This window comes from Streptosporangium sp. NPDC002544 (assembly GCF_040295965.1).
Classification (GTDB): Bacteria; Actinomycetota; Actinomycetes; order Streptosporangiales; family Streptosporangiaceae; genus Streptosporangium.
In genome coordinates this window covers 173,015-230,109 of record NZ_JBEOWJ010000012.1, presented here as the reverse complement: position 1 = coordinate 230,109, position 57,095 = coordinate 173,015, and the positions used below count along the sequence as shown (strand labels likewise).

The 57,095-nt window shown below is 70.1% G+C and carries 52 protein-coding genes (1 of these 52 cut by a window edge); 24 read left to right on the top strand and 28 right to left on the bottom strand.

The features are described 5' to 3' along the window. Positions 1-23 precede the first annotated feature (23 nt). The 4 genes from ABT061_RS20710 to ABT061_RS20695 all read left to right on the top strand — a co-directional run bounded on the left by ABT061_RS20710 (position 24) and on the right by ABT061_RS20695 (position 5,552). Positions 24-2,279 carry a ribonucleoside-diphosphate reductase subunit alpha gene (locus ABT061_RS20710; RefSeq protein ID WP_350920001.1) on the top strand — a complete coding sequence of 752 codons (2,256 nt, stop codon included), beginning with the start codon at positions 24-26 and terminating at the stop codon, positions 2,277-2,279. Positions 2,280-2,345: 66 nt separating this feature from the next. Next, positions 2,346-3,341, top strand: a complete 996-nt coding sequence (locus ABT061_RS20705; protein WP_350919998.1) for a ribonucleotide-diphosphate reductase subunit beta — start codon at positions 2,346-2,348, stop codon at positions 3,339-3,341. Positions 3,342-3,416: 75 nt separating this feature from the next. Then, entirely contained in the window at positions 3,417-4,496 is a 1,080-nt protein-coding gene (locus ABT061_RS20700; protein WP_350919995.1) for a mechanosensitive ion channel family protein, read from the top strand. Between the two features lie 255 nt (positions 4,497-4,751). Beyond that, entirely contained in the window at positions 4,752-5,552 is an 801-nt protein-coding gene (locus ABT061_RS20695) for an enoyl-CoA hydratase/isomerase family protein (protein ID WP_350919992.1), read from the top strand. Here the strand turns inward: ABT061_RS20695 and ABT061_RS20690 are convergent. The 9 genes from ABT061_RS20690 to glgC form a co-directional block, all read right to left on the bottom strand. After that, positions 5,531-5,902, bottom strand: a complete 372-nt coding sequence (locus ABT061_RS20690) for a VOC family protein (protein ID WP_350919989.1) — start codon at positions 5,900-5,902, stop codon at positions 5,531-5,533. The two genes, ABT061_RS20695 and ABT061_RS20690, sit on opposite strands and share 22 nt — an antisense overlap. 209 nt (positions 5,903-6,111) lie before the next feature. Further along, the gene (locus tag ABT061_RS20685; RefSeq protein ID WP_350919986.1) at positions 6,112-6,834 is read right to left on the bottom strand and encodes a TetR/AcrR family transcriptional regulator; all 723 of its coding nucleotides are present in this window, start codon (positions 6,832-6,834) and stop codon (positions 6,112-6,114) included. Positions 6,835-6,946: 112 nt separating this feature from the next. After that, positions 6,947-8,818 (bottom strand): ABC transporter ATP-binding protein, encoded by a 1,872-nt coding sequence (locus ABT061_RS20680; RefSeq protein ID WP_350919983.1) that lies wholly within the window; start codon positions 8,816-8,818, stop codon positions 6,947-6,949. Next, positions 8,815-9,330, bottom strand: coding sequence for a hypothetical protein (locus ABT061_RS20675; RefSeq protein ID WP_350919980.1), 516 nt, complete (start codon positions 9,328-9,330; stop codon positions 8,815-8,817). The genes ABT061_RS20680 and ABT061_RS20675 overlap by 4 nt, the downstream gene beginning before the upstream one ends. Before the next feature lie 37 nt (positions 9,331-9,367). Beyond that, complete coding sequence (locus tag ABT061_RS20670) at positions 9,368-9,898, bottom strand: MauE/DoxX family redox-associated membrane protein (RefSeq protein ID WP_350919977.1); 531 nt, start codon at positions 9,896-9,898, stop codon at positions 9,368-9,370. 115 nt (positions 9,899-10,013) lie between these two features. After that, positions 10,014-10,202 carry a hypothetical protein gene (locus ABT061_RS20665; protein WP_350919974.1) on the bottom strand — a complete coding sequence of 63 codons (189 nt, stop codon included), beginning with the start codon at positions 10,200-10,202 and terminating at the stop codon, positions 10,014-10,016. 78 nt (positions 10,203-10,280) lie between these two features. After that, positions 10,281-13,199 (bottom strand): AfsR/SARP family transcriptional regulator, encoded by a 2,919-nt coding sequence (locus ABT061_RS20660; RefSeq protein WP_350919971.1) that lies wholly within the window; start codon positions 13,197-13,199, stop codon positions 10,281-10,283. A 50-nt stretch (positions 13,200-13,249) separates the two neighbouring features. Continuing rightward, positions 13,250-13,714: a signal peptidase I gene (gene lepB / locus ABT061_RS20655; protein WP_350919968.1), complete on the bottom strand. Its 465-nt coding sequence runs from the start codon at positions 13,712-13,714 to the stop codon at positions 13,250-13,252. A gap of 232 nt (positions 13,715-13,946) precedes the next feature. After that, the gene (gene glgC / locus ABT061_RS20650; RefSeq protein ID WP_350919965.1) at positions 13,947-15,173 is read right to left on the bottom strand and encodes a glucose-1-phosphate adenylyltransferase; all 1,227 of its coding nucleotides are present in this window, start codon (positions 15,171-15,173) and stop codon (positions 13,947-13,949) included. A gap of 49 nt (positions 15,174-15,222) precedes the next feature. On the opposite strand from glgC, the gene glgA reads away from it, so the two are divergent. Then, a complete protein-coding gene (gene glgA, locus ABT061_RS20645) occupies positions 15,223-16,422 on the top strand; it encodes a glycogen synthase (protein ID WP_350919962.1) in 1,200 nt (399 codons plus the stop codon). An 8-nt stretch (positions 16,423-16,430) separates the two neighbouring features. Here the strand turns inward: glgA and ABT061_RS20640 are convergent, their stop codons facing one another. Beyond that, a complete protein-coding gene (locus ABT061_RS20640; protein ID WP_350919960.1) occupies positions 16,431-16,796 on the bottom strand; it encodes a PH domain-containing protein in 366 nt (121 codons plus the stop codon). Positions 16,797-16,892: 96 nt separating this feature from the next. On the opposite strand from ABT061_RS20640, the gene pgeF reads away from it, so the two are divergent. Then, a complete protein-coding gene (gene pgeF, locus ABT061_RS20635; protein WP_350920069.1) occupies positions 16,893-17,579 on the top strand; it encodes a peptidoglycan editing factor PgeF in 687 nt (228 codons plus the stop codon). 89 nt (positions 17,580-17,668) lie between these two features. Here pgeF and ABT061_RS20630 read toward each other — a convergent pair whose 3' ends face one another. The 3 genes from ABT061_RS20630 to ABT061_RS20620 form a co-directional block, all read right to left on the bottom strand. After that, the gene (locus ABT061_RS20630) at positions 17,669-18,076 is read right to left on the bottom strand and encodes a nitroreductase family deazaflavin-dependent oxidoreductase (RefSeq protein WP_350919957.1); all 408 of its coding nucleotides are present in this window, start codon (positions 18,074-18,076) and stop codon (positions 17,669-17,671) included. A gap of 67 nt (positions 18,077-18,143) precedes the next feature. Next, entirely contained in the window at positions 18,144-18,971 is an 828-nt protein-coding gene (locus ABT061_RS20625; protein WP_350919954.1) for a sirohydrochlorin chelatase, read from the bottom strand. Between the two features lie 135 nt (positions 18,972-19,106). Continuing rightward, on the bottom strand, positions 19,107-19,664 hold the full coding sequence (locus tag ABT061_RS20620; protein WP_350919951.1) for a GNAT family N-acetyltransferase: 558 nt from the start codon (positions 19,662-19,664) through the stop codon (positions 19,107-19,109). A gap of 260 nt (positions 19,665-19,924) precedes the next feature. Between ABT061_RS20620 and ABT061_RS20615 the strand changes: the two genes are divergently transcribed. After that, complete coding sequence (locus ABT061_RS20615; RefSeq protein ID WP_350919948.1) at positions 19,925-21,037, top strand: alpha/beta hydrolase; 1,113 nt, start codon at positions 19,925-19,927, stop codon at positions 21,035-21,037. A gap of 14 nt (positions 21,038-21,051) precedes the next feature. Here the strand turns inward: ABT061_RS20615 and ABT061_RS20610 are convergent, their stop codons facing one another. Continuing rightward, positions 21,052-21,477, bottom strand: a complete 426-nt coding sequence (locus ABT061_RS20610; RefSeq protein ID WP_211263939.1) for an Lrp/AsnC family transcriptional regulator — start codon at positions 21,475-21,477, stop codon at positions 21,052-21,054. Positions 21,478-21,626: 149 nt separating this feature from the next. On the opposite strand from ABT061_RS20610, the gene ABT061_RS20605 reads away from it, so the two are divergent. Continuing rightward, the gene (locus tag ABT061_RS20605; RefSeq protein ID WP_350919945.1) at positions 21,627-22,481 is read left to right on the top strand and encodes a tryptophan 2,3-dioxygenase; all 855 of its coding nucleotides are present in this window, start codon (positions 21,627-21,629) and stop codon (positions 22,479-22,481) included. A 131-nt stretch (positions 22,482-22,612) separates the two neighbouring features. Here the strand turns inward: ABT061_RS20605 and ABT061_RS20600 are convergent, their stop codons facing one another. The 6 genes from ABT061_RS20600 to ABT061_RS20575 all read right to left on the bottom strand — a co-directional run bounded on the left by ABT061_RS20600 (position 22,613) and on the right by ABT061_RS20575 (position 31,187). Next, positions 22,613-24,055: an FG-GAP-like repeat-containing protein gene (locus ABT061_RS20600; protein WP_350919942.1), complete on the bottom strand. Its 1,443-nt coding sequence runs from the start codon at positions 24,053-24,055 to the stop codon at positions 22,613-22,615. Positions 24,056-24,299: 244 nt separating this feature from the next. After that, a complete protein-coding gene (locus tag ABT061_RS20595; protein ID WP_350919939.1) occupies positions 24,300-25,109 on the bottom strand; it encodes an Fpg/Nei family DNA glycosylase in 810 nt (269 codons plus the stop codon). 33 nt (positions 25,110-25,142) lie between these two features. Beyond that, positions 25,143-25,544, bottom strand: a complete 402-nt coding sequence (locus ABT061_RS20590; protein WP_350919936.1) for a ribosomal maturation YjgA family protein — start codon at positions 25,542-25,544, stop codon at positions 25,143-25,145. A gap of 61 nt (positions 25,545-25,605) precedes the next feature. Continuing rightward, positions 25,606-25,920, bottom strand: a complete 315-nt coding sequence (locus ABT061_RS20585) for an L-rhamnose mutarotase (protein WP_350919933.1) — start codon at positions 25,918-25,920, stop codon at positions 25,606-25,608. A gap of 54 nt (positions 25,921-25,974) precedes the next feature. Continuing rightward, positions 25,975-27,267 (bottom strand): M1 family metallopeptidase, encoded by a 1,293-nt coding sequence (locus ABT061_RS20580; RefSeq protein ID WP_350919930.1) that lies wholly within the window; start codon positions 27,265-27,267, stop codon positions 25,975-25,977. Between the two features lie 32 nt (positions 27,268-27,299). Further along, positions 27,300-31,187: a Pls/PosA family non-ribosomal peptide synthetase gene (locus ABT061_RS20575; protein WP_350919927.1), complete on the bottom strand. Its 3,888-nt coding sequence runs from the start codon at positions 31,185-31,187 to the stop codon at positions 27,300-27,302. A gap of 343 nt (positions 31,188-31,530) precedes the next feature. Between ABT061_RS20575 and ABT061_RS20570 the strand changes: the two genes are divergently transcribed. Then, the gene (locus ABT061_RS20570) at positions 31,531-32,046 is read left to right on the top strand and encodes a methyltransferase family protein (RefSeq protein ID WP_350919924.1); all 516 of its coding nucleotides are present in this window, start codon (positions 31,531-31,533) and stop codon (positions 32,044-32,046) included. Between the two features lie 30 nt (positions 32,047-32,076). Here ABT061_RS20570 and ABT061_RS20565 read toward each other — a convergent pair whose 3' ends face one another. Then, positions 32,077-33,063, bottom strand: a complete 987-nt coding sequence (locus ABT061_RS20565) for a LuxR C-terminal-related transcriptional regulator (protein WP_350919923.1) — start codon at positions 33,061-33,063, stop codon at positions 32,077-32,079. Between the two features lie 256 nt (positions 33,064-33,319). Between ABT061_RS20565 and ABT061_RS20560 the strand changes: the two genes are divergently transcribed. From ABT061_RS20560 to ABT061_RS20500, 13 genes are all read left to right on the top strand, one after another. Continuing rightward, entirely contained in the window at positions 33,320-33,688 is a 369-nt protein-coding gene (locus ABT061_RS20560; protein WP_350919920.1) for a hypothetical protein, read from the top strand. Between the two features lie 151 nt (positions 33,689-33,839). Continuing rightward, positions 33,840-34,001 (top strand): hypothetical protein, encoded by a 162-nt coding sequence (locus ABT061_RS20555; RefSeq protein ID WP_350919918.1) that lies wholly within the window; start codon positions 33,840-33,842, stop codon positions 33,999-34,001. A 66-nt stretch (positions 34,002-34,067) separates the two neighbouring features. Continuing rightward, on the top strand, positions 34,068-35,366 hold the full coding sequence (locus ABT061_RS20550; RefSeq protein ID WP_350919915.1) for a SidA/IucD/PvdA family monooxygenase: 1,299 nt from the start codon (positions 34,068-34,070) through the stop codon (positions 35,364-35,366). A gap of 40 nt (positions 35,367-35,406) precedes the next feature. Next, positions 35,407-35,772 (top strand): cupin domain-containing protein, encoded by a 366-nt coding sequence (locus ABT061_RS20545; RefSeq protein WP_350919912.1) that lies wholly within the window; start codon positions 35,407-35,409, stop codon positions 35,770-35,772. Beyond that, a complete protein-coding gene (locus tag ABT061_RS20540; protein WP_350919909.1) occupies positions 35,769-37,304 on the top strand; it encodes a class I tRNA ligase family protein in 1,536 nt (511 codons plus the stop codon). The genes ABT061_RS20545 and ABT061_RS20540 overlap by 4 nt, the downstream gene beginning before the upstream one ends. Continuing rightward, the gene (locus ABT061_RS20535; RefSeq protein WP_350919906.1) at positions 37,301-38,560 is read left to right on the top strand and encodes an ATP-grasp domain-containing protein; all 1,260 of its coding nucleotides are present in this window, start codon (positions 37,301-37,303) and stop codon (positions 38,558-38,560) included. The genes ABT061_RS20540 and ABT061_RS20535 overlap by 4 nt, the downstream gene beginning before the upstream one ends. Beyond that, a complete protein-coding gene (gene ddaH, locus ABT061_RS20530; protein WP_350919903.1) occupies positions 38,557-39,405 on the top strand; it encodes a dimethylargininase in 849 nt (282 codons plus the stop codon). The genes ABT061_RS20535 and ddaH overlap by 4 nt, the downstream gene beginning before the upstream one ends. Beyond that, positions 39,402-39,779: an avidin-fold protein gene (locus tag ABT061_RS20525; protein ID WP_350919901.1), complete on the top strand. Its 378-nt coding sequence runs from the start codon at positions 39,402-39,404 to the stop codon at positions 39,777-39,779. Before ddaH ends, ABT061_RS20525 begins: the two co-directional genes overlap by 4 nt. Beyond that, positions 39,776-41,581: an ABC transporter substrate-binding protein gene (locus ABT061_RS20520; RefSeq protein ID WP_350919898.1), complete on the top strand. Its 1,806-nt coding sequence runs from the start codon at positions 39,776-39,778 to the stop codon at positions 41,579-41,581. Before ABT061_RS20525 ends, ABT061_RS20520 begins: the two co-directional genes overlap by 4 nt. Before the next feature lie 4 nt (positions 41,582-41,585). Next, positions 41,586-42,935, top strand: a complete 1,350-nt coding sequence (locus ABT061_RS20515; RefSeq protein ID WP_350919895.1) for a cation:proton antiporter — start codon at positions 41,586-41,588, stop codon at positions 42,933-42,935. 1 nt (position 42,936) lies between these two features. After that, entirely contained in the window at positions 42,937-44,175 is a 1,239-nt protein-coding gene (locus ABT061_RS20510) for an ATP-grasp domain-containing protein (RefSeq protein ID WP_350919892.1), read from the top strand. Continuing rightward, the gene (locus ABT061_RS20505; RefSeq protein ID WP_350919889.1) at positions 44,172-45,476 is read left to right on the top strand and encodes an MFS transporter; all 1,305 of its coding nucleotides are present in this window, start codon (positions 44,172-44,174) and stop codon (positions 45,474-45,476) included. The genes ABT061_RS20510 and ABT061_RS20505 overlap by 4 nt, the downstream gene beginning before the upstream one ends. Before the next feature lie 13 nt (positions 45,477-45,489). Then, positions 45,490-46,536, top strand: a complete 1,047-nt coding sequence (locus ABT061_RS20500) for an FAD-dependent oxidoreductase (RefSeq protein WP_350919886.1) — start codon at positions 45,490-45,492, stop codon at positions 46,534-46,536. A 52-nt stretch (positions 46,537-46,588) separates the two neighbouring features. Here the strand turns inward: ABT061_RS20500 and ABT061_RS20495 are convergent, their stop codons facing one another. The 3 genes from ABT061_RS20495 to ABT061_RS20485 are packed head-to-tail and all read right to left on the bottom strand — an operon-like array spanning position 46,589 to position 48,512. Then, positions 46,589-47,296, bottom strand: coding sequence for a hypothetical protein (locus tag ABT061_RS20495; RefSeq protein ID WP_350919883.1), 708 nt, complete (start codon positions 47,294-47,296; stop codon positions 46,589-46,591). A 2-nt stretch (positions 47,297-47,298) separates the two neighbouring features. After that, the gene (locus ABT061_RS20490) at positions 47,299-48,132 is read right to left on the bottom strand and encodes an AfsR/SARP family transcriptional regulator (RefSeq protein ID WP_350919880.1); all 834 of its coding nucleotides are present in this window, start codon (positions 48,130-48,132) and stop codon (positions 47,299-47,301) included. A 41-nt stretch (positions 48,133-48,173) separates the two neighbouring features. Further along, the gene (locus ABT061_RS20485; RefSeq protein WP_326641313.1) at positions 48,174-48,512 is read right to left on the bottom strand and encodes a hydroxyisourate hydrolase; all 339 of its coding nucleotides are present in this window, start codon (positions 48,510-48,512) and stop codon (positions 48,174-48,176) included. A 254-nt stretch (positions 48,513-48,766) separates the two neighbouring features. Here ABT061_RS20485 and ABT061_RS20480 point away from each other — a divergent pair, with 254 nt between their 5' ends. Together ABT061_RS20480 and ABT061_RS20475 are read left to right on the top strand one after the other, a co-directional pair. Continuing rightward, complete coding sequence (locus ABT061_RS20480; protein WP_350919877.1) at positions 48,767-48,919, top strand: hypothetical protein; 153 nt, start codon at positions 48,767-48,769, stop codon at positions 48,917-48,919. A 358-nt stretch (positions 48,920-49,277) separates the two neighbouring features. Beyond that, positions 49,278-52,367, top strand: a complete 3,090-nt coding sequence (locus ABT061_RS20475) for an AfsR/SARP family transcriptional regulator (protein WP_350919874.1) — start codon at positions 49,278-49,280, stop codon at positions 52,365-52,367. Positions 52,368-52,626: 259 nt separating this feature from the next. Here the strand turns inward: ABT061_RS20475 and ABT061_RS20470 are convergent, their stop codons facing one another. From ABT061_RS20470 to ABT061_RS20455, 4 genes are all read right to left on the bottom strand, one after another. After that, entirely contained in the window at positions 52,627-54,267 is a 1,641-nt protein-coding gene (locus ABT061_RS20470; protein ID WP_350919871.1) for a DUF885 domain-containing protein, read from the bottom strand. 261 nt (positions 54,268-54,528) lie between these two features. Then, positions 54,529-54,999: an ISAs1 family transposase gene (locus tag ABT061_RS20465; RefSeq protein WP_502991460.1), complete on the bottom strand. Its 471-nt coding sequence runs from the start codon at positions 54,997-54,999 to the stop codon at positions 54,529-54,531. 135 nt (positions 55,000-55,134) lie between these two features. Beyond that, entirely contained in the window at positions 55,135-56,907 is a 1,773-nt protein-coding gene (locus ABT061_RS20460) for a reverse transcriptase domain-containing protein (RefSeq protein WP_350919868.1), read from the bottom strand. 168 nt (positions 56,908-57,075) lie between these two features. After that, positions 57,076-57,095: the 3' end of a transposase family protein gene (locus ABT061_RS20455; RefSeq protein ID WP_350919865.1), read on the bottom strand. It continues 1,240 nt past the right edge of the window; 20 of the gene's 1,260 nt are visible here — the last part of the coding sequence; its start codon lies beyond the right edge, outside the window; it ends in the stop codon at positions 57,076-57,078.

Sequence of the window (57,095 nt, the reverse complement as noted above, 5' to 3'; positions counted from 1 at the left end):
TCAGAGCGAGCGAGGAACACCACGTGACACAGGCCTTGGCAGAGACCGCAGCAGGGATCGCGGCGGGAACCGTGGCGGAGAACGCCGGGAACGCGCCGGTCGATCGCAGGCTGGCCATCGACGAGGCGGCGGCCCGGGTGATCACCGACCCCGAGAACTCCAGGGTCGCCGCCGCGCTGCTGGCCGAGCTGATCGCCGACGAGGCCGCCGAGCACGGCGTCCGCGACTTCTCCGAGTCGGTCGCCGCGACGCACGAGGCGGGGCTGATCGCCGACGGGCTCGCGGAGTTCGTGGCCGCCCACGCCGGGGTCCTGGACGCGCTCATCGAGCCGGACGCCGACGCCAGATTCGAGTACTTCGGGCTGCGTACCGTCTACGACCGCTACCTGCTGCGTCACCCGCGCACCCGCAAGGTGCTGGAGCGCCCGCAGCACTTCTTCCTCCGGGTGGCCTGCGGCCTGTCCGAGACCGTCGAGGAGGCCGCCGAGTTGTACGCGCTCATGGCCACCCTGTCCTACCTGCCCAGTTCGCCCACGCTGTTCAACTCCGGCTCGCGCAGGCCCCAGCTCTCCTCGTGCTTCCTGCTCGACTCGCCCCGCGACGAGCTGGAGGCCATCTACGAGCGCTACGGGCAGGTCGCGCGGCTGTCGAAGTACGCCGGGGGCATCGGGATCGCCTGGAGCCGGATCCGCTCGCGGGGCTCGCTGATCCGCGGTACCAACGGCCATTCCAACGGCATCGTGCCCTGGCTGCGCACCCTGGACGCAAGCGTCGCCGCGGTCAACCAGGGCGGCCGCCGCAAGGGCGCGGCCTGCGTCTACCTGGAGCCCTGGCACGCCGACATCGAGGAGTTCCTCGAACTGCGCGACAACACCGGCGAGGAGGCCCGCCGCACGCACAACCTGAACCTGGCCAACTGGATCCCCGACGAGTTCATGCGCCGGGTCGAGGCCGACGGCGTGTGGTCACTGTTCGACCCCAAGGAGGTCCCGCACCTCACCGACCTGTACGGCGCCGCGTTCGACGACGCCTACCGGGCCGCCGAGGCCGAGGGCCGGTTCACCGCGCAGCTCCCCGCCCGCACCCTGTACGGCCGGATGATGCGTACGCTCGCCCAGACCGGCAACGGCTGGATGACCTTCAAGGACGCGGCCAACCGGACCTCCAACCAGACGGCCAGGCCGGAAAACGTCATCCATCTGTCGAACCTCTGCACCGAGATCCTCGAGGTCACCAGCGACGCCGAGACCGCGGTCTGCAACCTCGGCTCGATCAACCTGGCCGCCCACCTGTCCGGGGACTCCGGAGAGGGCATCGACTGGGCGCGGCTGCGCGCGACGGTCCGCACCGCCGTGCGGTTCCTCGACCGCACCATCGACCTGGGCTTCTACCCGACCCCCGAGGCCCGGGCCGCCAACCAGAGGTGGCGCCCGATCGGGCTCGGCGTGATGGGCCTGGCCGACGTGCTGTTCACGCTGCGGCTGCCGTTCGACTCGCCGCGGGCGCTGGAGCTGTCCACCCGGATCTCCGAGGAGATCGCGCTGGCCGCCTACCGGACCTCCTCGGATCTGGCCGTGGAGCGGGGCCGCCACCCCTCGTACCGGGAGACCAGGGCCGCCGCCGGGGTGCTCCACCCCGACCACTACGGGGCCGCGACGTCGGCCGCGTGGACGGAGCTCAGGGAGCGGATCGCCGGAACGGGGCTGCGTAACTCGCTGATGATCGCGATCGCGCCCACGGCCACGATCGCCTCCATCGCCGGTTGCTACGAGTGCATCGAGCCGCAGGTCTCCAACATCTTCAAGCGCGAGACCCTCTCGGGTGAGTTCCTCCAGGTCAACCGCTATCTCGTCGCCGACCTGCGGGCCCGGGGGCTGTGGACCTCGCGGATCCGTGACGCGATCAAGCGCGCCGACGGCTCCGTTCAGGACATTCCCGAGATCCCCGCCGACCTGAAGCTGCTCTACCGGACCGCCTGGGAGCTGCCGCAGAAGGCGCTGATCGACCTGGCCGCCGCACGCACCCCGTACATCGACCAGTCGCAGTCGCTGAACCTGTTCATGGCCACGCCGACCATCGGCAAGCTCTCCTCGATGTACGCCTACGCCTGGAAGTCGGGCCTGAAGACCACCTACTACCTGCGCTCGCGCCCGGCCACCCGGATCGCGCAGGCCACCGTGGCGGCACCGGTGGCCGGGGAGGTCCCCGTCCCCGTCCTCGACCCCCAGGCCGTCGCCTGCTCCCTGGAGAACCCCGAGTACTGCGACGCCTGCCAGTAGGCCTGCCGGCGGCCCGTCCCGAGGGCACCCCGTCACCCCTCAGCCACTCCGAAAGGCATTTTCCCGATGTTGCTCGACCCCGGCATGGATCTCACCCTGCGGCCGATGCGCTACCCCGAGTTCTACGAGCGCTACCGGGCCGCGATCCGCAACACCTGGACCGTCGAGGAGGTGGATCTCGCCTCCGACCTGGCGGACCTGGCGAGGATGACGCCCGAGGAGCGTCACCTGATCAACCGCCTCGTGGCGTTCTTCGCCACCGGCGACTCGATCGTGGCCAACAACCTCGTCCTCAACCTCTACCAGCACCTCAACGCCCCCGAGGCGCGTCTCTATCTCAGCAGGCAGCTGTTCGAGGAGGCGGTGCACGTCCAGTTCTACCTGACCCTGCTGGACACCTACCTGCCCGACCCCGACGAGCGGGTCAAGGCGTTCGCCGCGGTCGAGCACATCCCCTCGATCCGCGACAAGGCGGAGTTCTGCTTCCGATGGATCGACTCGCTCGGCGGGTTGACCCGGCTGGAGACCAGGGAGGACCGGCGGGCGTTCCTGCTCAACCTGATCTGCTTCGCGGCGTGCATCGAGGGCCTGTTCTTCTACGGGGCCTTCGCCTACGTCTACTGGTTCCGCGCCAGAGGGCTGCTCGGCGGCCTGGCCACCGGGACGAACTGGGTCTTCCGTGATGAGTCCATGCACATGGAGTTCGCCTTCGGCGTCGTGGAGACCGTGCGGGCCGAGGAGCCCGGCCTGTTCGACGACAAGCTCACCGAGCAGGTCACCCGGATGATCGAGGAGGCGGTGGCGGCCGAACTGGCCTTCGCGGCCGACCTGTGCGGCGACGGTCTGCCGGGAATGGGGGTGGAGCAGATGCGGCGCTACCTTGAGTACGTGGCCGACCAGCGGCTGGTCAGGCTCCAGATGCCCGTCCGGTACGGCACGGCCAACCCGTTCGCGTTCATGGAGTTGCAGGACGTGCAGGAGCTGGCCAACTTCTTCGAGCGGCGGGTTTCGGCCTACCAGATAGCCGTCGAGGGGAATGTCGCTTTCGACGAGTCCTTCTGATTGGCTGATGGTCCGGGGAAGAGCGCGGCGAAGGGGCAGTCGTCAGTGTCCAGCTGGATCATCATGATCATTTCCATGGCCGCCGCAGTCGTGGCGGTGGAGGTGGTGCGCAGGGTGCTGCGCTCACGGCTGATCGGTGAGAAGTGGGCGCTCGCCGGTCCGGTCGTGAGCCGCTGCACCTGGCCGGGGTTCGCCATGGCCGCCGTGGCGACCGCCTACACCGCCTACGAGCCCGGTATGGCGGAGGGCTCGGTCAGCCAGGTGATCGACCGCGGCCTCAGCGTGGCGATGATCGGGTGCGCTACCTGGCTGGTCATCCAGGCCGCCTACGCCGTCACCGACGTGGTCCTGGACCGCCTGGTCACGGTCCAGGGCGAGGGCAACCGCAGGGCACGCCGCATCCGTACCCAGATCACCCTGGTCCGCAGGGTCGCCTCGGCGGTGATCATCGTGGTGGCGCTGGGCGCGATGCTCTTCACCTTCCCCCAGGTGCGGGCGCTCGGCGCCGGTCTGCTGGCCTCGGCCGGGATCGCCGGCGTCGTCGTCGGCATCGCCGCCCAGTCGACACTGGGCAACCTGCTCGCCGGCCTTCAGCTGGCCTTCAGCGACGCGCTCCGCCTGGACGACGTCGTCGTGGTGAAGGGCGAGTGGGGCCGCATCGAGGAGCTCAGCCTGACCTACGTGGTGCTGCGGCTGTGGGACGAGCGCCGGCTGGTCCTGCCCGTCTCCTACTTCACGACCAACCCGTTCGAGAACTGGACCCGGCACAGCAGCAGGGTGATCGGCCACGTGTTCATCCGGGTCGACTGGTCGGTGCCGGTCGAGGAACTGCGCACCGAGCTCTACCACGCCCTGCGCGTGCACCCGCTCTGGGACCAGAAGGACTGGACCCTCCAGGTCACCGACACCCTTCCCAACGGGCTGCTGGAGTTGCGCGCCCTGATGAGCGCCGCCGACTCCGCCAGTGCCTGGGACCTCAAGTGCGACATCCGCGAGCACCTGGTGGCCTTCGTCCGCGAGAAGTATCCCCAGGCTCTGCCTCGTTTCCGGGTCGAGAATCCGCCCATGGCCGCCCCCCTTCCCGGGACACTCACCGGCCTGACGGCGCCGGCACGTTCCGGCGATGAGGATGGCGATCGGCCGGCTCCGTCCTGAGGCGGCCGGTTTGCTGGGCCGGCCGTGTCGGGAGTGCGGTCCGGAGGCGTCCCGCGATGTCCGGTGGGCAGAGTCCTCCGGATGTCTCGGATACCGAGGTCGCGGCGGCACCCGTCGCGGCCATCGCGGCCGTTCGGGCGCGGTGCCGCACAGGAGTGCTCACTGCGAGGGGCAAATGATGCCGAACATGTGGTTTCTCATGCTTTGGGGTGGTCTGACGACAAGATCATGAAGCGTACCGGGAGAATCTATCCCGTGCAGATCTCCGAAGGCTTTGAACTGTCCGTTGACCAGCATGTCGCCACGTTGAGGATCAACCGCCCAGAGAAGCGCAACGCGCTGAGCGCGGCCATGTGGCGGGCCCTGCCCGCGCTGCTCGCGCCGCTGGCGGACGATCCGGCCGTGCGGGTGCTGGTGCTCACCGGGGCGGCGGGTACCTTCTGCTCCGGGGCCGACATCTCGGAGATCGCCGAACTCGCCGGCAACGGCGACGAGAGCGGCGATGACACGGGGGCGACAGTCGCCGCGGAGCGGGCGCTGGCGGAGTTCCCCAAACCGGTGATCGCGATGATCGAGGGCTTCTGCGTGGGCGGCGGCTGCCAGCTCGCCCTCGCCTGTGACCTGCGCCTGGCCGCCGAGGGAGCCCGTTTCGGCATCACCCCCGCCAAGCTCGGCATCGTCTACCCGCCAAGCTCCACCCGCCGCCTCACCGCCGCCGTCGGCCCGTCCACCGCCAAGTTCCTGCTCTTCTCCGCGGAGCTCATCGGTGCCGACCGCGCCCTGCGCACCGGCCTGGTGGACGAGGTCCTGCCGGCAGCGGAGCTGTCCGAGCGCGTGTACGGCCTCGCCCGCACCCTGGTCGGCCGCTCCCAGCTGACGGTGGCCGCCGCGAAGGAGATCGTGGACGGCCGCGCCGACGAGGCGCGCTTCCTGCTGTGGCAGAAGGAGGCGCGTGAGGAGGTCACCGAGGGCGTCGCGGCCTTCCTCGAACGTCGTCCGCCCCGCTTCACCTGGACCGGCCCGGGGCGTGGCGGTCAGTCGGACATGACCTCGTAGAGGTTGCCCGTCTCGTCCGCGAAGAACAGGCCGCGCGGGCGGAGTGGATGGTCGATCCGCCCGTTGTCGTGGTGGGCGGGGTGGTTGCCGTACGGCACGCCCCGGTCCTTGAGCCGGGCGAGGATCCCGTCGAAGGTGGCCGGGTCGACGTCGAAGGCCAGGTGGTGCCCTTCGGGGTCTTCCACGGTCATGAAGTCGAGGGTGAGGGACCCGTTCACCCGGACCGGGGCGAAGTGACCGTGTGCCCCGGCGGGCGGCAGGCACTCCAGGTTCATGATGCCCGCGAAGAAGTCGGCCGCCTCCTGCCTGTCGAGCGCGGGCACGATGGTGTGGTTCAACGTGATCGTCATTGCGGGGCCTTTCTGTGGGGTCTTCGGAGATCGTCCGAGGACGGGGCAGACGGGTGCGGTCAGGTGAGATCGGGGTGAGCAGGGGGGCCGCCGGGCACCCGGTAGGCCGCGACGCCCTCCTTCGGCCGTGACGCTCCGAAGCGGCGGCCCCGGGGGTCGGCCGGGCGGATGAGGCCGAGCGGGACCGGGCCGGCCCACGGCGAGTCGGCTCAGGTCAGGGCGCCGTGGACGAACACGTCGACGAGGTCGGCACTCAGCTCGGGGGCGCCCTCCGGCTGGCGGGCGCTGGAGAACACCATGGCGAGGAAGAGCGCGGCCAGGCGTTCCGGGGGCAGCCGGAGGGAGTCGCGCTCGGGCTCGAACAACTCGGCCAGCGCCGTGCGGGTCTCCCTGAACGAGGACTCCTGGTCAAGCCGGGCCGCATCCTCGCGCTCCGGTGACGGATCTCCCTCCCCTCGGCTCGGGGCGGGCGTTCCGGCCTCCCGCTTCGGCGGAGAGGGCGCGCCCGCAGGGGCCCGGGGCGCCGCCTCGGGGCCTCGAGAGGGAAGCCGCACACCGGGGCGGTCGCGAGGGCGGCGCCCTGAGGCGTGCAGGGCGGCGATGACGGTGCCGATCCGGGCCATGTGCGCCCGCATCGCGTCGGCGGCCTCGACGAGACGCCCGGCCAGCGGTTGGTCGAGCGGGATCGCGGCGAGCTGTTCCAGCACGTGGTCCGGGCGGAGCGCCTCGGCCATGCAGGCGTCGAGCAACTCGTCCTTGTCGGTGAACGCCCGGAAGATCGTGGCCTCGCCGATTCCGGCGGCCCTGGCGATCTGGGCGGTGGTCACCGCGGCGCCGTACTCGGCGACCAGGGGGAGGGCGACGGCCACGATCATCTGGCGGCGCCGCTCCGGGTTCATTCCCGGCGCGCGCCGCCGGGCGGCGGTTTCCATGCGCCTAGTATGCGGAGTGAGTACTCACTCCGTCAATGGCTCCTGACCCGGCGGCGATGGTCGGAACGCCCATGCGGGTGATCTGCTTGGCGAGCCATTCGGGGGCGCCCGGTCACTGCACGCCGGCATCCTCGCGATAGCCCCTGGCCTGCACCTCGAACAGCTGGGAGTATCCTCCGCCCGCGGCCATGAGGTCGTCGTGCGTTCCCCGCTCGACGATCCGGCCGTCGCCGAGTACGACGATCAGGTCCGCGTCGCGGACAGAACCGAGCCGGTGCGACACGAGCAGGCTGGTGCGCCCCATGCGATGCTCGCGCAGCCGCCGGTGCATCTCGTACTCGGCCTGCGCGTCCAGACCCGAGCTGGGTTCGTCGAGGATGAGCAGGTCGCGCCGCTCGCGCACCATCGTGCGGGCCAGGGCCAGACGTTGCCACTGGCCTCCGGAGAGCAGCACCCCGGTCTGCGTGTCCTCCTCCTCGTCCCCGAAGAAAATCCGGCTCAGCAGCGTGTCGTAGCCTCGGGGCAGCGCCTCGACGATGTCGTGGACGTCCGCCATCTCGGCGGCGGCCTGGATCCTGGCGCGGTTGGACAGAGCCTCGATCTCCCCCACCCCGATGTTCTCCGCCGCGGTCAGGTCGTAGCTCATGTAGTCCTGGAAGAGCACGCCCATCCTGGCGCGCAGTTCGGCAGGTGGTACGGCGCGCAGGTCCACGCCGTCCCAGAGGATCGATCCCCGGGACGGATCGTAGAACCGGCACAACAGCTTGATCAAAGTGCTCTTGCCGGCCCCGTTGAGCCCCACCAGCGCGACCGACGTGCCGTGCGGGATCGTCAGGTCGACTCCCCTCAGCACCCATGGGTGGCTCTCGTCGTATCGGAACCACACATCGCGCAGCTCGATGCCCCGCCGCAGCGCGGGCAGCGTGGCGGCCGACCCCTCCGTGGAGCGACGCGGCGGCGGCAGGTCGTCGGGCAGCGATGTCACCTGCTCGTGATAACCGAACAGGGACAGCGCCTGACGGGCGTTGGCCACGTTCTCCACCACCGAGATCAGTGCACCCTGCGTTCCGGCCACGGAGGCGGCGAACGCGGTCACGTCGCCGAGGCTCAACCGGCCGTCCACCGCCGCGTACACCGCCCAGATCAACCCCGCGCCGCTGACCGCGGCGGAGAGCGTCGCGAGCAGCGACTGGGTGAGCGCCTCCCGCCGGTCCAGCCGCCGCTCACCGGCCTGGACGGTGGCCAGCTCTCCGAACATCCGATCCTTGAGGAAGCCGCCCAGCCCGAAGAGCCGGACCTCTTTCGCGGCCTGCACGTCGGTGATCATGGAGGAGTAGAAGAGCTGCCGCCGGATCGACGTGGACTGCCCGGCGATCATCATCATCCGCCGCTTCTCCAGCGACATCCGGGCGACCAGGGCGGGAATCGCCGCCAGCGCCACCAGTCCCGCCATGAGCGGGCTCAGCACGGCCAGGGCGGCCAAGAGACTGACCAGCGTGATGGCATTGCGCCCGATGTCGAACAGACCCGAGGTGATGGGCGCCAACGTGCTTCCCGAAGCCTGGGTGGCCAGGCGCAGCCCGTCCAGAAACGCCGGATTCTCGAACCTCGACAGGCCCTGGAATCCGTTTACCGCCGTGTACAGGCGGTCCTGCATCAGGCGATCCAGCCTGCGCTCCGACTCGGCCCGCAGGTACATGATGAGCTGCGGCAGCACACCGGAGACCAGCCCGATGGCGGTGAGGCCGCTGACCGGCAGCAGTACGTGGTCGGGGCGACCGGTCGCCAGCTCGTCGATGAGAAGCTTCGTCATCCACACGGTCCCCACGGGCAGCAGGCCGCCGACGACGGTGACCGCCAACTGGGACGCCGCCAGACCGGGTCCGGCCCGCCAGCACAGTGACGTCACCGTGCCGACAGCTCGCAGCAGCCGCCGCAGCCGGCCCTCACCTGGCTTCGCGTCGGAGGCCAGGGATGCCGTCATTTCGCCGACGCCATCTCGGCGAGGGTCGTGAGTTCCGTCTGCGCCGCCACGATCGTGCCGTCCGGGCCGACGCGCAAGAACGTCGGGAAGGCTTCGACGCCGACCGCCTTCACCAGGCTGTCGGCGCGTTCGGCCGTGATGACGCTCGACACGTCGGCAACCATCTGGACAAGGTCGTCGGCCCTCGGACCGGCACCGGAGATGACCGCCATGGCAGCCTGGGCGCGGGCCGTGACGGCGAACTGTGGCGCGTGCTCGTGGCACGCGTCGCAGTTGACGTCGAAGAACGCCACGAGTCGCGGCCGGTCGACACCGTCGGTGTCGGTGTCGGTCCAGGGCAGGGTGCGTCCGACCAGGACTCCCGGGTCGTAAGGAGCGAACCGCGTCCCTCCGGCGAGGCGCGCCAGCTCGGCGGTGTGCTCGCGAAGGCGGCGCAGCACCGCGAAGGTGAGCAGCAGGTCGAAGACGCAGAGCACGCCGACCAGCACGACGGCGGCGATCAGGAAAGTCATCGGACAACCTCACTTAGGGACGTCAGGCGCAGGCACATCAGTGCGGCGAGCCGGAAGTGGTGAACAGGCCCATCAGGTCGTCGAGGCGCACCACGATCAGGACGCCCACGGCGGCGGCGGCCAGCGCGAGTGCGACACCGGCCGGGTGCGCCGCGGGCCCGGTGCCGCCGACGGCGGCACCGGCCGCCAGTCCGACGCAGCCGATCGCCGTCAGAACGAGATTGCGCACCACGTGTGTCCGGCCCAGCGGGGTGACGGAGGCGCCGAAGCACCGGCACGGCGTGTGCCGCCCCCGTCGCAGGGCGACCGAGATACCGACGGTCAGGACGATGAGCAACGCCGTCGCCGCCGCGAAGCCCAAAAGCCGGGTGTACGGCAGCACGAGTGCGAAGATCACCACGGCCTCCGCCCCCAGCAGGGCGTACGCCGCCGCCACGGACCTCGCGCGCGGGAACATCCCGAGGGCCACGATCGAGGCCACGTACTCGTCGAGCGCCGCCCGCCCGCGCACCTTGCCCGCCAGCGCGATCACGAAGACGCCGGCCAGCAACGCCTGGCATGCGATCATCAGATAGAGCATCTTCACCGTCTCACGAGTCGTACTGTCCGGCGTGTTTCGCGGATCCCCGTGTGGTGAGGATCCGCGAAACACGCTCGGAGTCCGGACTACAAGTTTGACTCGGTCAGCACTTTCCGTGCTTCTCGCAGCCCTGCACGCAGCCGGTCGTACCGCCGACGACGTAGCAGAGCTTGGCGTATCTGGTCGTCCCGTAGCAGTAGCAGGTCTGCCAGAAGGAGGCGTCAGCCTTCGCGGTCGCCTTCGGCACCAGCTTCCCGAGGAGGTGGTCGCCGAGCTTTCCCAGAACGTTCATGTGGATTCAGTCCTTCATCGAGCGATGTGGGCAGCCGAAACGCTATTTTGGGGACGTACAGCCGCCGATACAGCCGAGCTATAACCGGGCGGTGAGCAGCATCTCCAGCACCGGATCGCGCCGCATCCCGGGCATCGCGAAGAGGACCTCGGCCCTGCGGGCGTCCTCCGCTGCCGCATGCGAGTCGCCCAGCGCGGCACGCGCCCTGGCGAACTGGCGAGTGGCGGCGGCCTGGCCGTAGGTGTCACCGACCTGAGCGGTCAGCTCCAGCGTCTGGGCCAGGTCGGCCACGGCCGCGGCGGGATCACCGTGCCGTAGCCAGATCTCGGACCTGCTGAGCAGCACTTCCCACTCGTCCTCCCGGTTACCGGTCTCCCGGCAGCGGCTCAGCGCGTCCTCGAACGTGGCCAGTGCCTCGCCGCGACGATCGAGCAGGCAGTAGGCGCGGCCGAGCGCGGCCAGGGTGATGCTCTCCCCGTACAGGTCACGGTCCGCTCTCCGGACGGACAGGCACCGTTCGAAGCAATCGGCTGCCTCTGTCGAACGGCCGAGCTGGAGCAGGACTTCGCCCAGGTTGTGCCTGACCATGCCGGCCCGGTTCGACCCATGTGCCTCGATCAGCCGCAGCCCCGCGGTGATGTGGTCGAGGGCGTCATCGAGATCACCGGTGCGCATGCTCAGCCAGCCGAGGTTGTGCAGCGCCAGCCCTTCGGCCTCCTGGTCGCCCAGGTCGCGCCGGAGTTCGAGGGCGCGGTGCAGGCAGTCGCGAGCGGCGTCGATCCGGCCGGTGCGCCATTCCACCACCCCCAGCGTCGTCAGTGTGAACGCCTCGCCGGTCGTGTCACCATGCCGCCGCGCCACCTCGATGGCGAGCCGGGCCATGGTCTCAAGCTCCCGCCAGTGACCGCACTTCGTCGCCCGAGCTCTGACCAGCGGCATCAGATCGGTGACGAAGCGAGCGACTTCGGGCTCCCCGGTCGTCGCCTGGGTGACGGCCGCGACCAGGCACGGCACCTCGGTTTCGAACCACTGCACCGCCTCCGCAGGGCTCCGGAAGGCCACGCCGGTGTCCCGTCCGTCCGGCGGGCCCGCTTTTGGCCGCAGGTGCGGTTCCACCAGGTCGCTCACCTGCCGGCACAGATCGAGGTACCAGTCCAGTGCGCGCCGGACGGCCCGTACCCGATCAGTCGGCAGATCCTCGGCCACGGCCAGCTCGGCGGCGAACAGCCTGAGGAGGTCGTGCATGCGAAATCGCCCGTCGCCGACCGGCTCCAGCAGGCGAACCTCCGTCAGCTCGTCGAGCGCCGCCTCGGCCACCTTCAGCTCGACGTCGAGCAGCGCGGCGGCGAGCTCAAGGCTGACCTCCGGCACATCGAGCACTCCGAACAGCCGGAAGGCGCGCGCCGCCGCGCTCACGCCGCTCCTCAACGCTTCGTAGCTGATCTCAAAGCAGGATCGGATGGCCAGGTCAGCGGCCTGCAACTCGTCCAGGCGACGCTGCCGGTTCCGCAGCCGCTCGCCGAACCGCTCAAGCGACCAATCGGGGCGGGCGGCCAGACGGGCGCCGGCGATGCGCAACGCGAGTGGGTGATAGCCGCACCGGCGGGTGATGCCGGCCGCAGCCTCGGCCTCGGCGGTCACTCGCGACTGACCCGCCAGCTGCGCGAGCATCCGCACCGAGTCCGCCTCGTCGAGCACCTCGACGGCGACCTGCACGGCCTCCATGGTGGTCAGCGCCGCCCGGCTGGTGACCAGCGCCGCGCAGCCGCCGCCCGCTGGCACCAACGGCGCGACCTGGGCGGCGTCGACGGCGTTGTCAAGAACGATCAGGACTCGCCGGTCGGCCAGCAGAGACTGGTAATGGGTGGCCGCTTCCGCCGGCGCCGCGGGGATGTCGCCGTGCGGCACTCCCAGGGCCCGTAGGAAACGGCCGAGCACCTCGGCGGGCTGCAATGGCGGCAGGCCTGGACTCGATCCCTGCAGGTCGACGTAGAGCTGGCCGTCGGCGTAGCGGTCGGCCATGGCGTACGCCGCCCGCAGCGCCAGCGTCGACTTGCCGACTCCGCCGGGGCCGTGCAGCGTCAGGACCGGCGGTGCGGTACCCGCCTCCGGGTGGCCGCGCAGCACGGTGAGCATCCGGGCGAGTTCGGCCGACCGGCCGACGAACATCGTCGGCTCCCGCGGCAGCTGACGTGGCCGGGGGCGCCCGTCCGCGACCGTCGGAGGTCTGGCAGGGTTCCCGCCGGTCGGTGGCCTGCTCGGCGACATCAGATCCGGGTCCCTGCGCAGGACCGCCTGGTGTAGCCGGCGCAGGTCCGGTCCGGGATCGAGCCCGAGTTCCTCGGCCAGGGTCCGGCGAGCCATCCCGAACACGTCCAGCGCGCCGACCACGTCGCCGCACCGGTACAACGCCACCATCAGCTGGCTGTACAGCCGCTCCCGCAGCGGATGTCGCCTGATCAGCTCGCGCAGCCGCCTGACCACTGTCGCGTGCCCGCCCAGCATGAGCTGGATCTCCGTGTGCTCCTCCACCGCGCTCAGATACTGGTCGCTGAGGCGGGCGACCACCTCCCGCATGCTCGGCCCCAGCGGCACGTCCTCGGCCGCCGTCCCTCGCCACAGTGCGAGGGCTCGGGCGTACGCGTCCTGCGCGGTGCCGAGGTCCCGGCGGGTCAGCGCCTGGCGACCGTGCGCGGACAGCGCCTCGAACTGGGAGAGATCGAACTCGGTCGGCTCGACCCGCAGCAGGTAGCCGGCCTCCGTGGTGACCAGCTGCTCGTCGGCCGGATCATCGGCGGGGGTCACCAGCCTGCGCAACTGCATGAGGTAGGTGCGCAGGTTCGCCACCGCCGAGTGGGGTGGTCGTTCGTCCCACACCTCCGCCACCAGTGAACGGACCGGGACGACGTGCCCGGCATGTGCGAGCAGCATGGCGAGGACGGTGCGTTGTTTCGGTGCCGCGATCTGTACGGGTGAACCGTCGACCTCGATTCGCATCGGCCCAAGGAGTCGAAACCTCAAGGTCATTCCTTCCTTGCCGGCGTCGGCTACAGGGCCGGTCCCCCCAACCGGCGCAGCGCGACACCGAGCACCTGGTCCGCGGGAAAGAACCCACGTTGCCGGGAGTCGACACTGCCCGCCGGGTTGTCACCGAGGACCACCATCGCCCCGGAAGGCACCTGAGCCACGCCGGCATTGGCCGCGATCCCCGCCGGCACCGGATCACCGGGCAACGCGGTGACCCGTTTGATGTTCCAGCGTCGGCCGTCCGGACCGGACGGCCCGGGCATGTATCGACCGGAAGGATCCAGCGGAGGCTCAAGCACGACGACATCGCCCCGGCCCACCTGATCGAGCCGTCGCCGCCGCACCAGGACGCGGTCGCCGTCGGTCAGCGTCGGCGTCATGCTCGTTCCGTCAACGGTGATCACCACATAGCTTCGGCGGGCCCAGAAAACACCTGCGGCCAGGAGGAGAACACCGAAGAGCAGCACACCGATGATCAACGTCACCGTACCTTTCCGCTGCCGGCCCGAGGAAGGGCCGATCCATTCCGGGGAAACGATCTCCGTTGCGGTGGGACTTGTCAACCTGCGGCTCCGGCGCGGTCCAGGTGTGCTGAGGCCGCCAGCGGTCGGCGACGGCTTGTGGCGCTCCCGGATCCGGGTCAGGGCCGAGGTCGTGGATGGTGGGGATCGCGTCCTGGCCCGACCGTCGACGTCGTCCGAACCGGGCGGGGCCGGGTCAGCGTTCGACGATCTCGTTCTTGCCGATGACGACGACGCCGCCCCTGGTCACCGCGAACCGGCTGCGGTCGTACTCGAGATCGAAGCCGATCCTGGCGCCGTCCGGGATGATCACGTTCTTGTCGATGATGGCCTTGCGGATGATGGCGCCCCGGCCCACCTTCACGTTGCCCATCAGGACCGAGTCCTCGACCTGGGAGTGGGAGTGCAGCACCACGCCGGGGGAGAGGATCGAGCGCTCCGCCAGCCCACCGGAGACGATCACGCCCGAGGAGACCAGGGAGTCGATCGCCCGGCCCACCCGGTCGCCGTCGTTGTGCACGAACTTGGCCGGGGGAAGCGGATCGTGACCGGTGTAGATGGGCCAGTGGTTGTTGTAGAGGTTGAAGACCGGATGCGCGGAGATGAGGTCCATGTGGGCCTCGTAGTAGGCGTCGAGCGTTCCGACGTCCCTCCAGTAGCCCCGGTCGCGCTCGGTGGAGCCGGGCACGATGTTGTCGGCGAAGTCGTAGACCTCCGCGCTGCCCGACTTCACCATCATCGGGATGATGTTGCCGCCCAGGTCGTGCTTGCTCGTCGGGTCGAGCGCGTCCTCCCTGAGTGCGTCGATCATCGCCTGGGTCTTGAAGACGTAGTTGCCCATCGACGCGTAGACCTGGTCGGGAGCGTCCGGCAGGCCCACCGCGTCCTTCGGCTTCTCGCGGAACGCGACGATCCGCCGCCCCGCCGGGTCCGCCTCGATGACCCCGAACTGGTCGGCCAGGGAGAGCGGCTGCCGGATCGCGGCCACGGTCACGTCGGCCCCGGTCTCGATGTGCTGCTCCACCATCTGCCGCGGGTCCATACGGTAGATGTGGTCGGCGCCGAACACGATGACGTGGTCCGGCATCTCGTCGTAGATCAGGTTCAGGTTCTGGAACAGCGCGTCGGCGGAGCCGGAGAACCAGTGTGGCCCGAGACGCTGCTGGGCGGGGACCGGGGTGACGTAGTTGCCGAGCATCGCCGACAGGCGCCAGGTTCGGGAGATATGCCGGTCGAGACTGTGGTTCTTGTACTGCGTCAGCACGACGATCTGAAGGTAGTGACCGTTGGCCAGGTTGGACAGTACGAAGTCGACGAGCCTGTATATCCCCCCGAAAGGCACCGCGGGCTTCGCTCGATCAGCTGTCAGAGGCATGAGCCTCTTACCTTCTCCGCCGGCGAGCACGATCGCGAGGACTCTCATGTGTGGACCTTAACCTGATGAACAGGGATGAAAACACTAGGCTAATCGTATGCGAGTGGATCTACTGACCCGTGAATATCCCCCCGACGTGTACGGAGGTGCGGGAGTCCACGTTGAGTACCTCGCCCGGGAGCTGCGCAGGCTTGCCGACACCCGGGTCCGTTGCTTCGGAGCGTCACGGCAGGAGGAGGGCGTCGCGGCCTACCGGGTGCCCGGCGGCCTGGAGGCGGCCAACGCCGCGCTCCAGGTGCTCGGTGTCGACCTGGAGATGGCCGCCGGATGCGAGGGCGCGGACCTGGTCCACAGCCACACCTGGTACGCCAACTTCGCCGGCCACGTGGCCAAGATGCTGTACGGAACGCCCCACGTGGTGACCACGCACAGCCTGGAGCCGCTGCGGCCGTGGAAGGCCGAGCAACTGGGCGGTGGTTACACGCTGTCGTCGTGGGCCGAACGCGGCGCGCTGGCAGGCGCCGACGCGATCATCGCGGTCTCGGAGGGGATGCGCCGCGACGTGCTGGCGAGTTACCCCGAGATCCCGCCGGAGAGGGTCACGGTGATCCACAACGGGATCGACACCGGGGAGTACGCCCCCGACCGCGGCACCGACGCCCTGGTCCGGCACGGCATCGACCCGAGCCGGCCGTACGTCGTCTTCGTCGGGCGCATCACCCGGCAGAAGGGCCTCGTCCACCTGCTCCACGCGGCCCGTGACTTCAACCCCGACGCTCAGCTGGTGCTGTGCGCGGGCGCGCCCGACACCCCGGAGATCGCCGCCGAGGTGACCGAACTGGTGCGCGGGCTCGATCGTGAGGGCGTCGTCTGGATCTCGGAGATGCTGCCCCGCCCCGAGGTGATCCAGATTCTCACCCACGCGACGGTGTTCGTCTGCCCCTCGGTCTACGAGCCGATGGGCATCGTCAACCTGGAGGCCATGGCCTGCGAGACCGCGGTCGTGGCCACCGCCACCGGTGGCATCCCCGAGGTGGTGGCCGACGGCTCCACCGGCCTGCTGGTCCCGATCGACCAGGCGGCCGACGGCACCCCGCACGATCCCGGCGTCTTCGCCGCCGACCTCGCCGAGCGGGTCAACCGGCTGCTGGCCGACCCGGCCCTCGCGGCCCGGATGGGCGAGGCCGGGCGCCTCCGCGCGGTGGAGCACTTCTCCTGGGAGCGCATCGCCGAGCGGACCATGGAGCTCTACCGGCGGGTCGCGGACGGCCGGACGACGGCTTCCGCCGGGAGGTGAGGGATTCCTCAGGCGGCGATGAAGTGCAGAATCACGTTGTGCACGTGGTGCGCCTTGTTGTCGCCCCGGAACTCCACCTCGTAGGTGTGGGTGCCCACGTGGATGGCGATGGCACCGGAGGAGAAGAAGGAGCCGGCGAGCGACTTGTTGCTCACCACGCTCACCGCTGAGACCCTGGAGTAGGGAATGCTGGTGATGGCGATCCTCTTGCCGACGAACGACTTGTCCTGCACGATCACACGCTTGTCGGTGAGCCCCAGGAAGCCGGTGCCCGTGCCGATGGCGTCGTAGACCGCGATGATCTGCTCGCCGGGCATGAGACCGCTCGCGATCTGCTGGTACTGCTCCTTGCGGTCGTACACAACCTCCGCCATGACGCTCGCAATCTCTCGGGGGATCTGTGTTCCTGTGAAACGAACGTCCGGGGAACGAGGTTCCTGGGCGAGTAAGGTCGGGCCGTGAACTTTCAGATGAGGATCACCGATCGTCATGGTGGCGTCAGCGCCGAGCCGTACAGCAGCCGCAACCTCGGAGGGCTGTGCGGTGACGAACCGGGCGCGGTCGCGGCGAACAGGGCCAGGACGGCCGCCGAGTTCGGCCTGGAACGGGTCGTGTTCATGCGGCAGGTTCACAGCGCCGACGTCCGTTACGTCAGCGAGCCGTTCGGTGACGATCCGCCGCCGCTGGACGGGATCTGCACCGACGTGCCGGGTCTCGGCCTGGCCGCGCTCTGCGCCGACTGCGCGCCCGTCCTGCTGGCCGAGCCACGGGCGGGCCTGGTAGGGGCCGCGCACTCAGGAAGGGTCGGCACCGTGTCCGGCGTGGTCACGGCCCTGGTCGAGGAGATGGCCAAGCGCGGTGCGGACCCGGCGAGGATGACCGCCCTGATCGGCCCGATGGCCTGCGGTACCTGCTACGAGGTTCCGGCCGAGCTGCGCGAGGAGGTCGCGGTGCACCTCCCCGAGGCGTGGTCGATCACCTCCAGGGACACCCCGGCACTGGACCTGCGGGCCGCGATCACCTCGCAGCTCGGCAGGGCGGGTGTCGGAGAGATCATCCACGACACCCGCTGCACCATCGAGACCGCCGACCTGTTCTCGCACCGCAGGGAGGGCACGACCGGCAGGTTCGCGGGTTACGTCTGGCTGGAGCCCTGACCCGGTTCTCACCCCGGTCCCAGCTCACAGGGCGATGCGCGCCGGCGCGACCGAACGTGCTGGAACCCGGCCGGTCGCCGTAACGCCGGTCATGCGGTGACGCGTTCCAGCACGACCACCGGAATCTCCCGGCCGGTCTTCGTCTGGTACTCGTCGTAGGCGGGCCAGGCCGCCGTCATGATCTGCCAGAGTTCGGGTTTCTCCTCCGGGGTGGCGGTGCGCGCCCTGGCCGTGAAGCGGTCGCCCAGTACCTGGACCCCGACCTCGGGGTCGGCCTGGAGATTGAGGTACCACAGCGGAGGGTTGTCGGCGCCGCCCTTGGAGGCCACCACGAGGAAGTCGTCGCCGTGGCGCTGGTAGATGAGCGGCGTGTCGTGCCGTTCGCCGCTCCTGCGACCGGTGGTGGTGAGGATCAGGGTGGTGGTGCCCTGCCACTCGTGTCCTTCTGCACCATCGGTCGCCTGGTACCGCGCAACATGTTCTTTTCCGTACAGCATGATCTGTCCCCTCTGACAACTTACGCAGGTCATTACCCGTCAGAGGGGATCCGTCACCTCGGGTCGCTCAGTCCGCCGACAGGATGCTTCCGTAGGCGCGGGCGGCCAGATCCGCGATCAGGTCGTGGGAGCCGAGGAGGTCGGCGCACTCGGCCCCGATCTCCTCGGCCGCCGCGCTCGCGAGCCCCGGGGCCGCCTCGGGACCCAGGACGCACGGGGACAGGGCGATCCGCTGGGCGCCGATGCCGCGGAGCCGCCCGGCGGCGTCGGCTACGGCGGGTGCGCTGTCCAGCGAGGCGACCAGGACGGGCAGCGTCAGCCGAGAGGCCAGCAGCACGGCCGTCGGCTGTGCCTCCGCCGCCGCGTTCTCTCCGCCGACGGTGGCGAGGATGACCGCGTCGACCGGGGTGTCGACCGGATTGGAGACGTTGAGCAGCCGCATCCGGTCGGCCCGGGCCAGGCTCTTCTCCGACAGCCGGATGTGCAGTGCCTCGGCGAGCAGCGGATGCGGCCCCAGCGGGTCGGTGACCGTCACCGGCACGCCGCTGGCCGCGACAGCCATGGAGATCAGCCGGTCCGCGACCGGGTGCGGGCCGGTCAGCAGCGGTACCACGATGGCGGCCGTGGCGTCCTCGGGCCGTTCCCTGGCAGCTGACTCCAGTTCGGAGGTCAGCTCCTTGGCGTCCTCGCCGAGCCCGGCCAGTCTGACCTGGATCTGCGGGTTGTCCACCCGGATGAGGGCCGCGAGCTCCGCGGCGGTGCCGGAGGCGTCGCCGAGCGTGGCCAGCACCAGTGCCGGCGCCTCGGGCGGGAGCTGGGAAGGCACGGGCCTGCGGTGCCTGCCGGAGGGCCGTACCGGGCGCCCTCGTACGGGGAGGATGGGACTCTCACTCACATGCGCGGACTCTAGGGCCATTTGACTCTTCCCGTGACCGGAAACGGCGGCATTTCCGTCACAACATTATGAAAGGTGGGGTGCGCGGGATCATCGGTGTCTCCCTTCGGTGCGCGGCCGGAGGATCCTCCGAGGTCAGACATCACGGTGACCTTCCCATTCGTCCTCCAGGGCCGAGTGCACGATGGAGTCGCGCCAGGCTCCGCGGGCCCGGACGTGGTGCCTGATCCGGCCCTCCTCGACCATTCCGGCGACCAGCATCGCCAGCTGGGCGGCGGTGTTGGCCGGGGAGCGGGCACCCCAGATGCGGTGCAGGCGCAGATCGCGGAAGCCGAACGCGAGGATCAGCCGGATCAGGTCGGTGCCGATGCCCCGGCCCCAGTGGTCGGGGCGGAGCCCGAGGCCGATCTCCGCGCTGTGCGGGTGGTCGGCCTCGATGTGCAGCCTGGCGACGCCGAAGGCCTCGCAGCCGTCGAGGTCGGTCACCGCCAGTACGTAGAGACGCCGGGGCTCGGTCTCCGAGGACTTCATCGCCTCGATGATCGACTCTTCGACCTCCTCGCGGGTGCGGGGGTCGAACGGCAGGTGCTCGGTGGCAGTGGGGTCGCCGTATACCGCGTGCAGGGCGTCCACGTCCGCGATGGTGACTTCCCTTAACCGGAGTCTCTTGCCCGAGATCTCAACGTGGCGCATGCGCAGACGCTAACCTCTCGGGAGTTCCAGGACTAGAGATCATTCCAATAAGCGGACATACCATCATTTAATGATCTTATATGCACCGCTTTGCGCCTGCCCAGGCCCAGGACGCCATGTGACTCCGGCGTCGGCCTGCGCCGCCTTCGCCCCGGCCTCGGCGGCCCCCGCGGAGCTCTGCCTGGGCGACGCCGAGGAACTGCTGATACGGGTGTATATCCGCAGACCGTAATCACGGAGTAATGCGGCAGAATAGGCGGATGATTCCTTCGAATCTGCATGTGCTCGTGGTCGCCGGCCCCGGCCTGGTCGCGGACCTCCGCCTGCTCACCGAGGTGGCCGACCGTGAGTTCGCGGCCCTCGGGGTCGGCGGGACGGTGTCGATGACCTCCGACCTGCCGGGCTTCCGGGCGGCGCTGGAGTCTCCCGGCGCCCTGGTCGTCATGCCGGGTCCGGACCCGGAGGCCCGCGGCCTGTTCGCCGAGTATCCCGAGGCGGTCTGGCTCGACCTGACGAAGTCCGAGGCCCCGCTCCCCGGGGCGGCGGACGGCGCGTCGGGCACCCACCTGCACGGGCGGGGGATCTGGGGGCTGACCTGGGCGATCAGGCACGCCGTACACCGGCTGCGCCGACCGGCGCACCGGGTCGCCTACGGTGACCACCCCGACCAGTGGGTGGAGATACGGCCGCCGTACGGGACCCCGGGGCAGGCGCCCTCGCCCGAGGCCGACGGACAGACACCCGTCGCGGTGCTGCTGCACGGCGGTTTCTGGCGCTCGATCTGGGGTGCGGACCTGATGGACGCGCTCGCCATCGACCTCGCCGAGCGCGGGTTCGCCGCCTGGAATCTCGAATACCGCCGCCCCGACCTGCACGGCTGGGACGCGACCACCGCGGACGTCGCCCGGGGCATCGCTCTGGCGGCACAGGGCGCCCGCGGCCCGCTCGTGGTGATCGGCCACTCCGCGGGCGGGCAGCTCGCCCTCCGCGCCGCCGCCGACGACCATCGGATCACCCTGGCGGTCTCTCTGGCGGGGGTGCTCGACCTGGCCGAGGGGGACCGCAGGCACATGAGTTCCGGCGCGGTCGCCGCGGCGCTCGGCGGATCCGCCGCCGAGGTGCCCGAGACCTACCTGCGGTCGGGGCCGCTGGAGCGGCTCCCGCTGGGAGTGCCCCAGCTCATCGTGCAGGGGGGTGGGGACGACCTGGACCTGGTCGACTTCAGCCGTCGCTACGCGCGAGCCGCTCAGGAGTCAGACGATCAGGTGATATATCTCGAAATGTCGGGTGATCATTTCGACGTCATCGACCCCGCGTCGCCGATCTGGCGGGCCACCGCCGGGGCGATCGCCGAGCACGGCAAGGTCACCTGACGCGGCGGTGGGTCTCAGCCGGACGACAGGGGGCGCCAGGGGACGGGGCTGGACAGCACCATCATGCTCGACGGGTGACCGTACGGAGCGAGCCGGTCGATCATCTCCTCGAATGTCGTCATCGAGGAGGTGACGACCCGCAGCAGGCAGCAGGCGTCACCGGTCACCCGGTGCACCTCAAGGATCTCCGGCCAGGCCAGTGCCTGCTCGTCGCGGAGCACGCAGCGGGGGCCGTAACACGACATCCTGATCAGGGCGGCCACCCCGCGCCCGGCCCGTGACGCGTCGACCCGGGCGTGGTAACCGGTGATCACCCCGGTCTCCTCCAGCCGCCGTACCCGCTCCGCCACCGCCGGGGCGGACAGGTGCACCCGCCGGGAGAGCTCGCTGTAGGACAGTCGCGCGTCCTGCTGCAACTCGGCCAGCAGTGCCCAGTCCATCGCGTCCACGATCACGCTCCGTCATGCCGTAAGTTGATCTGCTTGATGCCTTCCGTTCCGAAGGCACAACCCAATAATCACCTTTCCTGCATTATTTTCGTACAGACCGATACGGAGCACTATGGGGGTGTACAGGCGTAGGAGGAGCGATGACCGCTATCAAGCAGCTCACGGAGCAGGACCGCAAGGCGCGCGCGGAGGCCAACGACGGGCTGCCGACGCTGGGCTTCGAAGCCGGCACGCCCTACGACGAATACGTGGGCACCGCCGCCCTTCATGATCTTCAGCACACCGTCACCGACGCCCCGGAGGAACTGGCGTTCCTGGTCACCACACAGGTGATGGAGCTCTACTTCGGGCTGCTCCGCTCGGAGTGGCGTCTGGCCCAGCGGCAGCTCGACGAGGACGACGTCAACGCCGCGACGTGGACGATCAGGCGCACGGTACGGCACTTCGAGGCGCTCAACGCCGCCTGGGCCGCGCTGAGCTGGCTGACCCCGGCGCAGTTCAACACCTTCCGCGACGCCCTCGGCGAGGGATCGGGTTTCCAGTCCGCGCTCTACCGCCATGTGGAGTTCCTGCTCGGCAACAAGTCCGAGGCGCTCATCAGGCCGCACCGCCGCAACCCCGAGGCGCACCGGGAGCTGGTGGAGGCGCTGCACCGGCCGAGCCTCTACGACTCGGTGCTCGCCATGCTCGCCCGCGCGGGCCACGCGATCCCCACCTCGGTGCTCGAACGCGACCTCGCCGCGGAGTACGAGCCAAGCGCCGAGGTCGAGGCGGTCTGGGTCGAGGTCTACGCCGGGCCGCTCGCTCCGCTGGCCGAGACGCTGACCGACCTGGCCGAGCAGTTCTCCGACTGGCGCTACCGGCACCTGATGGCGGTACGCCGCTCGATGGGCGCCAAGCCCGGCTCCGGCGGATCCAGCGGCCTGAGCTGGCTGGAGCGGAGCATGCGGCGGGAGGTCTTCCCCGAACTCTGGACGGCCCGCACCCTGATGTGAGTGGGCCCGACCAGAGCCGGTGAGTTCTCTTCGGTGGCCGTCCTCGGTTCGCGGGGCGACGCCTCAGGGGTCCGCGAGATGTCTCCGCGGCCCCCGTCGGCCGTCCTTCGGGGTCAGGAGGTGCGCCGGTCTCAGCGCAGGAGGAACACTCCGAAGCGGGTCGCGGAGGTGATGCCGACGCCGCCGGGGTGGACGACCTGGGCGTTGGTGGCGGAGACGCCGGTGGCCGAGCCGCGCAGGACGGCCAGCATGCCGACGTTGCCGTTCTTGCCGGGGGTGCCGACGATGACCTCGCCCTTGCCGTCGCCGGTCACGTCGATGATCGAGACGTTGTAGCCGAAGCCGTCGCCCGCCTTGGACTGCTCGCCGACGGGGTCGACGAGCGGGGGAGTGGGGGCCGGAGTGGAGCCGAGGCTGTCCTGGGTGATGTACTGCGTGCCGGTGAGCACCGGGCCGTTGGCGGAGCCGGGGATCACCGCGACCATGCCGGCGCCGGCCTTGCCGGAGACGGTGGCGCCGGCGACGCCGATGGCGATGTCGGCGGCGCCGTCGCCGTTGACGTCACCGACGGACAGGCCGCGGTCGCTGCCGAGGCTTCCGGTGTTCAGCCAGGTCAGCTGGTTGGTGGAGAAACCCGGGGTGGTGGCCAGGCCGGTGGGCGAGCCGTACCAGACCTGCAGGGAGCCGAGGCTCGGGGTGACCAGGACCACGTCGTCGTTGCCGTCGCCGTTGACGTCGCCCATCTCGAGGCGGGAGCTCTTCTGCGGGGCGTTCTGGCTGGAGGGCGTCGCCGAGGCGAGGACGACGTTCTGCAGCGGGGAGGTGTGCGGGGGGGACATGACGTCCAGGTCGACGGTGTCGCCGGCGTTGACGTACACCAGTTCCGTCTTCCCGTCGCCGTTGACGTCACCGGAGGCGCTCGCCACGACGGACGCGCTGGTCGGGTTCGCGACGGGGGGAAGGGCCTGGTAGGTGGCCGCCGTGGCGCCGTTGTACCACCCGATCATGCCGTCGCCGGAGAAGTAGTACGCGCGCATCGGCTTGACGATGTCGGCTCCGGGCTGGTTGTCGAACTGACCGACCCGCAGCAGCCCGGTGTTCTCCCAGCCGTTGTAGAGACTGGAGGTGAAGTAGTGCCTGTTCTGGGCGACCCCCGCGGACGACCACGAGTTGACGATCGAGTACCAACGGCTGCCTGCGACGAGGTCGGTTCTGCCGTCCTTGGTGATGTCGCCGGCCGCCAGCTGCTCCCCCCAGGAGTTGCAGGCGGAGGACGACCCGGAGGAGGTCGGGACCGAGCAGTCAGTAGGGGGGCGGAGGAGCTTCTGGCCGGTGAACCCGTTCGGCCCGCCGTACAGGACGGCGACCATGCCCGTGTTGGCACTGCCGGCGGGGGCGGCCTGCTGCGGCAGGCCGACGGCCATGTCGTTGTAGCCGTCGCCGTTGAAGTCGAAGTTCTTCGGGGCCGTCGCGGCCGCGGCCGCGGCCGTGGCGGTGCCGGTGCCGGTCGAGACGGTCAGGTTCGCCGCCAGGGCGAGTAACGCCGCGGAACCCATGATCCTTTTAGCACTCATGATCGGCAGCGTGACCCGGAGCACTTGTCGGTTACTTAAGAATGACTAGGCCACACCGGCACGGTGCGGAGGGCGTCGCCCATGTGCTCGCCGAACCGGCCGCCGGCGACCGCGGACGGTCGGCCCGGCGGGAGCGCCGAGGGGGAAACGACAGGAGGGCCACCGGTTCTTGGTGCCCGCTTGGAGATTGTTTGATCTCGCCCAGGTTCGCGGCCCGAACCCGCTGCCGCCCGGTGCGGCGCCGTCAGCCGGTCTGGCAGGCCGGGCACCAGAAGAGGTTGCGCCCGGCGAGCACCTGCGTGCGCACCTCGGTGCCGCAGAGGAAGCAGGGCATGCCGGAACGCCGGTAGACGTAGACCTCGCCACCGTGGTCGTCGACGCGGGGCGGACGGCCCATCGCCTCCGGAGTGTGCTCGGGCCTGACCGTGTCGATGCGGCCCACCCGGACACCGTCGGCCATCAGCAGCACCAGATCCGCCCAGATCGCCTCCCACTGCTCGCGGGTGAGGTCGCGGCCGGGCCGTGACGGGTCGACGCCCTGCCGGAACAGTGCCTCGGCCCGGTAGATGTTCCCCACGCCCGCGACGACCGACTGGTCCATCAGCAGGACCCCCACGGAGGTGCGGCTGCGGCCGATCCGCCGCCAGGCCGACTCGGGATCGGCGTCCGCGCGCAGCGGGTCGGGTCCGAGTCTGGCGTGCAGCGCGGCCTTTCCCGCCGGGTCGAGCAGTTCGCAGGTGTTGGGGCCACGCAGGTCCGCGTACTCGCCGGTATTGCTCAGGCGTAGCCGCACCATCCCGGTCGGCGCGGGCACGGGAACCGGGCCGAAGGCGTACTTGCCGTAGATGCCCAGGTGGACGTGGAGCCACCGCTCGTCGTCGAAGCCGAGCAGCAGGTGCTTGCCGTGGGCGTCGGCCTCGGTGAGCACCCGCCCGTCGATCCGCAGCGCCCCGGCGGTGAACCGCCCCTGGGGGCTTTCCGCGCGGACCTCGCGGCCGCCGAACGCCCGCCGGTGCTCTTCGGCCAGTCGATGAATGGTGTGTCCTTCAGGCATGGTCCCGAAATCATACGGCCCGCCCGGTGATGCTCAGGGCGGCGTGGTCACCGGCTCGCGCCGTCGCCTGAGCAGGGTGTGGGCCGAGGCGACGAGGGCGGCCCCGGCCGCGTAGGCCACCAGGTCGGCCGCGCCGAACGTGCTGCCGAGCACCAGCCTGGCCACCACGCTCACCTCGGAGAGCGCGGCCGGCACGGGTGTCAGCTGGGCGAGCTCGACCGCCCAGCTGAACGCCAGCGCGCCGAGCGCGGCCCGCACCGGCGTGATCCGGGGCCACACCAGCACGATCAGCGCGTACACCAGCACGGTGTAGAGGGCGTCGCCCGCGTACTTGCCGAACCAGCCGCCGGTGACCGCGCGGACGGTCAGCCCGGCGGCGATGGTCAGGGCCGCGGCGAGCGCGGCGAGCAGACGGGTGTGCAGGGCGGGAGGCATCCACCCACGATAGCGATCGCGTCCCCGGCCGCGCCGGACACCGTTCGGAGGGGAGCGGGTCTCAGGGCAGTCGCCACACCGCGGGCAGCCCCTTGCCCGCGCCGTCCTCGGAGTAGTCGTGCGTGACCTCGAGCAGTTCGGCCATCCGGGCCTGCCAGGTGATGTTCACCGGCAGGCCGGCCAGCGACGAGAGCAGCGCCTCGTAGTCGTCGCACTCGATCACGTGGAACAGGTCCCGGCCGCTGCGCCAGATCGTCCACTCGTGCGCGCCGCCCCGCTTGATGGCCTCGACCAGTTCGGCGGGCACCTCCCGGTGCGCCTGGTCGTACTCGGACTCCCTGCCAGGCTTGACCCGGGTGTGCAGCGCGACGCGCATGTTGTACCTCCACAAAGTTGTAGACCGTTATAGCAGTGGTCCGATGTGTGGAGGTCAGGGAAGGGATGGCAGGCGGCGGTCGTGCAGCCAGCCCGCGAACAGCTTGTCCAGCGGTCGCACCGTGCGGCGCGTGGCCAGCGCGGTGAACGCCTCGGTGGTGACGCTCCCGTGGCGGTGCCCGGCCGTCCACTCCCGCAGCAGCGCGAAGAAGGGATCGTCGCCGATGGTGCGCCGGAGCGCGTGCAGGGTGAGCGCGCCGCGCCGGTAGACGCGGTCGTCGAACAGGCGACGGGGACCGGGGTCGGCCAGGACGAAGTCCTGGGGGAGGTCGGAGAGCAAACGGTGCCAGTGGCGCGCGTGGTCATCGGATGACAGGCCGCCGGAGTTCTCCGACCAGATCCACTCCGCGTAAGAGGCGAACCCCTCGTGCAGCCAGATGTCGCGCCAGTCGGTCACCGTCAGGCTGTTGCCGAACCACTGGTGGGCCAGCTCGTGGGCGACCAGCCGCTCCTCGCCCCGTCTGCCGTCCACCTGATTCACCCCGAAGATCGACATGCCCTGTGCCTCGACCGGGATCTCCAGCTCGTCGTTCACGACCACCACGGTGTAGGAGCCGAACGGGTAGGGGCCGAACCGCTCGCGGAAGACCTCCATCATCCGGCCCTGGCGCTCGAAGTCGTGGCGCACCCGTGAGGCGTGTCCGGCGGGGAAGACCAGCTCCATCCCCGGGCCCAGTTCGGCCCGCTGGTAGCGGCCGATCTGCACACTCGCCAGGTAGGAGGCCATCGGCTCGATCTGCTCGTACACCCATGTGGTCGTCGAGGCCGCCCGCCGCCGCGCGACCAGCTCCCCGTTGGCGATCACCTGGTACGCGGAGGCGGTGGTGACCGAGATCCGGTAGGTGGCCTTGTCGTCGGGCCGGTCGTTGCACGGGAACCACGACGGAGCCCCGATCGGCTGGCTGGCCACGATGACGCCGTCGGTGAGCTGTTCCCAGCCGAGCCCGCCCCAGTGGCTGGTCACCGGCTGGGGACTGCCCGCGTAGCGGACCTCGACGGTGAAGGGGCCGGGTCGCAGCCCGACCGGCGACAGGTGGAGCTTGCCTCCGCGATGGGTGAAGCGCACCCGCGCGCCGTCGACCAGCACTCCGCTCACACGCAGGGCACCCAGATCGAGGGAGAGCCGGGTGAGCTGCCGCAGCGCCACGGCGGAGATCCGGGCGACGCCACCCAGGCGGTTCGGGCCCACCCGGTAGTCGAGGGTCAGGTCGTAGTGCTCCACCCGGTAGCTGTCGTCGCCGTGCATGGGGAAGTACAACTTGGGGGTAAAGGGCGTGCTCAGAACCACACCGGCTTCCTCTGTTCCACTCTCTTCGTGCGCTATCCCCGCTGGGCCCATGCCGCGATCGGGTTGCCGAACCAGCGGGTCCCGGCGGGTACGGACTCACCGCGCATCACCAGGGAGGCCGGTCCAACCGTGGTGTTCTCCCCGATCGCCGCTGCGGGCAGGATCACCCCGTGGGGCCCGAGTGTCGATCCATCCCGCATGACGACAGTATCGATGCTCATCACGCGGTCGTGGAACAGATGAGTCTGCAACACGCATCCCCGGTTCACCGACACCCCATCGCCCAGGCTGACCAGGTCGACCTCGGGCAGCCAGTACGTCTCGCACCACACGCCCCGGCCCACGCGCGCGCCCAGGGAGCGCAGCCACACATTCAGCGGGGCCGTCCCCAGCCAGCGCTGGGCGAACCAGGGCGCGGCCAGTACCTCCACGAAGGTGTCGGCCAGTTCGTTGCGCCACACGAACGAGCTCCACAGCGGCCGGTCGCCCACTGCGATCCGGCCCACCAGCGCCCACTTGGCCACGGTGGCGACCGCCGCGGCGAGTACCCCGCCGCTCAGCACCACCACGCCCGACAGGACGATCGCCGCCGCGAAGCCGTACGCCCTGGCCAGCCACTCCAGGGCCGCCGCCACGAGCACGGCCACGGCGACGGTGCACATCACCGGGACGACGCGGCACACCTCGACCGCGGCACGGGCGACCTTCAGTCTCGGCGGCGGATCGTAGGTGCGGCTCCGGTCGATCTCCTCGGTGGCCCTGCGCAGCTCCACCGGTGGCATGCCCAGGTAGGACGAGCCCGCCTTGGCCTTCTTCGGCGCCGCCGACAGCACCGCGACCAGGCCGTCCTTGGGCACCTTGCGCCCCGGCGCGGTCATCCCCGAGTTGCCGAGGAACGCGCGTTTGCCGATCCGCACATGGTCGACCCGCAGTCGGCCGCCCTCCAGCTCGTACGGCGCCACCATCGTGTCGTCGGCGAGGAAGGCGCCGTCCCCGACGGAGGTCATCGACGGCAGCGCCAGCACCGTCGACAGCTCCACGTCCCGGCCGACCTTCATACCCAAGGCGCGTAGCCAGGCGGGGGTGACCATGCTCGCGTACAGCGGGAACAGCCAGACCCGCGCCATCGACATCAGCAGGCCCGTCGCCCACGCCTGCCAGGCCTGGCGGCTGTGCACCGGGTGCTGTCCGGCATGCAGGCCGGCCGAGAGCAGCCGCACCGAGGCAACGGTCAGCAGGACGAGGGTGGCCGTGGAGACGACGGTGGCCACGGGCACCCCGGAAAGGACGGAGGTCAGGGAGGGGGCGCCGCCGCGCAGCAGCACGGCGAGGCCGGGCAGCATGGCGATCACCGGGAAGAGGCCCAGGACCGGCGCGGACAGCCCGTAGACCGCGACCCAGCGCCACGAGCGCGGCGGACGGTCGGCCGACGGCTGGCGGGCCTTGCCCATCCGGCTCGCGGGCACGCCCGCCCAGCGCTCCCCGGACGGCACCGAACCCGCCACCGCCGAGCCGGGCGCGACCTGGGCGTTCTTGCCGATCTTCGCGCCGGGGAACAGGGTGGTGCGGGCGCCGACCGTGGCGGAGGCGCCGATCTTGATCTCGCCGACACGTACCCGGTCGCCGTCGATCCAGTAGCCGCTCAGGTCGACCTCGGGTTCGACCGCCGCGTACTTGCCCAGCTTGAGCATCCCGGTTATCGGCGGCATCGAGTGCAGGTCCGCGTCATCGCCGACCTGGGCGCCGAGCGCCCGCGCGTAGTGGGTGAGCCACGGGGCGCTGGACACCTCGCCCACGCCGAGCCGCTCGGCGAGCTGCTCGGCGAACCAGAGCCGCAGATGCGTGCCGCCGCCTCGGGGGTAGGTGCCGGGTTTCAGCCCGCGCAGCAGCAGCCGGGCGCCGCCCGCGGCCAGCGCGATCCGCCCGGCGGGGCTGACGAACAGCAGCGCGCCCGCGAGCACCCACCACCACGAGACGGCCGGGGCCCAGGGCAGGCCCACCAGGTTGTTCAGCGCGGCCAGCGCCACCACCCAGCGCAGCGCGCCGACGGTGAGCAGCGGGATGGTGAGCACCGTCTGCGCGATCGCGGCACGGCGCGGCACCGGCGTGACGATCCGGTCGGTGGTCACGATCTCCGGCGCGTCGAGTGCCGACAGGTGCCCGGCGAGCCGGGGCAGCGTCGGGTTGTCGTAGACGTCGCCGACGGTGACTGCGGGGTAGCGGGTCCGCAGCGCCGAGACCAGCCTGGCCGCCGCGAGGCTGGTGCCGCCCTCGGCGAAGAAGTCGCCCTCGACGCCGCCGAGGATGTCCAGCCAGCACTCGGCCACCCACGGGTCGACGTCCGGCACCCCGGTAGGGGCCGGGCCGGACCTCTTGGGCAGCGGCCAGGGCAGGGCATCCCTGTCGATCTTCCCGGAGGTACGCGTCGGCAGGTCGTCCACCAGAGCGATCCGGGGGAGCAGCGCGGCGGGCAGGGTGTGGCGGAGGCGGTCCCTGGCGTCCTGCTGGTCGAACTCCTCGCCGGGTATGACATAGCCGACGAGCAGCTGGTGCCCGCCACCGGTCGTGCGGACCGCCGCGGCCGCCCCGGCGACCCCGGGCAGCGCCCGCAGGGCCGCGTCGACCTCGCCCAGCTCGATTCTGCGGCCGCCGAGCTTGATCTGCTCGTCCGCCCGCCCGACGAAGAGCAGTCCCTGCGGCTCGGCCCGTACCAGGTCGCCGCTGCGGTAGGCGCGCTCCCAGCCGAGCGATCCGAGCGGGGCGTACTTCTCGGCGTCCTTGGCCGGGTCCAGGTATCTGGCGAGCCCGACCCCGCCGATGACCAGTTCCCCGGTCTCGCCCATGGCCACCGGCTCACCGTCCTTGCCGACGACGGCCAGATCCCAGCCCGCCAGCGGCAGCCCGATCCGCACCGGCCCCTCCCCGGTCAGCGGCGCCGCGCACGCCACCACCGTCGCCTCGGTCGGGCCGTAGGTGTTCCACACCTCGCGCCCCGGCACGGCCAGACGCTCGGCGAGCTCCGGCGGGCACGCCTCACCGCCGAAGATCAGCAGCCGTACGTCGTCGAGCGTCTCGACCGGCCAGAGCGCGGCCAGGGTCGGTACTGTCGACACGACCGTGATGCCCATGTCGACCAGCCACGGTCCCAGGTCCATGCCGGCGCGCACCAGCGCCCGCGGTGCCGCCACCAGGCAGCCGCCGTGCCGCCAGGCCAGCCACATCTCCTCGCAGGAGGCGTCGAACGCGACCGAGAGCCCCGCCAGCACCCGGTCACCGGGCCCGATGGGCTCCCCGGCGAGGAACAGCCGCGCCTCGGCGTCGACGAACGCCGCCGCGTTGCGATGGGTCACCGCCACGCCCTTGGGCTTTCCCGTAGATCCCGAGGTGAAGATGATCCACGCGTCGTCCTCGGGGCCGGGCCGCCCACCGTCGCCGTGAGACGGGACGGCCGGGCTGTGTGCCAGGTCGTGTGCCGGACCGCCGTCGAGAGGGGAGACGCCGGGGTCGTCGTAGGGGATGATCTTCCCGCCGTCGACGATGACGGCGCGGACTCCCGCCTCGCCGAAGACCAGCTCGGCCCGCTCGTCGGGGTCGTCGGCGTCGACCGGTACGTAGGCGGCGCCCGCGGTGAGCACGGCGACGATCGCGACGTACAGACCGACGGTGCCCGAGGGGATCCGCACCCCGACCCGGTCGCCGCGCCCGACCCCGGCGGCCCGCAGCTCCAGGGCCATCCGCCCGGCCTCGGCCCGCAGGCCGGTGTAGTCGAGACGGGTCCGCCCGTCGTCCAGCGCGGCCGCGTGGGGGTGGCGCCGCGTGGTCTGGTCGAGGATGTCCAGCAGCGTCCTGGCCTGCGGCGCGGTCCCTCCCGGCAGGAGCGCCCGCGCTGGCACGTCGGTGTCGGCTGGTAACGGACTCACGGTCTTCCCCCATGTGGTGTGAGGCCCTTCCGGCCGCGGAACAGCCTATGCGCACGGGGTTAACGCATTCCGGGTGCCTGGTTGTACGTCGTGTGAACCCCGCCTTTCAGATCGCATTCCGGCTGGTCGGCCGCTCGAAGCGGGGTGCGCACCGTGTCCATGCGGTGCGGGACCGCGAGTCGGTGGCATTGGCCAGGGGTCCGCGTCGCGCCCGTTGACGCCCTTCTGGCACGAGCTTAAACTCAACGCATAGTGAATTTTCTGCGGCGAACGGTGGCCGCGCTGTCGGCGGTGCTGTCGATGGTGTTGTCGGCGGCCGGTCGTGACACGGGAGTGTGACGCTGTGCGCAGGACACCCGCGGCCCTCGGAAGCACGATCTTCTTCGCGCTGGCGCCGGGCACCGTGGCCGGGTTCGTACCCTGGTGGATCACCCGGTGGGAGACGGCGGACCCGATGCCGGCGGCGCCGTCCTGGGGCACGGTCTCGCTACGCCTCATCGGCGCGTCATTCGTCGTCGCCGGGGTCGTGGTGCTGGTCAGGGCATTCGTCGGGTTCGTAGTGGAGGGGCTGGGCACTCCCGCCCCGGTCGCACCGCCCGAGCGCCTGGTCATCGGAGGTCTGTACAGATACGTCAGGAATCCGATGTACGTGGCCGTCCTCGCGACGATCGGCGGGCAGGCGCTGCTCCTGGGCCGGCCCGTCCTGCTGCTGTACGGCGCCGTCACGGCCGCGGCCGTCGTCGCGTTCGTCCGCTGGTACGAGGAGCCGAGTCTGCGCCGCAGGTTCGGCACCGACTACGAGAGGTACCACGCGGCCGTGCCCGGCTGGTGGCCCCGTACGCGCGCCTACCACCCCTGATCCCCGGTCCGGCGGGAGGCGGAGCCGCCGTCACGGGCGGGGCAGCCACCCTCTGGTGGCCGCGAGGTAGCCGGCCTGGAAACGGCTGCGTGCTTCGAGCCGCTCCATCAGGTCGGCGGTGACACGACGCAGGGTGCGTACCGAGACGTCGAGCCTGCGGGCCACCGCCTCGTCGGTGAGTCCCGCGGAGAGCAGGCGGAGCACCTCGCGCTCCTGATGGCTGAGGCCCTTCTCGTCGCGTCTGCGCTCCGCACCGAGGGGGGTGGCGGCACCCCAGGTCTGCTCGAACAGCGCGACCAGGGCGGTGACGACGCCCGCGCCGCGGAGCAGGACCGCGCCGACGCCGCTGTCCTCGGGATCCATCGGCAGCAGGGCCACCCGGCGGTCGAAGACGAGCATGCGGAGCGGAAGGCCGGGAGTGGTGCGCACCTGGCCGCCACGGTCGGTGAGCCAGGCCGCGTACGCGCTGGTCGGCTGGTCGTTGCGGATGCTGTCGGTGTAGACGACGCGGATCGCCGCACCCCGGTCGAGCAGCGCCTCGTCCAGGGGACGGCTCGCCGCGATGTTGTCCGGCGTCTGGGCGCTCTTCGGCTCGAACCCGAGCAACTCCTGCCGGCACTCGGCGACCTGCTCCTCGATCCTGGTGCGGATCGTGTCGATGCCGACGAGTGACTCGGAGTCCTCGCCGGAGCGCGCCGGGTTCTGGTCGGCGTAGGCCGCGATCATCTGGGCGACGGCCATCCGGCTCCGCTCGATCTCCTGCTGCTTGGCCAGCAGCGCGGCCTCCTCGCGGGCCAGCAGCGCGGCCAGCCCCACCTCCGGCCGGACCAGGCGCAGCACGTCCGGCTCCTCCCAGGAGGGGCGCAGGAGCGACAGCTTGGCCAGCTCGTCCAGCGTGTTGCGGATCTGATGGACCGGCCAGCCCAGCTCAAGGCTCAGTTCCATCACGCCGTAGGAGGGATTCTCCAGGATGGTTCGGTAGACGGTTTCCTCGGCGGACCCGATGCCAAGCAGCATGAGCACGACTCCTCCACGGTTCGAGCATGACCAAGACCCGATCTGCGGGCAGGACCCACGATGGTCTCAGCCTGAAATTAGCCAGGCGCAGTGACGACGGGGTTATGCGGCGGCCCCGGGGCACGTCGGGGGCCGGAACAGCGGGTGGCGGGAGAGCTGCTCCCGGGCCGGCCCGCGCTGGCATGACCCTGCCACGTTAGGGACCTGCCAGGGGAAATACCTGTTCTATTCGCCACATGCCGACCACTGTCGATTCATGTATCTCATCAACGTGCGCCTACGCGCCCCCGAGATCGAAGGCCGCCTGGCCCCACCCGGCGGCCGGATGTCCGCGCGCGAGATCCGACGTCTGCTCCTGGTGCTGGCGGAGCCCGAGGAGGGGCTCGAGCACGTCTACGGCGAGGAGCGCGCCGACGGCGTGGCCCTCGGCCTCTTCATTCGCAGACGCACCCTCGACGCCGCCGAGAGTGCGGCGGCCCGGCTCTGCGGGCGCTGTCTCGGCGACGTGCCCGAGCTCGCGGGCTGGTCGCTGCTGGGTTGTGGCGCCGACCTCGCCCTCGCTCTCACCCGTTTCGAGGACTCCGGCGGCCAGGCCTGTCAGCGTCCTGCCATTGCAGCGCGCTGACAGCCCCGAGGCCTTCCGGAATACCCGGATATCAGCCAAGAATCGAAGTGTCAGAACAAAACGGGAAATGTCCGGTGAAAGTAAGCCGGAAGATCACCCGGGAAACAGTGAAAAGGGCGCCGATGATTACCGGCCGAAAGGGAGAAGAACGATGAATGCCGCGGTTTGTCCAGTCGCCCCCGTAATCGGCGTCCGCTCGCTCACCGCCATCCTCGCGACCGCCGTGGCGGCCGCGACCACGACCGGGAAGAAGGCCGGGGGCCCCGCGGCGGCCGCGGCCCTCATCCTGGCCGGTGGAGCCGGCTGGCAGTGAGCCGACCAGGAGAAACCCATTCGTAACGGGCATCCCGCCCGAGAAGTCGTCCGGGAGGCGACCACCGTGAAGCACCAGGAAGTCGAGTTACTCGCTCTCGGCGCAGGGCCGTCCAACCTCGCCCTCGCCGTGGCTCTCGAAGAGCTCGCTCCGGAACTGGCAACCAGAACGCTGATCATAGAGCAGCACGAGGACGTGACCTGGCAGCGGGGAATGCTGCTGCCCTGGACGCAGAGCCAGGTCTCCTTTCTCAAGGACCTGGTCACCCTGAGGAACCCGCAGAGCAGATTCTCCTTCGTGAACCACCTGCACTCGGTGGGAAGGCTCAATGAATTCGTCAACCTGGGCAGTTTCACCCCGTACAGAATGGAGATTTCGAATTACCTGATCTGGGTCGCGGAGTCGCTCGCCAAGGTGCGCATCGAGTACGGCCGGCGCTGTGTGGCGGCCAATCCGATCCTGTCCGGTGACGGCCGGGTCGAGCGCTGGATCGTCCGGCTCGCCGACGGCTCGACCATCGGCTGCCGCACCCTGGTGGTCGGCGCGGGCCGCGATGCGCACATCCCCGAGGTGTTCGAGACGCTTCCTCGCGAGCGGATCATCCACAGCACCGAGTACAGCAGGGGGATCGCCGGGCTCGACCACGACGCCCCGCACCGGGTCGCGGTCATCGGCGGCGCGCAGAGCGCGGCCGAGATGCTGTGGGCCACCCACCAGAGCATGCCCAACGCCGAGTGCACGATGATCATGCGCTCCATCGGTCTCAACGGCTACGAGAGCAGCAAGTTCACCAACGAACTCTTCTACCCCTCCTTCGTCGATGAGTTCTACGAATCGCGTCCCGATGCCCGCCGCCAGCTTCTCGCCGAGATGCACCGGACCAACTACGCGGGTCTCTCCCCGGGCCTGCTCGAAAGCCTCTACCGGCAGATCTATCTGGAGCGCCTCACCGGACAGGAGAGGATCCGGGTCATCACGATGGCCGAGATCTCCCAGGCCAGGATCGAGGGCGACGAGATCGTCCTCACCCTCACGGACAGGAAGAGCGGTCGTCACGACGAACTGCCCTGCGACGTCCTGCTGCTCGGCACCGGCTTCGACCGCCGGATGCCCTCGCTCGTCCGCGACCTGGCCACCAAGGCCGGCCTTGACGAGATCGATGTCGACCGTTTCTACAAGCTGACCCTGCCCGCCGGGTCGAGCGCCGCCTGTTACCTGCAGGGCGTCAACGAGGACACGCACGGCATCGCCGACTCCCTGCTCAGCACGCTGGCCAACCGGGCGGAGGAGATCGTCGGCGACATCCAGGAGAGCCAGGCCACCGCCGAGCTCCTGTCACCGTTCGCCCTGCCGGTCGCCTCCTGATCCCCCAGAGCCCCCCTGAAACCCACTGAGGAGAATCCCCGTGGACCTCCGTTCCTATGACCCTGCCCACCTGCGCCCGGACAACGGCCTGCTCGCCAAGAGGCTGCTGCCCTGGGAGACGCTGAACGCCCCGTTCGAGGGGGCCTGGTGCGTCATCGCGCCCGGCACCGCCTCGACCCGGCACGCCCACCACGAGTACGAGATCTTCATCGCGGTCTCCGGCGAGGCGGTCCTGGAGAGCGAGGGCGAGCGCGCTCCCTTCGCCGCCGGGGACGTCGCCTACTTCCCGCCCGGCACCGACCACCAGGTGGTCAACGACGGCACCGCCGACTTCGAGATGTACGGCATCTGGTGGGACCACGACCTCGCCCGCGCGTTCGAAGCCCGGCACCTGGAGGAGAAATGACGGGGACGATCGTCATCGCCGCCACCCCGACGCCGAATGGCGACCTGCACGTCGGCCACATGGCCGGCCCCTACATCGCCGGTGACGTCTACGCCCGCTACCTGCGGGCCGACGGTCGCCCCGTCAACTACAACACCTGCACCGACGACAGCCAGTCCTACATGATCTCGACCGCCCGCAAGCACGGCACCACGCCCGCCGAGCTGTGCGCGACCTCCACCGCGGCCATCCAGCGGTCGGTCGAGGCGATGGGCATCTCGCTGGCCCCGCTGCCGCCCGTCGACGACGCCTACCGGCAGACCGTGCTCGACTTCGTCACCGCCCTGCACCGCCAGGGTCGCTTCGAACTCCGTACCGTGCGCATGCCGTACGCGGAGAACGCGGGAACCCACCTGTTCGACGGGCTGGTCAAGGGCGAGTGCCCGGCCTGCCTGACCGAGAGCTGCGGCGGGTCGTGCGAGGGCTGCGGCCACCCCAACCACTTCGACGACCTCGGCGACCCGCGCTCGGTGCTGGACCCCGACGACCCGGTGACCTCGCGCGAGGTCACCGTCCTGGTCCTGCCCATCGAGAACTACCGGGAGGAGCTCACCGCCTACTACGCCGCCCGGACGAGCACCTGGCGGGGGCACAGCAGGCAGCTCATCCGCGAGATCCTGGCCCGGCCGCTCCCGGAGATCCCGATCACGGTGCCGTCACCGGGGTGGGGCATCGAGGCGCCGTTCGCCGAGACCCCCGGGCAGATCCTCTATCCGTGGGTCGAGGCGATGCCCGCCTCGATCTACAGCACCTGGAAGGCGGCCGGCGGGCCCGAGGGCCCCGTCGACAGCGCCTGGCGTGCCGAGAGCGGCAACCACCTGGTCTACTTCCACGGCTTCGACAACGTCTACTTCTGGGGCATGGTCGACCTGGTCATGCTGCTGGCCCACGGCGACCGCTACATCACCCCGGACGCCAACGTCTGCAACGAGTTCTACGAGCTGGAGAACGAGAAGTTCTCCACCAGCCGTAACCACCTGATCCGCGGCGCCGATCTGGTCGCCGAGGTACCGCGCGACCTCGTCCGGTTCTACCTCGCACTCACCTGCCCCGAGGACCAGCGGGCCAACTTCACCAGGGAGGGACTCGACAAGGTCACCGGCAGGCGGCTGCGCGAGCCGTGGAACGCGCTTGCCGACCGTCTCGACAGCCTTGTCACGGACCCGGGGGAGGAGCTCAAGGTCACCGCCGCCGGCCGGCGCCGGGCCGCGGTGATCGTCGAGAGGTTCAGGCTCTGCTACGACCTCACCTCCTTCAGCCTGACCAGGGCGGCGGACGGCATCGTCACCCAGCTCGGCAGGTTGCTGACCGCCGAGCGTGACGAGACCGGTGACCTGCTGATGGAGGTACGCGCCTTCCTGGCCTGCGCCGCGCCCATCCTGATCGACGTAGCGGCCGAGGCCGAGGCGGCGGGCGTCGAGCTCACCCTCGACACCTCCGCCGAGACGATCGACGCCTTCTCACTACCGCGACTGCCCGGGAGTCCCCGATGAAACTCCTCGCCCTTGAAGCCAGACAGAACGCCACCTACTACCAGTCCCGCTACCAGCAGGTTCAGGACTTCGGTGCCGAGCTCTACGTGCTCAACGGCATCGGCACCCCGGACTTCTGGCCCAAGGACCGCTACCGCGTCGCGGGTTCCCAGCGCATCGACGACCTCATCACCGAGGCCAAGAACTGGCACGAGCAGGAGCGCTTCGACGGGATCATCACCTTCTCCGAGTCGGCCGTGACCACGGTCGCGGCGGTCGCGGAGGCGCTCGGCCTGCCGGGCGTGGGCGTCGAGGCGGCCAGGACCAGCCGTAACAAGCTGCTGATGCGCGAGGCGCACCACAGGTACGGCGCCCCGCATCCGGACTTCCGCTTCGTCACCGACCTGGAGGAGGCGCTCGGAGCCGCGGACGACTTCGGCTACCCGGTCATCCTCAAGCCCACGCTGGGCGCCGCGAGCAACTTCGTGTTCAAGGTCGACGACAGCGAGGAGATGGCCGAGCTGTTCCCGCAGGCCCTTGAGGGCATCGAGGGGATGTCGTGGTTCGAGATGGAGGCGCACGGCCTCGACCTCGGCCCGCACGGCCTGCTGATCGAGTCGTTCCTGGACGGCGAGGAGTTCCTCATCGAGGCCGTGGCCTGGGACGACGAGGTCTACCTCGGCTCCATCGTGGACCGGATCACCGTCGAGGGCGGCACCTTCGACGACGACGTGCACCACGCGCCGACCTCGCTCACCACCGAGCAGGTGGCCGCGGTCCATCGCGTGGTCAGGGCCGGCGCGCACGCCCAGGGGCTGCGGCGCAGCGTGCTGCACGCCGAGGTCCGCTTCCACCGGGGCGAGCCGTACCTGCTGGAGATCGCGATCCGGCCCGGCGGCGGGGGGCTGGATCTCATCGCCGGGATCACCGCCACGCACAACCCGATCCGCGCGGTCATGGACGTGGCGCGGGGTGCCACGCCGAGGGTGCGTCACTACCGGCCGACCGGCGTCCACGTCACCGCGATGTGCCTGCTCTGCGACGCCGGCCGGGTCGCCTCGATCGAGGTGCCGGCCGAGGTCGCCGAGTCCGACCGGGTCTTCTTCCTCAAGATCACCGCCAGGCCCGGGGACGTCATCCGGCGTCCGCCGGAGGGCAACAGCATCCTCGGCTTCCTCGGCACCACCGGCACCTCCCTGGAGGACGCGAGGGAGACGATGCTCGACTACGCATCCAAGATCAACGTCACTTTCGTCCAGGAAGGAGAACTGGCATGACACAGCTGGCCGCCGAGGCGCCGCAGCGGACCCGGAGAGTGGCGCGCACCCGCCGCTACCTGATGTGCCCGCCCACTCACTTCGACGTCGTCTACTCCATCAACCCCTGGATGAACCCGGACAAGCCGGTCGACGGCGCGCTGGCCAGGCTCCAGTGGGACGGTCTGCTCCGCGCCTTCCTGGCGCTGGGCCACCAGGTGGAGTTCATCGAACCGCTGCCCGGCTACCCCGACATGGTGTTCGCCGCCAACGGCGCGACGGTCATCAACGGAAAGGTGCTGTCGGCCCGCTTCCGGTACGAGGAGCGGGCCGCGGAGGGCCCCGCCTACCTGGAGTGGTTCCGCGCCAGAGGCTACGAGACCCGCGAGGCGGTCCACGTCAACGAGGGCGAGGGCGACTACCTGCACGCCGGCAGGTACCTGCTGGCCGGCACCGGGTTCCGCACCGACATCCGCTCGCACCGCGAGGCGGAGCGGTTCTTCGGGATGCCCGTGGCGGGGCTGCGCCTGGTGGACCCGCACTTCTACCACCTCGACACCGCGCTGGCCGTGCTCGACCACGACCAGATCATGTACTACCCGGGAGCCTTCTCCAAGGAGAGCCAGGGCGTCCTGCGCGTCCTGTACCCCGACGCGATCATCGCCAACGAGGCCGACGCCGAGGTGTTCGGGCTGAACGCCGTCTCCGACGGCCGCCACGTCCTGATGCCGCCCTCGGCCACCCACCTGATGGACGAGCTGCGCGAGCGCGGCTACGAGCCCATCGGCGTCGAGCTCTCCGAGCTGCTGAAGTCCGGTGGCAGCGCCAAGTGCTGCACCCTCGAACTCAGGGCGGGCCGGTCATGATCGACTACGACGGACGCCGCTTCACCACCGGCGGCGTCCCCCCCACCGAGAAGCACCCGATCGCGCTGTACCGCCAGGACGGGGACCTGTTGTGGGGCGAGTTCTCCGGCGGGCACGCCCGCCGGGGGACCCTCACCGGGCTCTGCGCCCCCGACGGCACCCTCGACTTCGCCTACACCATGGTCCTCGACAACGGCGCCGTCGTGTCGGGCCACTGCCGCAGCACCCCCGAACTGCTCCCCGACGGCCGCGTGCTGCTCCACGAGACGTGGGAGCGCTACGGCGCCCACGCGGACAGCGGCGTGTCCCTGCTCGAGGAGATCGACCCGAAGACGTTCGCACAGAACCACCAGACGACGGAGAGCCGGACATGACCCTGAACACCATCGCCCGCCCGAACCTGGAGAAGCCCGTCAAGGGCGGCACCGTGACCTGGGCCTGCGCGCCGGGATTCCCCCCGTCCATCATCTTCCCCTTCACCCCGCCCGAGCGCTTCGGCACCCGCAACCTGCTCGAGTTCCAGATCCTGATGTACCGGCCGCTCTACTTCTTCGGCACGCACGGCACCCCCGAGGTCGACTATGACCTCAGCATCGGCGAGCCGCCGCAGTGGAGTGAGGACGGCCTGACCGTCACCGTCACCGTCAAGCCCTGGAAGTGGTCCAACGGCGAGACGATCTGCGCGGACAACGTGCTGTTCTGGGTGAACATGATGGCGGTCAAGGGCGAGCGCTACGGCGAGTACGTCCCCGGCTGCTTCCCCGACAACCTGGTCTCCTACGGCAAGCTCGCCGAGGACAAGGTCTACTTCACCTTCGACAAGGTCTACTCCAAGCGCTGGGTGCTGATGAACCAGCTCAGCACCATCACCCCGATGCCCAAGGCGTGGGACCGCACCGCCGAAGGACCTTCCGACGCCTCCTACAGCCTGGAGAACGTGGCCGCGGTCTACGACTTCCTGATGGGCGAGAACGGCGGCGTCATCGAGGAGGACAACTCCGACCGGGTGCACTGGGCGACGAGCCCGGTGTGGAGCGTGGTCAGCGGCCCGTGGCGGCTGAAGAGCTACACCATGGAGGGCGTCGTCACCTTCGTCCCCAACGAGCACTACTCGGGGCCGAACAAGGCGCACCTGGACGAGTTCCGGCAGGTCCCCTTCATGTCCGACGGGGAGGAGTACCAGAAACTGCTGGAGGGGCCGGACGGACCCGACGGCATCCAGGTCGGCTACCTGCCGCTGAGCTTCAGCGCCGAGCCGACGGACGACCCCACCAAGGGCGGCCCCAACCCGCTGGGCGAGAACTACACGCTGGTCCCGCAGGCGGCCTTCTGTATCCGCTACATCCCGCTCAACTACAACAACCCGACGGTCGCCGGCAAGATGCTCGCCCAGACCTACATCAGACAGGCGATGCAGCACGCCCTCGACCAGGACCGGGCGGCCCGCGACATCTACCACGGCTACGCCTACCGGCAGGACGGCCCGGTGCCCCGCTACCCGGTGAGCGACCTGGTCTCGCCCACCCTGCAGGGCGCGCCGATCCTGCCCTTCGACCCCGACCGGGCCCGCGAGCTGCTGGAGGCCAACGGCTGGGACACCAGCGTGACGCCCGCCGTCTGCGTCAACCCCGGAGAGGGGCCCGGCCAGGCCGGGGCGGGCATCCCCGGCGGTACCAAACTCAGCTTCTCCCTCAGGTACGCCGAGGGCCGGCCCGCGCTCACCCGGCTGATGGAGCAGTTCCGCGACGACGCCGTCAAGGCCGGCATCGAGCTGCGCCTCCAGGAGGTCTACGGCTCGGTCCTGGTGGCCGAGGACGCCCCCTGCATCGCCGGACCCGACAGCCCCTGCCTGTGGGAGCTGAGCACCTGGGGCGGCGGCTGGGTGTACCACTACCCGAGCGGCGAGATCCTGTTCCGGACCGACGCCGGCGGCAACTTCGGCCACTACACCGACCCCAAGGCCGACGAGCTCATCGACCGCACCCTGACCAGCGACGACCCGGCCGCGCTCTACGAGTACCAGGACTACATCGCCGAGCAGGTCCCGGTCATCTTCATCCCGAACTTCTCGCTGCGGCTGTTCGAGGTGGCCAACAACCTCCGGGGCTTCGAGCCGATCAACCCCTTCGGGATGATCAGCCCGGAGAACTGGTACTACGTCGAGAACGGTAGCTGATTCCATGACCCTCGCCGCGGCACCCATCGCCGTCATCCCCGCGCAGAACCTCATGATCCTGCTGCTGCAACTCGGGCTGCTCCTCGGCCTGGCCACCGTCCTGGGCCGCCTCTCCGTCAGATTCGGGCTGCCCGCCCTGCTCGGTGAGCTCAGCGCGGGCATCCTGATCGGGCCCTCGCTGCTCGCCAACGTCGCCCCCGACTTCTCCGCCTGGCTGCTCCCCACCGACCCGGCCAGATTCCACATGATCGACGCCGTCGGCCAGCTCGGCGTCCTGCTGCTGGTGGGCCTGACCGGCATGCATCTCGACCTCGGCTTCATCCGCCGCCAGGGCAGGACCGCCGCCTGGATCAGCGGCATGGGACTGATCATCCCGCTGGTCCTCGGCGTCGGGATCGGCTTCCTGGCCCCCGCCGAGATGATCGCCGAGGGCGTCGACCACACGGTCTTCGCGCTCTTCCTCGGCGTCGCGCTCTGCGTCAGCGCCATCCCCGTCATCGCCAAGGTGCTGATGGAGATGCGCCTGCTCCACCGCGACATCGGCCAGCTCATCCTGAGCAGCGCGGTCGTCGACGACGTGGTCGGCTGGCTGCTGCTCTCGGTGGTCTCCGCGCTCGCCACCGCCGGGGCACGCACCGGGCAGGCCGCACTGACCGCGATCGCGCTGCTCGCCGCGCTCGTGCTGGTGGCCGTCCTGCTCGGCCGCCGGGTGGTCGCCAGGGTGCTGCGCGCCGCCGACCGGGGCGGGAGCGCCACCACCATCGCCGCGGTGGCGATCATGATCCTGCTCTCGGCCGCGGCCACCCAGGCGATGGGGTTCGAGGCCATCCTCGGCGCCTTCATCTGCGGCGCGCTCGTCGGCTCCTCGCCGGACCTGAAGGTCGCCAGGCTGGCCCCCCTGCAGACGCTCGTCGCCGCGGTGCTGGCACCGATCTTCTTCGCCACGGCGGGCCTGCGGATGGACCTGACCGAGCTGGCCAAGCCGCCCGTACTGGTGGCGGGGATCGTGGTGCTGACCGTCGCCATCGCCGCCAAGTTCGCCGGCGCCTACCTCGGGGCGCGCATCGCCAGGCGCACCCGCTGGGAGGCCCTCGCCCTCGGCGCGGGTCTCAACTCCCGCGGCGTGATCGAAGTGATCATCGCGATGGTCGGTCTCCGCCTGGGCGTGCTCACCACCGCGTCCTACACGGTCATCGTCCTGGTCGCGGTCGTGACCTCGATGATGGCGCCGCCCCTGCTCCGCTACGCGGCCTCCCGGATCGCCCCCACCGAGGACGAGTCCGTCCGCGAGGAGTTCTTCGACACACTGCAGGGCTCCGACCGGGAGCTCGTGACCACCGCCAAGGAGGCGTGAGATGACCACCGACACCAGGCCGCTGATCCTGGTGGTCTCGACGGGAATGCGGCACTACCGCGAGTACCTGCTGCGCTCCATCGCCACCGAATACCGCATTCACCTCCTGGTGACCGCCGAACCCGGCTGGGAGCAGGAGTACGTCACCGGCTGGACCGTGGTCGCCGACACGACCGACGGCCCCGCGATGGCAGGCGTCGCACTGGAACTGGCCGCCCGCGAACCCGTGCACGGGGTGCTCTGCTGGGACGAGGCCAGGATCCTGGCCGCCTCGTACGTCTCCGAGGCCCTCGGCCTGCCCGGCGGCGACCCCGAGATGGTGCGCCGCTGCCGCGACAAGCACCGCACCCGTGTCGCGCTCGACGCACTCGGCGTGCCGCAGCCCAGGTCGCTGGCCGTCGCCACGCTGGAAGAGGCCCTGCGGGCCGCGGAGGAGGTCGGCTATCCGGCCATCCTCAAACCGCGTGGCCTCGGCGGCAGCCTGGGTGTGATCAGGGTCGAGGACCCCTCGGAGCTGGCGGAGCGGTTCGCCTTCGTCCGGGAGCTGACGGTCCCCGACGGGGCGACCTACGAGATTCCCGTCCTGGTCGAGGAGTTCGCCGACGGCCCCGAGGTCAGCGTGGACGCCGTCGTCCAGGGCGGCGTGGTGACCCCGCTCTTCCTCGGCAGGAAGGTCCTGGGCTACGAGCCGTACTGCGAGGAGGTGGGTCACTTCGTCGACGCCCAGGACGCGCTCCTGCAGGACCCGGAGTTCTGCCGCGTCCTGCAGGACACGCACACCGCTCTCGGGTTCACCGACGGGTTCACCCACACCGAGATCAAGCTCTCCTCCAGGGGACTGCGCGTCATCGAGGTGAACGCCCGCCTGGGCGGGGACATGATCCCCTACCTCGGGCTGCTCACCACCGGGATCAACCCCGGCCTGGCCGCCGCCGCGGTGGCCTGCGGCCGCACCCCCGCGCTCGCCCCCGAGCGCAAGCTCGTGGGCGGGGTGCGCTTCTTCTACGTCGCCGAGGACGACACCACGATCGAGTCGATCGAGTTCGACGAGACCGGCCTGCCCCCGGAGATCGACAGGGCGGTCCCGGTGGTCGCCCCCGGGGCGACCGTCTCACCACCGCCCAAGGGCACCCTGTGGGGGCGTATCGCCTACGCCACCGCGCTGTCAGAGACCGTCGACGAATGCCGGGCGGCGCTGGACGCCGCCGAGGCCTGCCTGAAGGTGAGGGCAACAGCGTGACCGCCGTTATCGAGAACGAGAAGAACATGCCTCCTGAGCCCCCGGCCAAGCCGGACGACGGGGTGTTCGTCACCCTGCGGGAGACCCCGCGCGCCGTCAAGGCGCTGCTCTTCGGTGGCTTCATCAGCAGGCTCGCCGCGTTCATCCAGATCTACCTGGTGCTCTTCCTGACCGACCGGGGTTTCTCCGCCACCCAGGCCGGGCTGGCGCTGGGCGTGTACGGAGCCGGCGCGGTGGTGGGCTCGTTCGCCGGCGGATCGCTGTCCGACCGTCTCGGTGCCCGGACGGTCACGCTGATCAGCATGGGCGGTTCCGCGCTCCTGATCGTGTCCATCCTGTACGCCCCGACCTACGCGCTGCTGCTCGCCGCGGTCTTCCTGGTCAGTACGGTCGGCCAGTTCTACCGGCCGGCGGCCCAGACCATGCTGACCGAGCTGACGCCGAGGCACCGGGTCGTGATGATCACGGCGATGTACCGGCTCGGCCTGAACCTCGGTATGACCGCCGCCCCGCTGATCGGCGCCGCGCTGCTGTCCGTCTCCTACAACGCGCTCTTCTGGGGCGAGGCCGCCGCGGCGCTGATCTTCGGCGTCACCGTGATGTTCGCACTGCCCAAGCGCGCCGCGCACGCCGCGTACGTGGCGAAGGAGCAGGAGGCGGTGGCGGCGGAGGCGGACCCGGCGACGCGGGGCCGCTCCGGCTACCTCGCGGTGTTCGCCGACTGGCGCTACAGCGTCTACCTGCTCGCGATGCTGCTCACCTCCATCGTCTACTGCCAGTACACGGCCACCCTGCCGCTGGACATCTCCGCCGCCGGGATCAGCCTGTGGTGGTACGGCGCGGCCGTCTCGCTGAACGGCTTCATCGTCATCACCTGCGAGCTGGCGATGACGAAGATCGTGCAGAAGTGGCCGATCCGGCTGACCGCGCTGCTCGGCCTCGGCCTGGTCTCGGTCGGCTACGCGATCTACGCGATATCCCCGCTCCCGATCTGGTTCATGATCGGCACCCTGGTCTGGACGCTCTCGGAGATCATCGGCGGGCCCACCACGTTCGCCTACCCCGCCCTGGCCGGCCCCGAGCGGCTCCGCGGCCGCTACATCGGCGCCATGCAGAGCGTCTTCGGGCTCGGCACCGCGATCGGGCCGGTGATCGGAACCCTGGTGTGGTTCCAGGTCGGACGCTCGGTGTGGCTGTGGGCGGCCCTGGTCTCCGCGATCGCGACCGTGGCGGGCCTGATCGGCATGCGTGACCCGCACAAGGCCGACGAGTCGCGGCCCGCGACCGCCTCGGCGACATGAACGGAGGGATGAGATGCTCAGAATCGCTGTTGTGGGCGGTGGGATCGCGGGGGCCATGCTGGCCTGGCGGCTGTGCGAGGTCATCAGGGGCAGCGCCGTCCACCTGTACACCGGAGAGCCGCACAGGCGGGCCGACGCCAGCTCCGCCTCAGGCGGCCTGACCAGGGCGTTCGAACCAGATCCCGCACTCTGCCTGGAGGCCGCCGACAGCCTGGCCGAGCTCCAGTCGAGTCCGGAGCTGCGCCAGTGGGCCTCCTACCGGGAGACCGGCTCGGTATACCTGCTCCCCGGTCTGGGGCCGGGCACCGAGGGCCTGGTGGAACTGGTGCGCAGCCGCCTGCCCGGCTCGATCTCCCTGATCGGCGGCGAGGAGCTCAGCAGCCGCGGCACGTTCCGCGAGCTGCCCGAGGGAAGCGTGGCCGTCGTCGAGAAACGCGCCGGCTACCTCTCCCCGAACGGCTTCCGCGACCGGCTCCTGGTCGAGCTCGCCCGGTCGGGCGCGTTCGTCACCGACGGGCAGGTCGACGGGATCACCGCGGAGGCCGAGGTTCGCCCCGCCGAGGGCAGCCCGGCCAGGTTCGACGCCGTCGTGGTGGCGGCGGGGGCCTGGACTCAGGACCTGCTCGCCCGCACCGGCCTGTCGGACGCGGGACTGCGCACCAAGGTGATCCAGTACGTGCTCGGGCCCGCGGCCGGGAGGAACCCCGGCGCGTTCGTCGACGACACGTCCGGCCTGTACGGCAGGACGTACGCGGAGGGAAGGATCCTGCTCGGGCTGCCCACCGACAGATGGGACATCACCCCTGGAACCGTGCCGATCGACCCCGCCCTCACCAGCAGGATCCTGGATGTCGCCGAGTCCAGGATCGGGTACCGCCCGCCAGGTGGGGGGGTCAGGGCCGTCACCGCGGTCGAGTGCTACCACCCCACGGGCGGGCTGTCGCTGCGCCCCCTGGCGAAGGGCGTCTACACCTTCACCGGGGGCAGCGGCGGCGCGGGCAAGACGGTGCTCGCCGCGAGCCGCACGGCCGCGCGAAGCCTGGTCAGGTCACTGCGCTGACCATGGGAAGAGGGCCTGGCCGGGGCGCGGTGAACGTCACCGCGACACCCGGTCAGGTCGTCGCGGTGAACACCAGATAGCAGTAGTCGTCCAGCATCTTCGCCAGTGGCCGGCCAGGGCGGCCCAGCTGCACCGCCAAGGCCTCCTCGCCGAGACCGGCCTCCGAAAGGAGGCGCCGCGCCCACTGGCGGCCCAGCCGCAGGTGCGCGCGGTAGGCGTCGGCCGTACGGGCACCGTGCAGGGCGTCGGCGATGGCGGCGTCCCAGGGCATCAGCGCTCGCGGGCGCAGGGCGTGCAGCATCTTGGTCGCCGCGGTCGGCCCCAGCGAGCGGGGTCTGGAGCCGGGGGCCGCCCGCATCGCCGCGAGGTCCGCGTAGCACTCGCCCACCGCGTCGATCTCGGCGTCGCCCAGCTGGGCGAGTGCGACGTCCCGGCCGGGAAGGCGATCCCGCCAGCGCCCCCACCAGGCGCCGGTCTCCGCACAGAAGACGTCCGGCTCGCCCTCGCGCGGGTAGCGCAGCCGGCACCCCCAGGCGTTCAACCAGGTCAGCAGTGCCCGGCGATGGGCCGCGAGCGCCGGATCGACCCACGGCCCGGTCGCCAGCAGCAGCCGTTCCCAGGACCGCTCGGCCGCGGTGTAGCCGGCGAACTCGCCGACCGCCGCGCGCAGGCGCTCCAGGTCGGGCCCCCCGTCCGTGCCGGAGCCTCCCGGGCCGGGAACGGCGGAACGCGATCCCATCTCCCACGTCGGAGTCGTCATGGTCACCGTCCGGTCAACGGCGGCCGGCTCCGGCCCCGCATCAGCGCGGCCAGCAGCCGCTCGGTGCGCTCGTTCGGCTCCACCCCGAGGTCGGTGCGGAGCCGGTGACGGCACACCTCGTACCAGCTCAGGACGCGGCCGAGCTCGTCGAGCTCGCCGTGCATCATCATCAGGGTCTGGTAGGTGGCCTCGTGGTGGGGGTCGACGTCGAGGGTCCGGCGGCACCAGTGCATCGCGGCCGGCCAGTCCTCTCGTTCCAGCGACTCGCTGCGCAGCGCGGACAGCGCGCGCAGGGCGGTCCCGCGCATCCACTGCCGCTGCTCGTTGATCCAGCCGCCGGTCTCGCCGGTGAGGAAGTCACCGATGTAGAGGTCGGCGGTGCGCTGGAACCACGCGATCGCGGTGTCGTGGTCCTTGGCGACCCAGGCGTCCCGGCCCCGGTCGAAGGCGCGCTGGAACTCCTCGATGTCCACCCACGCGCTGTTCGTCCGCAGCAGGTAGCCGTGGTTCTGGTGGAGCAGGGTGAAACCGTCCCTGTCCTCGAACTCGTTGAGCACCCGGCGTACGCCGTGCACGGCCACCTTGAGCGAGCTGGAGTGGTGGTCCGCTCTTTCCGGCCACAGCACCTCGTGCAGCCGGTCCCGGTGGACGAACCGATCACGGTTGACCAGCAGGTACTGGAACAGGGCCCGGGCCTTGCCGGCGCGCCAGTGTGACACGGCCTGCCCGTCGACCTCCAGACGGAAGTTGCTCAGGCAGCGGGCGACGACCGAGGGCGTGCCCTCGTCGGCTCCGGGGTTGTGGGGGCCAGGTACCGCCAATTGTTGAACAGGCATGTTCGCTTCCCTCAGGAGAACGGACTCCGCCGCTCGCGGAGTCAACCGCGGACGCCGAAATACGTCGTGTACGAGTGCGGTGCCAGCACGACCTGGATGTGATAGGGCATGCACTCGTCGTGCATTCTGAACATCACCGTGACCTCCGGATAGGAGGTGGTCATGCCAAGCCCGGCGAAATAGTGGTCGGTGGCGAGGACGAGACGATAGAGCCCGCGCTCCATGAATTCGTCCATCCATTCTTTTACGTTTCCCTCGATGTCGGTCTCTCCCTCGGAGACCTGCTGCCAGTCCGCGCCCACGGCTCGCTCCAGGCGAGCTCGGACACCGGCCGCGGATCGGCCGTAGACGCCGTCAAGTGCCTGCGTGGCGATGCTCATGGTGAGGATACCCATCTTCTGGTCGGGGCCGCGTGACCCGTATCACGCGACCTCGGTCCCATCAGGTTCCACCGGAGCGTTATCCGTCCGCTTTCGGCCCGCTATCCATCGGCTACCGCTCCCTATCTTTCGCCGGCGAATGGGGCGGATGCCGGATCAGAAGAGATCGGATAAAGGCTGGATAGGGGGGCTGCCTACGTTTTGAAGCAGACAGGCGAACAGCAGCCAGAAAGACACGACAAGAGGTGCAGAAAATGCGGAAATTCGCTAGCTCCAACGCGCTCCGGTCCATCGTCGCCGCCGCCGCCATCCTGGGGTGCCTCGGCCTCACCGCCGTCCTCCCCGCGGTCGCCGCCGGCGGGTCCCCGGAGACCGTGGTGCTCGCCAGCAACACCCCCTGGGGCTGAACTGCACCCCCCGCCCGGTGGTCACCGGCGGCGGGGATCCGCCGGAGCGGTCGGAGCCGTCCAAGGCCCGGCCGCTTCTTCGCGTCTCAAACCCACCCGTTAGTCGCAAGTCAGGTCAGACCTTAACAAATCCCCCTGGTTCTCCACCCGACGACGTTGTATGATCCCGGGCAGACAGCGGTTCATACACATAAAAGCACCCGTCGTGATCACTGGGTTATGTGTTCAGGGTTATGGACGGTTGGGATTCGGTATATTTTCCCTGGGTTTAAGTTAATGGTCAGGTGCCTGACGTCTCTCTTACGCAAAACCATGCGGTGATTTCCTGGACAGGCCGCGACTCTGTAAGGAGATTCGGGTGGAGTATCGGATCCTCGGTCCTCTGGAAGTCGTGGCCGGTTCCCAGCGCCTGGATCTGGGGGCACCCCGGCAACAGGTGGTTCTCGCCTGCCTTCTGCTGGAGGCCAATCGCATGGTCACCATCGGGCGACTGACCGACGCGATCTACGGCGACGACCTTCCCAGCACCTCGCGCGCGCAGGTGCAGATCTGCATTTCCTCACTCCGGCGATTATTCGCCGCCCACGGCAACCTCGACGTCATCGCGACCCATTCCCAGGGATACACCCTGCGGGTCACCGAGGGGCAGCTCGACTCCCAGAACTTCGAGAACCTGCTGAGCCAGGCCCGCCAGGCCCGCGAGAACCGCAACCCGGAGGAGGCGGTCAGACACTACCGGGACGCGCTCGCCCTCTGGCGGGGCCCCGCCCTCGACGGCCAGGAGAGCCGGCTCGTGCAGGCGGCGGTCAGCAGGCTGACCGAGCGCCGGATCAACGCCAACGAGGACTGCGTCGATCTGGAGCTGGAACTCGGCAGGCACCACGAGCTGGTCGGCGAGCTCAGCGAGCTCGTCGAGGAACATCCGCTCAGGGAGCGGCTACGCGGCCAGTTGATGCTCGCGCTCTACCGCTCCGGACGCCAGGCGGAGGCGTTGACGGTCTACCGCCGCGCCCGCCAGACGATGATCGACGAGTTGGGCATCGAGCCCAACGAGAGCCTGCAGCAACTCGAGTACGCGATCCTCACCTCCGACGAGAGCCTTGACCCGCCGGAGCGGCAGCAGCAACAACCGCAGCAGCTCCAGCGTCACGGGGAGACGAACGAGGTGCCGGTCGCGCACCGGACCGTGCCCCGGCTGCTTCCCACCGACATCGCGGACTTCACCGGCCGGATCAAACTGGTCGAGGCCATCCGCAGGCAGCTCACGTTCGCCGCGGAGGACCGGCAGCGACTCGCCGTGCCCATCATCGCCGTGGTCGGCAAGCCGGGGATCGGCAAGTCCACGATCGCGGTGCACGTCTCGCACAGCGTCGCCGGTCGCTACGAGGACGGCCAGCTCTTCGCCGACCTGCACGGAGGGGAGTCACGCCCGCTCGGTTCCGGGCAGGTGCTCGAACGCTTCCTGCGGGCGCTGGGCGTGCCGGGCACCGCCATCCCCGACGGGGTGGACGAGCGGGCGGAGATGTACCGCGCGCTGCTCGCCGGACGCAGGATGCTGATCGTCCTGGACGACGCCAGGAGCGAGAGCCAGGTGCTGCCCCTGCTTCCCGGCAATCCCGAGGCCGCGGTGATAATCACCAGCAGGACCCGGCTGGCCGGCCTGCCCGGTGCCGCCCACCTCGACGTGGACCTCTTCGACTCGCGGCAGTCGGTCGACCTGCTCTCCCGTATCGCGGGCGTCGAACGGGTACAGGCCGAGCACGAGGCGGCGGCCCGGCTGGCGGACCTCTGCGGTCACCTCCCGCTGGCGCTGCGCATCGCGGGCGCCAGGCTCGCGGCCCGCCCGCACTGGACGATCGACCAGCTGGTGGGCCGGCTCGAAGACGAGACCCGCAGGCTCGACGAGCTCAAGCACGGGGACCTGGGCATCAGGGCGAGCATCTCCCTGACCTACGAAAGCGTCAGCGAGGACGCACGGAGGCTGTTCAGGCGCCTGGCCATCCTGGAGTTCCGGCACTTCTCCGGCTGGGTCGCCGCCGCGCTGCTCGACAGCGACCCCGCGGACGCCCAGGACCTGCTCGACGACCTGGCCGACACCCAGCTGATCGAGGCGACGGACACCGGGTACGGTGTGCATGGCCAGTACCGCTTCCACGACCTGATCCGCGTCTTCGCCCGCGAGCGCCTCGCCACCGAGGAGGCGGTCGCCGACCGCAAGGCCGCGCTGGAGAGGGTGCTCGGCGGACTGCTCTTCCTGACCGGGGAGGCGCACCGCCGCGAGTACGGCGGCGACTACGTGCAGGTGCACAGCGACGCCCCGCGCTGGTCGCTGCCCGACCGGCTGGTCGAGAAGCTGGTCATGGCCCCCCTGCCCTGGTACGAGCGCGAGCGGCTGACGCTGGTCGCGGGGATCCGCCAGGCGGCGCAGGCCGGGTTCGTCGAGCTCTGCTGGGATCTCGCGATCAGCGCCGTGACCCTGTTCGAGTCGAGGATCTACTTCGACGACTGGCGGGAGACCCACGAGGTCGCGCTGGCCGCCGCCCGGCGGGCGGGGGACCGCAGGGGGCAGGCGGCGATGCTCTACTCGATCGGCTCGCTCTACATCGCCGAGCAGCGGTTCGGAGACGCGCGCCGCGACTTCGAGGCGGCCGCGGAACTGTTCGAGGAGGCGGGCGACGACCTCGGCGTGGCCCTCGTCATCCGCAACATCGCCTTCCTGGACCGGATCAGCGGCCGGCTCGACGACGCCGTGGAACGCTACGAACGCGCGCTGACGATCTTCCGCAGGACCGATGACCAGGTCGCCTCCGCCTACGTGCTGCACAGCGTGGCCCAGATCAGACTGGACTGCGAGGACCTCGACGCGGCCAAGCGACTGCTGAGCGAGGCGCTGGAACTCAGCAGGGTCGGCGGCAGCCGGCGCGTGGAGGCACAGGTCCTGCACCGGCTGGGCGAGACCTACCTCCGCTCGGGAGAGCTGCCGTCGGCGGCCGAGGTCTTCGAGCGGACGCTCACCACGGTACGCAACATCGGGGACCCGACCGGAGAGGCCTACGCCCTGCACGGCCTGGGCATCGCGCGGCTGCGCCAGGGCGACTTCGCCGAGGCCGACCTCACGCTCCAGCGCGCTCTGGAACTGGCGAGCACCATGGGAGAGAAACTGGCCGAGGCGCGGGTCGTGCTCGGCCTCGGCGAGCTGGCGCTGGCCACCGACCAGACCGAACAGGCCATCGGCCGCTTCCACCAGGCCCTCGGCCTGTTTCACAAGATCGACGCGCCGTTCCACGTGGTCCGCGTCCTGGTCATGCTCAGCGAGGCGTACTCGGCCGTCGGCGAGACCGAGGCGGCGCTGAGCGTCTCGGAGGAGGCGCTCGAACTGGCCGACACGATGCCACCCGCGATCGCCGCCCAAATCCGTACCCAGCTGGCGGATCCTCCCGCCACCTGACCTCGGCCGTGCCCGGCGAGAGGCGACGGAGACGGCGCGGCCGCGCTCCCTGAACGGGGCGCGGACGTGTGGTGCGGGTGGCCTGCACGTGATGTGGTGCGGCGGGTCGGTCGCCGGCCCCGGTCGAGTGGCCGTTGTCGTTGTGGGCTGGTGCGGACGGTCAGCGGTGGCCTTCAGGTGATGTCGCCCGGCGGCCGGTCGTCTGCCCTGGCAGGACCGGCCGCCGTCGGCGACATCACCTGAGGTGAGCGGCCGAAGATCAGCCGATCCGGCGCAGGGCGTCGGCCAGGCTGGACAGGCCGACCGGTCCGAGCTCCAGTGCGGCGGTGTGCCAGGCACGCAGGTCGAAGGCGTCGCCCTGGCGCAGCCTGGCCTCCTCACGGGCCTGCACCCAGGCCCGCTCGCCCAGCTTGTAGGCGATGGCCTGGGCGGGCCAGCCGAAGTAGCGCACCACCTCGGCCTCGACCCGGTGCGGCTCGCAACGGCCCCGGTCGCGCAGCACCTCGCAGGCCTTCTCGAAGGTCCACTTCGAGCCGTCGGGGAGCGGCAGGTCCAGGTGGACACCCAGGTCGATGACCACCCGGGCGGCACGCAGCGCCGACCAGTTGAGCATGCCCAGCCGGGTACCGGGGTCGGTGAACCAGCCCAGCTCGTCGGCCAGCCGCTCGGCGTACAGGCCCCAGCCCTCACCGTGGCCGTCCACCCAGGAGACCTTGGCGAACCTGGACAGGCCGTCCCCGGCCATCCGCATCGCGCCGAACTGCAGGTGATGGCCGGGAACACCCTCGTGGAAGATCGTGGTCAGCTCGCTCCAGGTGGCGAAGCGCGTCCGCCCGCCGACCGGCCACAGCGTGCGGCCGGGCCGCGACAGGTCCTCGCTGGGCGAGTTGTAGGAGGCCGCGCCGGAGGTGGAGCTCACGTCGACCTCGGCCACGATCCGCCGCAGCGGCTCGGGGATGTCGAAGTGGGTGCCGTTCAGCTGCTCGATGGCCCAGTCGTGGCGTTCCTGCAGCCACGCCTGGTACTCCTCCAGGGAGTCGACGGCCTGGGTCTCGTTGAGGATCTCGGTGGCCTCCTCGATGGTCGCGCCCGGCTTGATCCGCTCGACCTCGGCGGCCATCTCGGTCCCGATGCGCTCCAGCTCGGCCCAGCCCCACTCGTACGCCTCGCGCAGGTCGATGTCGGAGCCCAGGCTGATCCTGGCCGCGACCGCGTAGCGCTCGGGGCCCACCGCGTCGGCCTCGTCCGCCCTCGGGGCGTACTCCTCGCGCAGGTAGCGCCCGGCGTCGGCGTACGCGGCGTGGGCCGCCGCCGCCGCGCTGAGCAGCTCCTCCTTGACCGGACCCTCGCCGTAGGTGGCGACGAAGGCGTCGTGCGCCGGGGGAGTCCCGCCCGCGCCGGCGAACTGGTCGGCCTGGTCGGCCATGGCCAGTGCCTGCCTGCGAGCGCCCCGCAGGCCCGAGGCCAGGCCGACCTCCAGGCTCTCCCGCCATCCGGCGAGCATCGTGGGGATCGCCGCCAGGCGGGCGGCGACGTCGCGCCACTCGTCGTCGTTGCCGTGCGGGAGGAGGACGACGCTGGAGCGCACCCGGTAGGGCAGCCCGTACGGCGCCGCCACCCAGCGGAGCGGCTCACCCATGTCGTGCCAGCCGAGCTCGGCCTCCAGCCGCTCCCGCAGGTGGGCGGCCGCCCGGACGTCCGACTCCCCGGTCGGGACCAGCTCGTCGAGACGCTTGAGGGTCGTACGGATCAGCTCGGCCCGGGCGGCGCTTCCGGCGGGGCTGTGGTCGGTGGCGGCGACGAAGTCGGACACGATGCCCTCGGCACCTGCCGCGATCGGGTCGAGGGCCGCCCAGCGGGTGACGTACTCATCGCAAAGCGCAAAGATCGGAGTGCTCATGTCCGAAAAGTAGGACCGCTCAACATCCATGCCTTATCGGTTGGCTATCGAGCCCGCGTGACCAGCCCGGTGACGTGCTGTGCGAGCACCTGAGGACGCGGCGAGGACGGGTTCGGAGCGGACCCGCTGGATGGGCGGTCCTGAACTCTCGTCGCGCTTTTTGTCATGCGCGGTGCCGAAGTTTTCCGTGGGGCCGGATTCCGCTTTGGCCTCGTGCAGGGCCCCGGCGTTGATTCACTCTGTCCCGGTTCGTCGGATTGATCAGATGGTGTAGACGGCGAAGGCGTCACCGTAGTCGAGGAGGTCACGGCGGGCATGGGCGATGTTGGCGCGGCCGGCCAGCCGGGCGGTGCTGATCGCCAGGTTTCTGAAGCCGGCGAGCGCTCTGGGCGCGGTTCCTGTCCTAACCTGGGAGTGATCCTCCCGGAATGTCACGTCGCGGACCCAGTGGAGGCGGTTTTCCACGCCCCAATGCGCCCGTTCGTAGTGGTTGAGATGAGCGGGCCCGGCCGCTTCGGCGGGCAGGCTGGTGATGCCGTACACGATTTCCTTGCTGGTCCAGACGCCGTCCAGGTCGCCGACGTCGCGGCGGAGCCGGAAGGCTTGGCGGGCGCCGGGGAACAGGGCGTCGTCTGCTTCGGCGGTGCGGATGGTGCGGCGTTCGGTGCGGTCGTGCCTGTGATCGTCATCGATGGCGGTGGTCGCGGTCCAGTCGGCATCCGGGCCGGTCAACAGAGCCTGGGCGGCCGCGCGGGCCAGCGGCGTGGAGTAAGCCGCGCGGCGCGGTGCCCTCGGTGGGGGCGTCTCCGCGCGGCTTCTCCCCGAACCGGACGTGCGAGTTTCCCCGCATTCGGCTCTCCAGCGGTGCTACTGCGTGATCGACTGCTGGTGGTGGATGGAGGCATGACAGCGGGCGCAGATGATCAGGGTCTTCCGTCGACTGGTCCGCATGGCTTCCACCCATTCCGGTGCGGTCGTGGGGCTGTATCGGTTGAGGTCGGCGATTCGCTTGACGTGGTGGACGGTGATCCCGTCGCGCGAGTCGCATAGCTCGCAGATTCCGGCTGTGAGCCGGGCGATGAGTTGCCTTCCGCGCTGAGTCGGCCAAGCTCCGTCGATAAGACGGGCGTGTTTGCGCCGACGCAGCGGGATGCCTCCGAATCTGGCCGTGGACACCTTGCCCGAGGGGCTGCGCTGAACCGCCTCGAAGCATCGACGTTTCCCGTATGGGGTCACGACGGTTGCTTGGTGGCGGTCTCGCATCGCCCACGGTGGGCGGCGGTGCTTGGCGGCCAGGGTGGAGAACATCGACCGTTCCATCACCGAGCGGAGCTTGTTGAGCCGGTTGATGTTCCCGGCCAGCTGGTAGTACTGGACAAAGCCTCGATACTCCGTGCCGAACACGGCGATGATGTTGTAGTCGCTGGTGCGGATCAGATCGTTGCGGATCAGGGGTTTACTCTGTCCGCGCAGGTAGGTCCGGCATCTGGTCTCGACGGTTTCCGGTGGCACGCCCAGGGCGATGGTGCCGTTGATGGAGCGGCCGCCCCTGGTGTGCCAGGTATCGGCCTGCCGGGTCCAGATGTCGTAGCCGAGGAACCGCGCCTTGTGGGTGCGGGCATGGGTGATCAAGGTTTTCTCGGCGGAGAGTTCGAGCTTCAGCTCCTCGCGCAAGAACGCGGCGAGCTGGTCCTTGATCTGCTCGGCTTCGGCCTTGGGACCGACGAACCCCAACAGGTGATCGTCGGCGTAGCGGATGTAACGCAATCGCCGGTAGCCGGGGTCGTTCACCTCGACGCTGGGGATCGACTTCTGGAGCCTGCGCAGCACCTTGACCTTGTCACGGTCGCCTTTGCCTCGCCAGTAGCCGATCCTCCTGGTGATGTTCCCATACTCCCGGTTTTGACGGCGGACACTTCCGCGAGTGAAGGCCGGGACCAGGCTCTGTTCCACGAAGGTATCGAGCCGGTCGAGGTAGATGTTGGACAGCAGCGGGGAGAGGACCCCGCCTCGCGGCGCACCCGAATACGTGGCGTGCCACCTCTGGTCCTCCAGATACCCCGCCCGCAGCATGTCGCCCACCAACTGCAAGAACCGTCCGTCATGGACGTGTTCAGCCAGGATCGCGAGCATGACCTCGTGATCGAGGCTGCCGAAGCAGTCGGCGATGTCGCCCTCGATGAACCAGGTCGTGCCCGTCCATGTCGAGGCGATCTCGTCGAGCGCGGTATGGCAGCCCCGGCCGGGACGAAACCCGTGTGACCGGGCGGAAAACCGCGGCTCGTAGTACGCCTCCAGCAGCAGCCGCACCACCTCCCCGACCAGTTTGTCCGTCCAGGACGGCAGCCCCAGGGGCCGCCGGGTTCCGTTCTTCTTGGGGATGTGAACCCGCCGGACAGGCGTGAACCGGAAGCGCTCGGCGCGCAGTCGGCCGATGATTTTCCGGATCGCACCCAGACTCATCCCGTCGGGCGTTTCCCCGTCGACCCCGGGCGTCATCGCGCCGTCGTTGGCATAGATACGCCCGTAGGCCAGCAGGAACAGCTGCTCATTGAACAGCTGCCGATACAACCGCTCCAGGGGCAAGCCGCGCTTGCCCCTGTCGCGCAGGACACCGAGCACCACGTCAGCGCTCTGCATTTCGCATACCTCCGCCATCGTTCGGTGTCCGCATTACCTGTGCCCCTTCGCCCTGTGAACGGCTTTCCCGTTCTCCTTGGCCGGTCGTGACTCCGGTGACTACTACGGGCACTCCGTCACCGCCAGCCGCACTGGGACGGTGATCCCACGTTCGTCTCTGACACACGTTCAGCGCAGCCCAGGCGCCC

Bases quoted from the DNA above. Each gene is read 5' to 3' on its own strand.
- ABT061_RS20705 (WP_350919998.1), top strand. From the start codon at position 2,346: ATGTTGCTCGACCCCGGCATGGATCTCACCCTGCGGCCGATGCGCTAC.
- ABT061_RS20700 (WP_350919995.1), top strand. From the start codon at position 3,417: ATGGCCGCCGCAGTCGTGGCGGTGGAGGTGGTGCGCAGGGTGCTGCGC.
- ABT061_RS20690 (WP_350919989.1), bottom strand. From the start codon at position 5,902: ATGACGATCACGTTGAACCACACCATCGTGCCCGCGCTCGACAGGCAG.
- ABT061_RS20685 (WP_350919986.1), bottom strand. From the start codon at position 6,834: ATGGAAACCGCCGCCCGGCGGCGCGCGCCGGGAATGAACCCGGAGCGG.
- ABT061_RS20680 (WP_350919983.1), bottom strand. From the start codon at position 8,818: ATGACGGCATCCCTGGCCTCCGACGCGAAGCCAGGTGAGGGCCGGCTG.
- ABT061_RS20675 (WP_350919980.1), bottom strand. From the start codon at position 9,330: ATGACTTTCCTGATCGCCGCCGTCGTGCTGGTCGGCGTGCTCTGCGTC.
- ABT061_RS20670 (WP_350919977.1), bottom strand. From the start codon at position 9,898: ATGATCGCATGCCAGGCGTTGCTGGCCGGCGTCTTCGTGATCGCGCTG.
- ABT061_RS20665 (WP_350919974.1), bottom strand. From the start codon at position 10,202: ATGAACGTTCTGGGAAAGCTCGGCGACCACCTCCTCGGGAAGCTGGTG.
- ABT061_RS20660 (WP_350919971.1), bottom strand. From the start codon at position 13,199: ATGCGAATCGAGGTCGACGGTTCACCCGTACAGATCGCGGCACCGAAA.
- glgC (WP_350919965.1), bottom strand. From the start codon at position 15,173: ATGAGAGTCCTCGCGATCGTGCTCGCCGGCGGAGAAGGTAAGAGGCTC.
- glgA (WP_350919962.1), top strand. From the start codon at position 15,223: ATGCGAGTGGATCTACTGACCCGTGAATATCCCCCCGACGTGTACGGA.
- ABT061_RS20640 (WP_350919960.1), bottom strand. From the start codon at position 16,796: ATGGCGGAGGTTGTGTACGACCGCAAGGAGCAGTACCAGCAGATCGCG.
- pgeF (WP_350920069.1), top strand. From the start codon at position 16,893: ATGAGGATCACCGATCGTCATGGTGGCGTCAGCGCCGAGCCGTACAGC.
- ABT061_RS20630 (WP_350919957.1), bottom strand. From the start codon at position 18,076: ATGCTGTACGGAAAAGAACATGTTGCGCGGTACCAGGCGACCGATGGT.
- ABT061_RS20620 (WP_350919951.1), bottom strand. From the start codon at position 19,664: ATGCGCCACGTTGAGATCTCGGGCAAGAGACTCCGGTTAAGGGAAGTC.
- ABT061_RS20615 (WP_350919948.1), top strand. From the start codon at position 19,925: ATGATTCCTTCGAATCTGCATGTGCTCGTGGTCGCCGGCCCCGGCCTG.
- ABT061_RS20610 (WP_211263939.1), bottom strand. From the start codon at position 21,477: ATGGACTGGGCACTGCTGGCCGAGTTGCAGCAGGACGCGCGACTGTCC.
- ABT061_RS20605 (WP_350919945.1), top strand. From the start codon at position 21,627: ATGACCGCTATCAAGCAGCTCACGGAGCAGGACCGCAAGGCGCGCGCG.
- ABT061_RS20600 (WP_350919942.1), bottom strand. From the start codon at position 24,055: ATGAGTGCTAAAAGGATCATGGGTTCCGCGGCGTTACTCGCCCTGGCG.
- ABT061_RS20595 (WP_350919939.1), bottom strand. From the start codon at position 25,109: ATGCCTGAAGGACACACCATTCATCGACTGGCCGAAGAGCACCGGCGG.
- ABT061_RS20590 (WP_350919936.1), bottom strand. From the start codon at position 25,544: ATGCCTCCCGCCCTGCACACCCGTCTGCTCGCCGCGCTCGCCGCGGCC.
- ABT061_RS20585 (WP_350919933.1), bottom strand. From the start codon at position 25,920: ATGCGCGTCGCGCTGCACACCCGGGTCAAGCCTGGCAGGGAGTCCGAG.
- ABT061_RS20565 (WP_350919923.1), bottom strand. From the start codon at position 33,063: ATGCTGCTTGGCATCGGGTCCGCCGAGGAAACCGTCTACCGAACCATC.
- ABT061_RS20560 (WP_350919920.1), top strand. From the start codon at position 33,320: ATGTATCTCATCAACGTGCGCCTACGCGCCCCCGAGATCGAAGGCCGC.
- ABT061_RS20555 (WP_350919918.1), top strand. From the start codon at position 33,840: ATGAATGCCGCGGTTTGTCCAGTCGCCCCCGTAATCGGCGTCCGCTCG.
- ABT061_RS20540 (WP_350919909.1), top strand. From the start codon at position 35,769: ATGACGGGGACGATCGTCATCGCCGCCACCCCGACGCCGAATGGCGAC.
- ABT061_RS20535 (WP_350919906.1), top strand. From the start codon at position 37,301: ATGAAACTCCTCGCCCTTGAAGCCAGACAGAACGCCACCTACTACCAG.
- ddaH (WP_350919903.1), top strand. From the start codon at position 38,557: ATGACACAGCTGGCCGCCGAGGCGCCGCAGCGGACCCGGAGAGTGGCG.
- ABT061_RS20525 (WP_350919901.1), top strand. From the start codon at position 39,402: ATGATCGACTACGACGGACGCCGCTTCACCACCGGCGGCGTCCCCCCC.
- ABT061_RS20520 (WP_350919898.1), top strand. From the start codon at position 39,776: ATGACCCTGAACACCATCGCCCGCCCGAACCTGGAGAAGCCCGTCAAG.
- ABT061_RS20515 (WP_350919895.1), top strand. From the start codon at position 41,586: ATGACCCTCGCCGCGGCACCCATCGCCGTCATCCCCGCGCAGAACCTC.
- ABT061_RS20510 (WP_350919892.1), top strand. From the start codon at position 42,937: ATGACCACCGACACCAGGCCGCTGATCCTGGTGGTCTCGACGGGAATG.
- ABT061_RS20500 (WP_350919886.1), top strand. From the start codon at position 45,490: ATGCTCAGAATCGCTGTTGTGGGCGGTGGGATCGCGGGGGCCATGCTG.
- ABT061_RS20495 (WP_350919883.1), bottom strand. From the start codon at position 47,296: ATGACGACTCCGACGTGGGAGATGGGATCGCGTTCCGCCGTTCCCGGC.
- ABT061_RS20490 (WP_350919880.1), bottom strand. From the start codon at position 48,132: ATGCCTGTTCAACAATTGGCGGTACCTGGCCCCCACAACCCCGGAGCC.
- ABT061_RS20485 (WP_326641313.1), bottom strand. From the start codon at position 48,512: ATGAGCATCGCCACGCAGGCACTTGACGGCGTCTACGGCCGATCCGCG.
- ABT061_RS20480 (WP_350919877.1), top strand. From the start codon at position 48,767: ATGCGGAAATTCGCTAGCTCCAACGCGCTCCGGTCCATCGTCGCCGCC.
- ABT061_RS20470 (WP_350919871.1), bottom strand. From the start codon at position 54,267: ATGAGCACTCCGATCTTTGCGCTTTGCGATGAGTACGTCACCCGCTGG.
- ABT061_RS20460 (WP_350919868.1), bottom strand. From the start codon at position 56,907: ATGCAGAGCGCTGACGTGGTGCTCGGTGTCCTGCGCGACAGGGGCAAG.